Source organism: Aromatoleum petrolei, from assembly GCF_017894385.1.
Classification (GTDB): domain Bacteria; phylum Pseudomonadota; class Gammaproteobacteria; order Burkholderiales; family Rhodocyclaceae; genus Aromatoleum; species Aromatoleum petrolei.
Genome location: NZ_CP059560.1, coordinates 2046578 through 2103462, shown reverse-complemented (window position 1 = coordinate 2103462; position 56885 = coordinate 2046578). Strand labels below are relative to the sequence as shown.

At 62.5% G+C, this 56885-nt stretch carries 58 protein-coding genes (2 of these 58 running past the window's edge); 55 read left to right on the top strand and 3 right to left on the bottom strand.

The window, feature by feature from the left end; genetic code table 11:
• The 39 genes from rplA to galE form a co-directional block, all read left to right on the top strand.
• Window positions 1-137, top strand: the 3' end of a protein-coding gene (gene rplA / locus ToN1_RS09635) for a 50S ribosomal protein L1 (RefSeq protein WP_169206232.1). Its footprint begins 562 nt before the window's first position; the window shows 137 of its 699 coding nt (coding positions 563-699); its start codon lies beyond the left edge, outside the window; the stop codon is at window positions 135-137.
• 233 nt (window positions 138-370) lie between these two features.
• On the top strand, window positions 371-871 hold the full coding sequence (gene rplJ, locus ToN1_RS09630; RefSeq protein ID WP_018987813.1) for a 50S ribosomal protein L10: 501 nt from the start codon (window positions 371-373) through the stop codon (window positions 869-871).
• Window positions 872-910: 39 nt separating this feature from the next.
• The gene (rplL, locus tag ToN1_RS09625) at window positions 911-1285 is read left to right on the top strand and encodes a 50S ribosomal protein L7/L12 (RefSeq protein WP_169127216.1); all 375 of its coding nucleotides are present in this window, start codon (window positions 911-913) and stop codon (window positions 1283-1285) included.
• Between the two features lie 177 nt (window positions 1286-1462).
• The gene (gene rpoB / locus ToN1_RS09620) at window positions 1463-5596 is read left to right on the top strand and encodes a DNA-directed RNA polymerase subunit beta (protein ID WP_169206231.1); all 4134 of its coding nucleotides are present in this window, start codon (window positions 1463-1465) and stop codon (window positions 5594-5596) included.
• 41 nt (window positions 5597-5637) lie between these two features.
• The gene (gene rpoC / locus ToN1_RS09615; RefSeq protein WP_169206230.1) at window positions 5638-9867 is read left to right on the top strand and encodes a DNA-directed RNA polymerase subunit beta'; all 4230 of its coding nucleotides are present in this window, start codon (window positions 5638-5640) and stop codon (window positions 9865-9867) included.
• Window positions 9868-9998: 131 nt separating this feature from the next.
• A complete protein-coding gene (gene rpsL / locus ToN1_RS09610) occupies window positions 9999-10376 on the top strand; it encodes a 30S ribosomal protein S12 (protein ID WP_018987817.1) in 378 nt (125 codons plus the stop codon).
• A 32-nt stretch (window positions 10377-10408) separates the two neighbouring features.
• Window positions 10409-10879, top strand: a complete 471-nt coding sequence (gene rpsG / locus ToN1_RS09605; protein WP_018987818.1) for a 30S ribosomal protein S7 — start codon at window positions 10409-10411, stop codon at window positions 10877-10879.
• A gap of 107 nt (window positions 10880-10986) precedes the next feature.
• Window positions 10987-13086 (top strand): elongation factor G, encoded by a 2100-nt coding sequence (gene fusA, locus ToN1_RS09600; protein ID WP_169206229.1) that lies wholly within the window; start codon window positions 10987-10989, stop codon window positions 13084-13086.
• 25 nt (window positions 13087-13111) lie between these two features.
• Window positions 13112-14302 (top strand): elongation factor Tu, encoded by a 1191-nt coding sequence (gene tuf / locus ToN1_RS09595; RefSeq protein ID WP_169127224.1) that lies wholly within the window; start codon window positions 13112-13114, stop codon window positions 14300-14302.
• Window positions 14303-14364: 62 nt separating this feature from the next.
• On the top strand, window positions 14365-14676 hold the full coding sequence (gene rpsJ / locus ToN1_RS09590; RefSeq protein ID WP_018987821.1) for a 30S ribosomal protein S10: 312 nt from the start codon (window positions 14365-14367) through the stop codon (window positions 14674-14676).
• A 115-nt stretch (window positions 14677-14791) separates the two neighbouring features.
• On the top strand, window positions 14792-15436 hold the full coding sequence (gene rplC, locus ToN1_RS09585; protein ID WP_169206228.1) for a 50S ribosomal protein L3: 645 nt from the start codon (window positions 14792-14794) through the stop codon (window positions 15434-15436).
• Window positions 15437-15447: 11 nt separating this feature from the next.
• On the top strand, window positions 15448-16068 hold the full coding sequence (gene rplD / locus ToN1_RS09580) for a 50S ribosomal protein L4 (RefSeq protein WP_169206227.1): 621 nt from the start codon (window positions 15448-15450) through the stop codon (window positions 16066-16068).
• Window positions 16065-16370, top strand: coding sequence for a 50S ribosomal protein L23 (gene rplW / locus ToN1_RS09575; RefSeq protein WP_169206226.1), 306 nt, complete (start codon window positions 16065-16067; stop codon window positions 16368-16370). The genes rplD and rplW overlap by 4 nt, the downstream gene beginning before the upstream one ends.
• A 5-nt stretch (window positions 16371-16375) precedes the next feature.
• A complete protein-coding gene (gene rplB / locus ToN1_RS09570) occupies window positions 16376-17203 on the top strand; it encodes a 50S ribosomal protein L2 (RefSeq protein ID WP_169206225.1) in 828 nt (275 codons plus the stop codon).
• Window positions 17204-17213: 10 nt separating this feature from the next.
• Complete coding sequence (rpsS, locus tag ToN1_RS09565) at window positions 17214-17489, top strand: 30S ribosomal protein S19 (protein ID WP_053420931.1); 276 nt, start codon at window positions 17214-17216, stop codon at window positions 17487-17489.
• Between the two features lie 9 nt (window positions 17490-17498).
• The gene (gene rplV / locus ToN1_RS09560) at window positions 17499-17828 is read left to right on the top strand and encodes a 50S ribosomal protein L22 (protein ID WP_018987827.1); all 330 of its coding nucleotides are present in this window, start codon (window positions 17499-17501) and stop codon (window positions 17826-17828) included.
• Window positions 17829-17837: 9 nt separating this feature from the next.
• Entirely contained in the window at window positions 17838-18632 is a 795-nt protein-coding gene (gene rpsC, locus ToN1_RS09555) for a 30S ribosomal protein S3 (RefSeq protein WP_169127199.1), read from the top strand.
• Window positions 18632-19045: a 50S ribosomal protein L16 gene (gene rplP, locus ToN1_RS09550; protein WP_050418483.1), complete on the top strand. Its 414-nt coding sequence runs from the start codon at window positions 18632-18634 to the stop codon at window positions 19043-19045. The genes rpsC and rplP overlap by 1 nt, the downstream gene beginning before the upstream one ends.
• Before the next feature lie 2 nt (window positions 19046-19047).
• Entirely contained in the window at window positions 19048-19242 is a 195-nt protein-coding gene (gene rpmC / locus ToN1_RS09545) for a 50S ribosomal protein L29 (RefSeq protein ID WP_169206224.1), read from the top strand.
• Window positions 19239-19508, top strand: coding sequence for a 30S ribosomal protein S17 (gene rpsQ, locus ToN1_RS09540; protein ID WP_169127195.1), 270 nt, complete (start codon window positions 19239-19241; stop codon window positions 19506-19508). The genes rpmC and rpsQ overlap by 4 nt, the downstream gene beginning before the upstream one ends.
• A gap of 148 nt (window positions 19509-19656) precedes the next feature.
• Complete coding sequence (gene rplN, locus ToN1_RS09535; protein WP_076603149.1) at window positions 19657-20025, top strand: 50S ribosomal protein L14; 369 nt, start codon at window positions 19657-19659, stop codon at window positions 20023-20025.
• Window positions 20026-20037: 12 nt separating this feature from the next.
• Entirely contained in the window at window positions 20038-20355 is a 318-nt protein-coding gene (gene rplX / locus ToN1_RS09530; protein WP_169206223.1) for a 50S ribosomal protein L24, read from the top strand.
• Window positions 20356-20364: 9 nt separating this feature from the next.
• Entirely contained in the window at window positions 20365-20904 is a 540-nt protein-coding gene (rplE, locus tag ToN1_RS09525) for a 50S ribosomal protein L5 (RefSeq protein ID WP_169206222.1), read from the top strand.
• Between the two features lie 7 nt (window positions 20905-20911).
• Window positions 20912-21217 carry a 30S ribosomal protein S14 gene (rpsN, locus tag ToN1_RS09520; protein ID WP_121430162.1) on the top strand — a complete coding sequence of 102 codons (306 nt, stop codon included), beginning with the start codon at window positions 20912-20914 and terminating at the stop codon, window positions 21215-21217.
• Between the two features lie 12 nt (window positions 21218-21229).
• A complete protein-coding gene (gene rpsH, locus ToN1_RS09515) occupies window positions 21230-21625 on the top strand; it encodes a 30S ribosomal protein S8 (protein ID WP_018987836.1) in 396 nt (131 codons plus the stop codon).
• Between the two features lie 9 nt (window positions 21626-21634).
• Window positions 21635-22168 carry a 50S ribosomal protein L6 gene (rplF, locus tag ToN1_RS09510; RefSeq protein WP_169206221.1) on the top strand — a complete coding sequence of 178 codons (534 nt, stop codon included), beginning with the start codon at window positions 21635-21637 and terminating at the stop codon, window positions 22166-22168.
• 12 nt (window positions 22169-22180) lie between these two features.
• Window positions 22181-22534: a 50S ribosomal protein L18 gene (gene rplR / locus ToN1_RS09505; protein WP_050417521.1), complete on the top strand. Its 354-nt coding sequence runs from the start codon at window positions 22181-22183 to the stop codon at window positions 22532-22534.
• 12 nt (window positions 22535-22546) lie between these two features.
• A complete protein-coding gene (gene rpsE, locus ToN1_RS09500; RefSeq protein ID WP_169127187.1) occupies window positions 22547-23071 on the top strand; it encodes a 30S ribosomal protein S5 in 525 nt (174 codons plus the stop codon).
• A gap of 3 nt (window positions 23072-23074) precedes the next feature.
• A complete protein-coding gene (gene rpmD / locus ToN1_RS09495) occupies window positions 23075-23257 on the top strand; it encodes a 50S ribosomal protein L30 (protein WP_015437566.1) in 183 nt (60 codons plus the stop codon).
• Between the two features lies 1 nt (window position 23258).
• Window positions 23259-23696: a 50S ribosomal protein L15 gene (gene rplO / locus ToN1_RS09490; protein ID WP_169206220.1), complete on the top strand. Its 438-nt coding sequence runs from the start codon at window positions 23259-23261 to the stop codon at window positions 23694-23696.
• Window positions 23697-23710: 14 nt separating this feature from the next.
• A complete protein-coding gene (gene secY / locus ToN1_RS09485; protein ID WP_169206219.1) occupies window positions 23711-25036 on the top strand; it encodes a preprotein translocase subunit SecY in 1326 nt (441 codons plus the stop codon).
• A gap of 3 nt (window positions 25037-25039) precedes the next feature.
• Window positions 25040-25258: a translation initiation factor IF-1 gene (infA, locus tag ToN1_RS09480; RefSeq protein ID WP_015437563.1), complete on the top strand. Its 219-nt coding sequence runs from the start codon at window positions 25040-25042 to the stop codon at window positions 25256-25258.
• A gap of 21 nt (window positions 25259-25279) precedes the next feature.
• Window positions 25280-25393 carry a 50S ribosomal protein L36 gene (gene rpmJ / locus ToN1_RS09475; protein ID WP_076603157.1) on the top strand — a complete coding sequence of 38 codons (114 nt, stop codon included), beginning with the start codon at window positions 25280-25282 and terminating at the stop codon, window positions 25391-25393.
• A 53-nt stretch (window positions 25394-25446) separates the two neighbouring features.
• The gene (rpsM, locus tag ToN1_RS09470; protein ID WP_169206218.1) at window positions 25447-25809 is read left to right on the top strand and encodes a 30S ribosomal protein S13; all 363 of its coding nucleotides are present in this window, start codon (window positions 25447-25449) and stop codon (window positions 25807-25809) included.
• Window positions 25810-25821: 12 nt separating this feature from the next.
• Window positions 25822-26211: a 30S ribosomal protein S11 gene (gene rpsK / locus ToN1_RS09465; RefSeq protein ID WP_121430154.1), complete on the top strand. Its 390-nt coding sequence runs from the start codon at window positions 25822-25824 to the stop codon at window positions 26209-26211.
• A gap of 14 nt (window positions 26212-26225) precedes the next feature.
• Window positions 26226-26855, top strand: a complete 630-nt coding sequence (gene rpsD, locus ToN1_RS09460; protein ID WP_169127179.1) for a 30S ribosomal protein S4 — start codon at window positions 26226-26228, stop codon at window positions 26853-26855.
• A gap of 39 nt (window positions 26856-26894) precedes the next feature.
• Entirely contained in the window at window positions 26895-27875 is a 981-nt protein-coding gene (locus ToN1_RS09455; RefSeq protein WP_169206217.1) for a DNA-directed RNA polymerase subunit alpha, read from the top strand.
• A 27-nt stretch (window positions 27876-27902) separates the two neighbouring features.
• Window positions 27903-28307: a 50S ribosomal protein L17 gene (rplQ, locus tag ToN1_RS09450; protein WP_169127169.1), complete on the top strand. Its 405-nt coding sequence runs from the start codon at window positions 27903-27905 to the stop codon at window positions 28305-28307.
• A 97-nt stretch (window positions 28308-28404) separates the two neighbouring features.
• Window positions 28405-29424, top strand: coding sequence for a UDP-glucose 4-epimerase GalE (gene galE / locus ToN1_RS09445; protein WP_169206216.1), 1020 nt, complete (start codon window positions 28405-28407; stop codon window positions 29422-29424).
• A 45-nt stretch (window positions 29425-29469) separates the two neighbouring features.
• Here galE and ToN1_RS09440 read toward each other — a convergent pair whose 3' ends face one another.
• Window positions 29470-29769 (bottom strand): hypothetical protein, encoded by a 300-nt coding sequence (locus tag ToN1_RS09440; protein WP_169206215.1) that lies wholly within the window; start codon window positions 29767-29769, stop codon window positions 29470-29472.
• Between the two features lie 111 nt (window positions 29770-29880).
• Entirely contained in the window at window positions 29881-32715 is a 2835-nt protein-coding gene (uvrA, locus tag ToN1_RS09435; RefSeq protein ID WP_169206214.1) for an excinuclease ABC subunit UvrA, read from the bottom strand.
• Between the two features lie 134 nt (window positions 32716-32849).
• Between uvrA and ToN1_RS09430 the strand changes: the two genes are divergently transcribed.
• The 9 genes from ToN1_RS09430 to ToN1_RS09390 all read left to right on the top strand — a co-directional run bounded on the left by ToN1_RS09430 (window position 32850) and on the right by ToN1_RS09390 (window position 43792).
• Window positions 32850-34034 (top strand): MFS transporter, encoded by a 1185-nt coding sequence (locus ToN1_RS09430; RefSeq protein WP_169206213.1) that lies wholly within the window; start codon window positions 32850-32852, stop codon window positions 34032-34034.
• Between the two features lie 24 nt (window positions 34035-34058).
• Window positions 34059-34547, top strand: a complete 489-nt coding sequence (ssb, locus tag ToN1_RS09425) for a single-stranded DNA-binding protein (RefSeq protein WP_169206212.1) — start codon at window positions 34059-34061, stop codon at window positions 34545-34547.
• Between the two features lie 306 nt (window positions 34548-34853).
• Window positions 34854-35948 carry a tyrosine-type recombinase/integrase gene (locus ToN1_RS09420; protein WP_210148078.1) on the top strand — a complete coding sequence of 365 codons (1095 nt, stop codon included), beginning with the start codon at window positions 34854-34856 and terminating at the stop codon, window positions 35946-35948.
• Window positions 35932-37464: a site-specific integrase gene (locus tag ToN1_RS09415; RefSeq protein WP_169206210.1), complete on the top strand. Its 1533-nt coding sequence runs from the start codon at window positions 35932-35934 to the stop codon at window positions 37462-37464. The genes ToN1_RS09420 and ToN1_RS09415 overlap by 17 nt, the downstream gene beginning before the upstream one ends.
• Window positions 37461-39479: an integrase gene (locus tag ToN1_RS09410; RefSeq protein WP_169206209.1), complete on the top strand. Its 2019-nt coding sequence runs from the start codon at window positions 37461-37463 to the stop codon at window positions 39477-39479. The genes ToN1_RS09415 and ToN1_RS09410 overlap by 4 nt, the downstream gene beginning before the upstream one ends.
• Window positions 39476-39910, top strand: coding sequence for a hypothetical protein (locus tag ToN1_RS09405; RefSeq protein ID WP_169206208.1), 435 nt, complete (start codon window positions 39476-39478; stop codon window positions 39908-39910). Before ToN1_RS09410 ends, ToN1_RS09405 begins: the two co-directional genes overlap by 4 nt.
• Window positions 39910-40353, top strand: coding sequence for a VPA1267 family protein (locus ToN1_RS09400; protein WP_169206207.1), 444 nt, complete (start codon window positions 39910-39912; stop codon window positions 40351-40353). Before ToN1_RS09405 ends, ToN1_RS09400 begins: the two co-directional genes overlap by 1 nt.
• Complete coding sequence (locus ToN1_RS09395; RefSeq protein WP_169206206.1) at window positions 40350-42635, top strand: ATP-dependent DNA helicase; 2286 nt, start codon at window positions 40350-40352, stop codon at window positions 42633-42635. Before ToN1_RS09400 ends, ToN1_RS09395 begins: the two co-directional genes overlap by 4 nt.
• 158 nt (window positions 42636-42793) lie before the next feature.
• The gene (locus ToN1_RS09390; protein WP_169206205.1) at window positions 42794-43792 is read left to right on the top strand and encodes a hypothetical protein; all 999 of its coding nucleotides are present in this window, start codon (window positions 42794-42796) and stop codon (window positions 43790-43792) included.
• A gap of 195 nt (window positions 43793-43987) precedes the next feature.
• Here the strand turns inward: ToN1_RS09390 and ToN1_RS09385 are convergent, their stop codons facing one another.
• A complete protein-coding gene (locus tag ToN1_RS09385) occupies window positions 43988-45034 on the bottom strand; it encodes a hypothetical protein (RefSeq protein WP_169206204.1) in 1047 nt (348 codons plus the stop codon).
• 770 nt (window positions 45035-45804) lie between these two features.
• Here ToN1_RS09385 and ToN1_RS09380 point away from each other — a divergent pair.
• From ToN1_RS09380 to ToN1_RS09350, 7 genes are all read left to right on the top strand, one after another.
• On the top strand, window positions 45805-47958 hold the full coding sequence (locus ToN1_RS09380) for a hydantoinase/oxoprolinase family protein (RefSeq protein WP_169206203.1): 2154 nt from the start codon (window positions 45805-45807) through the stop codon (window positions 47956-47958).
• An 11-nt stretch (window positions 47959-47969) separates the two neighbouring features.
• Window positions 47970-50294, top strand: coding sequence for a hydantoinase B/oxoprolinase family protein (locus ToN1_RS09375; RefSeq protein ID WP_169206202.1), 2325 nt, complete (start codon window positions 47970-47972; stop codon window positions 50292-50294).
• Window positions 50295-50317: 23 nt separating this feature from the next.
• Window positions 50318-50824 (top strand): acetone carboxylase subunit gamma, encoded by a 507-nt coding sequence (locus ToN1_RS09370; RefSeq protein ID WP_169206201.1) that lies wholly within the window; start codon window positions 50318-50320, stop codon window positions 50822-50824.
• 201 nt (window positions 50825-51025) lie between these two features.
• Window positions 51026-52045 carry a WD40/YVTN/BNR-like repeat-containing protein gene (locus ToN1_RS09365; RefSeq protein WP_169206200.1) on the top strand — a complete coding sequence of 340 codons (1020 nt, stop codon included), beginning with the start codon at window positions 51026-51028 and terminating at the stop codon, window positions 52043-52045.
• A gap of 10 nt (window positions 52046-52055) precedes the next feature.
• Window positions 52056-54431: an efflux RND transporter permease subunit gene (locus tag ToN1_RS09360; protein ID WP_169206199.1), complete on the top strand. Its 2376-nt coding sequence runs from the start codon at window positions 52056-52058 to the stop codon at window positions 54429-54431.
• Window positions 54432-54517: 86 nt separating this feature from the next.
• Window positions 54518-56134 carry a DUF1302 family protein gene (locus ToN1_RS09355; RefSeq protein ID WP_169206198.1) on the top strand — a complete coding sequence of 539 codons (1617 nt, stop codon included), beginning with the start codon at window positions 54518-54520 and terminating at the stop codon, window positions 56132-56134.
• A gap of 20 nt (window positions 56135-56154) precedes the next feature.
• A protein-coding gene (locus ToN1_RS09350; protein ID WP_169206197.1) for a DUF1329 domain-containing protein crosses the window boundary here: on the top strand, window positions 56155-56885 show its 5' portion. Its footprint extends 598 nt past the window's final position; 731 of the gene's 1329 nt are visible here — the first part of the coding sequence; it begins with the start codon at window positions 56155-56157; its stop codon lies off the right edge, out of view.

Genomic DNA, 56885 nt, shown 5'->3' with positions numbered 1-56885 from the left:
ATCTCGGCGCGCTCGTCGAAGCGCTGCAGAAAGCCAAGCCTGCCGCGTCGAAGGGCGTGTATCTGCGCCGTGTCGCCGTGTCGAGCACCATGGGTGCCGGCGTGCGCGTCGAGCCTTCGACCATCAACGCAGCCTGATCAGGCTGCACAACGAACTTTGGGACGCTCCGCGCGCAAGTGCGGGGCGGATCGTCAAAGACCGCAGGTGTGGTCGCCCCGGCGACCGCTTAAGCATCCCCGGATGGCCTGCGCAGACGGTGTGCCCAGAACAGGATTCTGGCCGATTCGTCGGTCGCGCTCCTGATCCAGGTCGCCGTGGGTGCGAATCGCAGCTTGCGGTTCGTGTGTGGACTTGAAAGGAGGAAAGACCTGTGGGTCTCAATCTCGATGACAAGAAAGCCGTAGTGGCAGAGGTGTCGGCACAGGTGGCCAACGCTCAGACCATCGCGGTGGCCGAGTATCGCGGCATTGAAGTGGGTGATCTCACTGTGCTGCGCGCGAAGGCCCGCGAAGCTGGCGTTTACCTGCGTGTGCTGAAGAACACCCTGGTGCGCCGTGCGATCGCCGAAACCCCGTTCGCCGGGTTGTCGGATCAGCTGACCGGTCCGCTGATCTATGGCATTTCGGAAGATCCGGTTTCCGCAGCCAAGGTGCTGAACGACTTCGCCAAGGGCAACGACAAGCTGGTGCTCAAGGCCGGTTCCTATGCGGGCAAGACGCTCGACAAGGCCGGTGTGCAGGCGCTCGCGTCGATCCCGAGCCGCGAAGAGTTGCTCGCCACGCTGCTGGGCGTCATGCAGGCGCCGGTTTCCGGCTTCGCTTGCGCGATGGCCGCCCTCGCCAAGAAGCGCGAGGAAGAGGCAGCTGCCTGACCGTTTTCCGAAAAAGTTTCGATTTAGGAGTGATTTGACATGGCTATCAGCAAAGAAGACATCCTCGAAGCCGTTGGCTCGATGACCGTTATGGAACTGAACGACCTCGTGAAGGCGTTCGAAGAGAAGTTCGGCGTGTCGGCTGCCGCGATGGCGGTTGCTGCCCCGGCCGGCGGCGCTGCTGCTGCGGTCGTTGAAGAGAAGACCGAATTCGACGTCGTCCTGCTCGCCGCTGGCGACAAGAAGGTCGAAGTGATCAAGGTCGTCCGCGCCGCTACCGGCCTGGGCCTGAAGGAAGCCAAGGACCTCGTCGATGGCGCCCCGAAGACTGTCAAGGAAGGCGCACCGAAGGCCGACGCCGAGGCGATCAAGAAGCAACTCGAAGACGCTGGCGCGAAGGTCGAGATCAAGTAATACCGAGTTGTCTCTCGGGGCTGGCGCTCATCCGGGCGCCGGCCCTTTCGTGCTTTGTAAATCCAAGAAGCCAGAACCCAGCGCGAAATATGGTGTCTACTTATTTATTGCCTGGCCCGACCTCGTCGGGGCGCTGTGTTCTGTCTCTTTGACGTCCGACCTCTACCCGGAGCATCCATGGCGTATTCCTACACCGAAAAGAAACGTATCCGCAAGAGCTTCGCCAAGCGCGCGGCGGTGCTGAACGTACCTTTCCTCCTCGCCACCCAGATCGAGTCGTTCGCCTCGTTCCTGCAGGCTGAAACGCCGCCGATGACCCGCCTGAACCAGGGTCTGCAGGCGGCTTTCACGTCGATCTTCCCGATCGTCAGCCACAGCGGGAATGCGCGGCTGGAATTCGTTCAGTACATGCTTGGCGAGCCGGCGTTTGATGTGAAGGAGTGCCAGCAGCGCGGCCTAACCTTCGCGTCGCCGCTGCGCGCGCGGGTGCGTCTGGTGATCCTCGATCGCGACGCGCCGAAGGAGACGGTGAAGGAAGTCAAGGAACAGGAAGTGTACATGGGCGAAATTCCGCTCATGACTTCCACGGGGTCGTTCGTCATCAACGGTACCGAGCGCGTCATCGTGTCGCAGCTCCACCGTTCCCCGGGCGTGTTTTTCGAGCACGACCGCGGCAAAACGCATTCGTCGGGCAAGCTGCTTTTCTCCGCGCGCATCATTCCCTACCGCGGCTCGTGGCTTGACTTCGAGTTCGATCCGAAGGACTGCCTGTTTTTCCGCGTCGACCGCCGGCGCAAGATGCCCGCCACGATCCTGCTGCGTGCCATCGGCATGACGCCGGAACAGATCCTCGAGACGTTCCACGATTTCGACGCCTTCCACTTCAAGGGTGAAGAGATCGCGTTCGAACTCGTGCCTGATCGCCTGCGGGGCGATGTGGCGAAGTTCGACATTACCGACGCAAGTGGCAAGATCATCGTCGCACGCGACAAGCGCATCACGGCTAAGCACATCCGCGAGCTCGAGCAGGCCGGTATCAAGACCATGGTCGTGCCCGATGACTTCATGCTCGGCCGTATCGTCGCACGCAACGTCGTCGATCCCGAGACGGGCGAGTTGATCGCCCGCGCCAACGACGAGATCACCGAAGACGTGCTCGGCAAGCTGCGCGATGCGGGCGTCCGGGATCTGCAGACCTTGTACGTCAATGACCTGGATCGCGGTCCCTACATCGCGCAGACTCTGCGTATCGACGAGACGGCCGACCAGTGGGCTGCGCGCGTTGCCATTTACCGCATGATGCGTCCCGGCGAGCCGCCCACCGAGGAAGCCGTTGAGGCCCTATTCCAAGGGCTCTTCTATTCGGAAGAACGTTACGATCTGTCGTCCGTCGGGCGGATGAAATTCAATCGCCGCGCCTACCCCGAGAAGATCGAGGACAAGGCGCCGGGCTGGCTCAAGCGCTTCTACGAGACCGTTGGTGCCCGCGGAGAGGAGGGGCCCGCGACCCTGTCGAACGAGGACATCCTCGCGGTCATGAGCGTGCTGGTGGAACTGCGCAACGGTCGCGGTGAAATCGACGACATCGATCACCTCGGCAACCGTCGTGTGCGTTCGGTCGGCGAACTGGCCGAGAACCAGTTCCGTGCCGGATTGGTGCGCGTCGAGCGCGCCGTCAAGGAGCGTTTGTCGCAGGCCGAATCTGACAACCTGATGCCGCACGACCTGATCAATGCCAAGCCGATCTCGGCTGCGATCAAGGAGTTCTTCGGCTCCAGCCAGTTGTCGCAGTTCATGGATCAGACCAATCCGCTGTCGGAAATCACGCACAAGCGTCGCGTCTCGGCGCTCGGCCCGGGTGGTCTGACGCGCGAACGCGCCGGCTTCGAGGTGCGCGACGTGCATCCGACGCACTACGGTCGCGTGTGCCCGATCGAGACGCCGGAAGGCCCGAACATCGGCCTGATCAACTCCCTGGCTGTTTACGCGCAGACCAACCGTCACGGCTTCCTCGAGACGCCGTACCGCAAGGTTGTCGACGGCAAGGTGACCGACCAGATCGATTTCCTGTCGGCGATCGAGGAAGGTCAGTATGTGATCGCTCAGGCGAACGCCGACATCGGCGAGGACGGCACCCTTCAGGGTGACCTGATTTCGTGCCGTCATAAGGGTGAATTCACCCTGGCGACGTCCGACCAGGTCCAGTACATGGACGTCGCGCCGGGGCAGATCGTGTCGGTTGCGGCTTCGCTGATCCCGTTCCTGGAGCACGACGACGCGAACCGCGCGCTGATGGGCGCGAACATGCAGCGCCAGGCCGTTCCCTGCCTGCGTCCGGAGAAGCCGCTGGTCGGCACCGGCATCGAGCGCACCGTGGCGGTCGACTCGGGTACGGCCGTGCAGGCCATGCGTGGCGGTGTGGTCGACTACGTCGACGCCAACCGGATCGTGGTGCGTGTCAATGACGACGAAACCCTTGCGGGCGAAGTCGGCGTCGACATCTACAACATGATCAAGTACACGCGTTCGAACCAGAACACGAACATCAACCAGCGTCCGATCGTGAAGGTCGGCGACCTCATCGGCAAGGGCGACGTCATCGCGGACGGCGCCTCGACCGACCTGGGCGAGCTCGCGCTCGGCCAGAACATGCTGGTCGCCTTCATGCCGTGGAACGGCTACAACTTCGAGGATTCGATCCTCATCTCCGAGCGTGTCGTTGCCGAGGATCGCTTCACCTCGATCCACATTGAGGAGCTGACCGTCGTTGCGCGCGACACGAAGCTCGGACCCGAAGAGATCACGCGCGACATCGCGTCGCTGGGTGAAGCACAATTGTCGCGTCTCGACGAGTCGGGCATCGTCTATATCGGCGCCGAAGTCGACGCCGGAGACGTGCTCGTCGGCAAGGTCACGCCGAAGGGCGAGACTCAGCTGACGCCCGAAGAAAAGCTGCTGCGCGCGATCTTCGGCGAGAAGGCTTCCGACGTTAAAGACACCTCGCTGCGCGTGCCCTCCGGCATGAATGGCACCGTCATCGACGTGCAGGTGTTCACCCGTGAGGGCATCGAGCGGGACAAGCGCGCCCAGTCGATCATCGACGACATGCTGCGCAGCTTCAAGACCGATCTCGCCGACCAGATGCGCATCGTCGAGCGCGACGCGTTCGCGCGTATTCGCCGCCTGATCACCGGCCAGAAGGCCAACGGCGGGCCGAAGAAGCTCGCGAAGGGTGCCGAGATTACCGGCGAGTACCTCGACTCGCTCGAGTTCTACCATTGGTTCGACATCCGCATGGCGGACGAAGAGCTGGCGACCCAGCTCGAAGCGGTCCGCGAGGGCCTGGAAAAGACCCGCAAGGACTTCGAGCAGGCGTTCGAGATCAAGAAGAAGAAGCTCACCCAGGGCGACGAACTGCCCCCGGGCGTGCAGAAGATGGTCAAGGTCTACCTCGCGGTGAAGCGTCGCCTGCAGCCGGGCGACAAGATGGCGGGTCGTCACGGTAACAAGGGTGTCGTCTCGCGCATCGTTCCCGTCGAGGACATGCCGCACATGGCTGACGGTACGCCGGTGGATATCGTGCTGAACCCGCTGGGTGTGCCGTCGCGTATGAACATCGGTCAGATCCTCGAGACCCATCTCGGCTGGGCCGCGAAGGCGCTCGGCAACCGGATTGGGCAGATGGTCCGCGCGAACACCGCGGCCGCGGAGATTCGCGATCTGCTCGAGCAGGTCTACAACACCAAGGGCCATCCCGAGGACCTCGCCAGCCTCGACGACAAGGAAGTTGTCGAACTCGCCTCGAACCTGAGCAAGGGCGTGCCGTTCGCAACCCCTGTGTTCGATGGCGCGAAGGAAGAGGAAATCGAGGCCATGTTCGCCCTGGCGGGCATCGAGTCCGGCGGTCAGGTCACCCTGTTCGACGGCCGCACCGGCGAAGCCTTCGACCGCAAGGTCACGGTGGGCTACAAGCACGTGCTGAAGCTGCACCACCTGGTCGATGACAAGATGCACGCACGTTCGACCGGCCCGTACTCGCTGGTCACGCAGCAGCCGCTGGGCGGCAAGGCGCAGTTCGGTGGCCAGCGCTTCGGTGAAATGGAAGTGTGGGCGCTGGAGGCCTACGGTGCGGCCTATACGCTGCAGGAAATGCTCACCGTGAAGTCCGACGACGTGACCGGTCGTACCAAGGTGTACGAAAGCATCGTCAAGGGCGAGCACAAGATCGACGCGGGCATGCCCGAGTCCTTCAACGTGCTGGTGAAGGAAATCCGTTCGCTCGCGATCGACATCGATCTGGACACGTACTGAACCGGGTGAATGCCCACGAAGCCACCCGGACGGAGTGATTTATGAAAAGCCTGCTCGCTGACCTGTTCAAGCAAACCCTGCCGAACGAAGACCAGTTCGACGCGATCACCATCGGCCTCGCATCGCCGGACAAGATCCGTTCGTGGTCGTACGGCGAGGTCAAGAAGCCTGAGACCATCAACTACCGCACCTTCAAGCCCGAGCGCGACGGCCTGTTCTGCGCCAAGATCTTCGGGCCGGTGAAGGACTACGAATGCCTATGCGGGAAGTACAAGCGCCTCAAGCACCGCGGCGTCATCTGCGAGAAGTGCGGCGTCGAAGTGACCTTGTCGAAAGTTCGCCGCGAGCGTATGGCGCACATCGAACTGGCGAGCCCGACGGCGCACATCTGGTTCCTGAAGAGCCTCCCCAGCCGACTCGGCATGGTGCTCGACATGACCCTGCGCGACATCGAGCGCGTGCTGTACTTTGAAGCCTTCGTCGTCGTCGAGCCGGGCATGACCCCGCTCAACCGCGCGCAGCTGCTCACCGAGGATGACTACCTTGCCAAGGTCGAGGAGTACGGTGACGAGTTCGACGCGCTGATGGGCGCCGAGGGTATCCGCGGCCTGCTGCGCACGCTCGATGTCCAGCTCGAGATCGAGAAGTTGCGCGGCGACCTCGAGACGACCAATTCGGAAGCGAAGATCAAGAAATTCTCCAAGCGCCTGAAGGTGCTCGAGGCCTTCCAGCAGTCGGGCATCAAGCCCGAGTGGATGATCCTCGAGGTTCTGCCGGTGCTGCCGCCGGACCTGCGCCCGCTGGTGCCGCTGGACGGTGGCCGCTTCGCGACCTCGGATCTCAACGATCTGTATCGTCGCGTCATCAACCGTAACAACCGCCTCAAGCGTCTGCTGGAGCTCAAGGCGCCCGAGATCATCGTGCGTAACGAAAAGCGCATGTTGCAGGAAGCCGTCGACTCGTTGCTCGACAACGGCCGCCGCGGCAAGGCGATGACCGGTGCGAACAAGCGTCCGCTGAAGTCCCTTGCCGACATGATCAAGGGCAAGGGTGGTCGCTTCCGTCAGAACCTGCTCGGCAAGCGTGTCGACTACTCCGGCCGTTCGGTCATCGTGGTCGGTCCGCAGCTCAAGCTGCACCAGTGCGGCCTGCCCAAGCTGATGGCGCTCGAGCTGTTCAAGCCGTTCATCTTCAACAAGCTCGAACTGATGGGGCTGGCCACGACCATCAAGCAGGCGAAGAAGATGGTCGAGAGTCAGGAACCGGTGGTGTGGGACATCCTCGAAGAGGTGATCCGCGAGCATCCGGTCATGCTGAACCGCGCCCCGACGCTTCACCGTCTCGGTATTCAGGCCTTCGAGCCCGTCCTTATCGAAGGCAAGGCGATCCAGCTGCATCCGCTCGTCTGCGTCGCGTTCAACGCCGACTTCGACGGTGACCAGATGGCCGTCCACGTGCCGCTGTCGCTCGAGGCCCAGATGGAAGCCCGCACGCTGATGCTGGCGTCGAACAACGTGCTGTCGCCTGCCAACGGCGAGCCGATCATCGTGCCGTCGCAGGACATCGTTCTCGGTCTCTACTACGCAACCCGCGAAGGCGTGAATGCGCTGGGCGAGGGCATGGCGCTGTCGGACGTCGGCGAACTCAAGCGCGCCTACGAGTCGAAGCAGCTGTCGCTGCATGCCCGCGTGTCCGTGCGCCTGAAGGAAATCGAAGTCGGTGCCGACGGCGAACGTCGCGAAAAGATCACCCGCTACAACACCACGGCCGGTCGCGCGATGCTGTCGGAGATCCTGCCGCCGGGGCTGCCTTTCAGCGTGATCGACAAGCCGCTGAAGAAGAAGGAAATCTCCAAGCTCATCAACGCCTCGTTCCGTCGCTGCGGCCTGAAGGAGACGGTTGTGTTCGCGGACAAGCTGATGCAGTTCGGCTTCCGTCTCGCCACGCGCGCCGGTATTTCGATCGCGGTCAAGGACATGCTGGTCCCGACCCTGAAGGACTCGCTGATCCACGCCGCCGAACAGGAAGTCAAGGAGATCGCTCGGCAGTACACGTCCGGTCTCGTGACGGATGGTGAGCGTTACAACAAGGTCGTCGATATCTGGGGGCGCGCGGGTGACCAGGTCGCCAAGGCGATGATGGATCAGCTCGGCCAGGAAGACGTCGTCAACCGCAAGGGCGAGACGGTCAAGCAGGAGTCCTTCAACTCCATCTACATGATGGCCGACTCGGGTGCGCGCGGTTCGGCTGCGCAGATCCGTCAGCTCGCCGGCATGCGCGGCCTGATGGCGAAGCCGGACGGCTCCATCATTGAGACGCCGATCACGACGAACTTCCGTGAAGGCCTGAACGTTCTGCAGTACTTCATCTCGACGCACGGTGCCCGTAAGGGTCTGGCCGATACCGCGCTGAAGACCGCGAACTCGGGCTATCTGACCCGCCGTCTGGTCGACGTCACGCAGGATCTGGTCGTCACCGAAGACGATTGCGGCACGCGCGGCGGCTTCGTGATGAAGGCGCTCATCGAGGGCGGTGAAGTCATCGAGCCGCTGCGCGAGCGTATCCTTGGCCGCGTTTGCGCCGAAGATGTCGTCAATCCCGACTCGCAGGAGACCGTGATCGAAGCCGGTACGCTGCTCGACGAGAGTGCCGTCGATCTCATCGAGAGCCTCGGCATCGACGAGGTGAAGGTGCGCACCGCGCTCACCTGCGAAACGCGTTATGGCCTGTGCGGCAAGTGTTATGGTCGCGACCTGGGTCGTGGCAACCTCGTGAACGTCGGCGAGGCCGTCGGTGTGATCGCTGCCCAGTCGATCGGCGAGCCGGGTACCCAGCTCACGATGCGTACCTTCCACGTCGGTGGTGCGGCGTCGCGAGCCGCAGCAGCCAGCGGGGTCGAGTCGAAGTCGGCCGGAACCATCCGCTTTGCCGGCAACATGCGTTACGTCTCGAACGTGAAGGGCGAGAAGGTCATCATCGCCCGTTCCGCGGAGATCGTTGTCGCCGACGACATGGGCCGCGAGCGCGAGCGTCACAAGCTGCCGTACGGTGCGACGTTGTTGGTCGACGACGGTGCCGCGATCAAGGCCGGCGTCATGCTCGCCACCTGGGATCCGCATACCCGACCGATCGTCACGGAATATTCGGGCACGGTGAAATTCGAAAATGTCGAGGAAGGCGTCACGGTCGCGAAGCAGATCGACGAAGTGACGGGCCTGTCGACCCTGGTGGTCATCGACGGCAAGCGGCGCTCCTCCGGCGCGTCGTCGAAGGGCGTGCGTCCGCAGGTCAAGCTGCTCGACGAGAACGGGGAGGAGGTGAAGATTGCCGGTACCGATCACTCGGTGGCGATTACCTTCCAGGTCGGCTCGCTGATCACCGTCAAGGACGGCCAGGTCATCGGCGTCGGCGACGTGCTGGCGCGTATTCCCCAGGAATCGGCGAAGACGCGCGACATTACCGGCGGTCTGCCGCGTGTGGCGGAACTCTTCGAAGCCCGCCCGCCGAAGGATGCCGGCGTGCTCGCCGAATATACCGGCACCGTGTCGTTCGGCAAGGACACGAAGGGCAAGCAGCGCCTGGTGATCACCGAAGCCGATGGTACCGCGCACGAGTTCCTGATCCCGAAGGACAAGCACGTGATGGTGCACGACGGCCAGGTCGTCAATAAGGGCGAACTGATCGTCGATGGTCCGGCGGACCCGCACGACATCCTGCGTCTGCAGGGGATCGAGGCGCTGGCGCGTTACATCATCGATGAAGTCCAGGACGTGTATCGTCTGCAGGGCGTTAAGATCAACGACAAGCACATCGAGGTCATCGTCCGTCAGATGCTGCGTCGCGTGGTCATTACCGATGCCGGCGACACCAAGTTCATCCGCGAGGAACAGGTCGAGCGTTCGGAAGTGCTCGACGAAAACGACCGTGCGGAAGCCGACAGCAAACTCCCGGCGCAGTACCAGAACGTCCTGCTGGGTATCACGAAGGCTTCGCTGTCGACCGATTCGTTCATCTCCGCCGCGTCCTTCCAGGAAACGACGCGCGTGCTGACCGAAGCGGCCATCATGGGCAAGCGTGACGAACTGCGCGGGCTCAAGGAAAACGTCATCGTCGGCCGGCTCATTCCCGCCGGTACCGGTATGGCGTACCACCGCAACCGCCGGGCGCAGTCGGCGGGCGAGGATCTCGCAGCCGAGCATGCATGGGCGGCTATGCAGGAACAGCCGTCGGAAGTGCCCGACGGTGTCTCGCAAGATGTGCAGGCCGGTTGACTTTTGCCGGCTTGTCGGGATAACATCCGGCCTCTTTTTGTGGACTGACCAATCGTAGTCAGCCTCAGCCGGAATCAACCGCCCGGGGCGGCCTTTGGGGCCGTCCCGGTATAATGGAAAATTCTCAAGCTATGCCAACAATTAATCAGCTCGTCCGCAAGCCCCGGCAACTTGCAGTCGTCAAGAGCAAAGTGCCGGCGCTCGATGCATGTCCGCAGAAGCGCGGCGTCTGCACTCGCGTCTACACCACCACGCCGAAGAAGCCGAACTCCGCGCTGCGTAAGGTTGCTAAGGTTCGCCTGACGAACGGCTTCGAGGTTATCTCGTACATTGGTGGTGAAGGTCACAACCTCCAGGAGCACTCGGTGGTCCTGATTCGTGGTGGTCGTGTGAAGGACTTGCCGGGTGTGCGCTATCACATCGTGCGCGGTTCGCTGGACCTGCAGGGCGTCAAGGATCGCAAGCAGTCGCGCTCGAAGTATGGCGCCAAGCGTCCGAAGAAATCCTAATTGTCGGCATTCAGAAATAGCTAGAGGTTGTCATGCCCCGTCGTCGCGAAGTACCCAAGCGTGAAATTCTGCCCGATCCGAAATTCGGCTCGCAGGATGTTTCCAAGTTCATCAATGTGATCATGCAGTCCGGCAAGAAGTCGGTCGCCGAGCGCATCGTTTACGGCGCTTTCGAGCACATCTCCGGCAAGGCGGGCAAGGACCCGTTGGAGGTCTTCTCGTCGGCGGTTGCAAACGTCAAGCCGGTGGTTGAGGTCAAGAGCCGTCGCGTTGGTGGTGCGAACTACCAGGTTCCGGTTGAAGTGCGTCCGTCGCGCCGCATGGCGCTGTCGATGCGCTGGCTGCGCGAGGCTGCGCGCAAGCGTGCCGAGAAATCGATGGCTCAGCGTCTTGCTGGCGAACTGCTCGAAGCCGCCGAAGGTCGTGGCGCCGCGATGAAGAAGCGCGAGGAAGTGCATCGCATGGCCGAGGCGAACAAGGCCTTCTCGCACTACCGCTTCTAAGCAGATTCGGATGGCGGTTAATCGGGCCCTGGCAAGGGCTCGATTGTTTTGTAACAAGACACTTGGACTTTCGCGCCTGGCGCGAATTCTGGAAGGCAGGATAAACCGTGGCTCGCAAGACTCCCATTGAGCGCTACCGCAACATCGGTATCTCCGCTCACATCGACGCCGGCAAGACAACGACGACCGAGCGCATTCTTTTTTACACCGGTGTGAACCACAAGATCGGTGAAGTTCATGACGGCGCTGCGACCATGGACTGGATGGAGCAGGAGCAGGAGCGGGGCATCACCATTACCTCGGCCGCGACGACCTGCTTCTGGAAGGGTATGGACCTGTCATTCCCTGAGCATCGCTTCAACATTATTGATACCCCGGGACACGTTGACTTCACGATCGAGGTCGAGCGCTCGATGCGCGTGCTCGATGGCGCGTGCATGGTTTACTGCGCGGTCGGTGGTGTTCAGCCGCAGTCCGAAACCGTGTGGCGGCAGGCGACCAAGTACAAGGTTCCGCGTCTCGCGTTCGTGAACAAGATGGATCGCCAGGGTGCGAACTTCTTCAAGGTTTACGAGCAGATGCGCACCCGCCTTAAGGCGAACCCGGTTCCCATCGTGATTCCGATCGGGGCCGAGGAGTCTTTCGCGGGTGTCGTCGATCTCGCTCGGAGGAAGGCGATCTATTGGGATGAAGCCAGTCAGGGTATGAAGTTCGAGTATCGTGACATTCCGGCCGAGTTGCAGGCTGATGCGGAAGAGTGGCGTGAAAAAATGGTCGAGGCTGCGGCCGAGGCCAGCGAGGAGCTCATGAACGAGTACCTCGAGAATGGTGATCTGCCGGTCGAGAAGATCAACGCCGGCCTGCGTCTGCGCACCATCGCGTGCGAGATCCAGCCGATGTTGTGCGGTACCGCGTTCAAGAACAAGGGCGTGCAGCGTATGCTCGACGCGGTGATCGAGCTGCTGCCGTCTCCGGTCGATATCCCGCCGGTCGGAGGCACCGATGACGACGAGAAGCCGGTCGTCCGCAAGGCGGACGATGCCGAGAAGTTCTCGGCACTGGCGTTCAAGCTGATGACCGACCCGTTCGTCGGCCAGCTGACCTTCGTGCGCGTGTACTCCGGCGTGCTGCAGTCGGGCGAGACCGTGCTGAACTCGGTCAAGGGCAAGAAAGAGCGCATTGGTCGCATCCTGCAGATGCACGCCAACGAGCGTCACGAGATCAAGGAAGTCCTCGCCGGCGACATCGCAGCGTGCGTCGGCTTGAAGGAAGTGACGACGGGTGAAACCCTGTGCGACCCGAGCGCGCCGATCATCCTCGAGCGCATGGTCTTCCCGGACCCCGTGATTCACGTCGCGGTCGAGCCGAAGACCAAGGGTGACCAGGAGAAGATGGGTATCGCGCTGGGCCGTTTGGCTGCCGAAGATCCCTCCTTCCGCGTTCGTACCGACGAGGAGTCGGGTCAGACCATCATCTCCGGCATGGGCGAGCTGCACCTCGAGATCATCGTTGATCGCATGAAGCGCGAATTCAACGTCGAGGCGAACGTCGGCGCGCCGCAGGTGGCGTATCGCGAGGCAATCCGCAAGGCGGTCGAGCAGGAAGGGAAATTCGTCAAGCAGTCCGGTGGTCGCGGCCAGTTCGGTCACGTTTGGATCAAGCTCGAGCCGAACGAAGCCGGCAAGGGCTACGAGTTTGTCGATGCGATCAAGGGTGGCGTGGTTCCGCGCGAATACATCCCGGCGGTTGACAAGGGGCTGCAGGAAACCCTGCCGAACGGCGTGCTCGCCGGCTTCCCGGTGGTTGACGTGAAGGTCACGCTGTTTGACGGCTCCTACCACGACGTCGACTCGAACGAAAATGCCTTCAAGATGGCAGCGTCAATGGCGTTCAAGGACGCGATGCGCAAGGCCAGTCCGGTTCTGCTGGAGCCGATGATGGCGGTTGTCGTCGAGACCCCCGAGGATTATATGGGTAACGTCATGGGCGACCTGTCCGGGCGCCGTGGCATCGTGCAGGGCATGGACGACCTGCCCGGCGGCATGAAGGAAGTGAAGGCAGAGGTTCCGCTGGCCGAAATGTTCGGTTACGCCACGCAGCTGCGTTCGCTGTCGCAGGGGCGCGCGACCTACTCGATGGAATTCAAGCACTACTCCGAGGCGCCCAAGAGCGTCGCGGAGGCAGTGATCAGCAATCGTAGCAAGTAACAGAACTCAAACGAGGATTCTCACAATGGCTAAAGGCAAGTTTGAGCGGACGAAACCGCACGTAAACGTTGGGACGATCGGTCACGTTGACCATGGCAAGACGACCCTGACCGCAGCGATCACGACGATCCTGTCGTCGAAGTTCGGTGGCGAGGCGAAGGCCTACGACCAGATCGACGCGGCGCCGGAAGAGAAGGCGCGCGGCATCACGATCAACACCGCGCACGTCGAGTACGAAACCGCCACGCGTCACTACGCGCACGTTGACTGCCCGGGTCACGCCGACTACGTGAAGAACATGATTACCGGTGCTGCGCAGATGGACGGCGCGATTCTGGTCGTGTCGGCCGCTGACGGCCCGATGCCGCAGACGCGCGAGCACATCCTGCTTGCCCGTCAGGTCGGCGTTCCGTACATCATCGTGTTCATGAACAAGTGCGACATGGTCGACGACGAGGAGCTGCTTGAGCTCGTCGAGATGGAAGTTCGCGAACTGCTGTCGAAGTACGACTTCCCGGGTGACGACATCCCCATCGTCAAGGGCTCCGCGCTCAAGGCGATCGAAGGCGACAAGGGCGACCTGGGCGAAGGTGCCATCATGAAGCTGGCCGAAGCGCTGGACAGCTACATCCCGACCCCGGAGCGCGCGATCGACAAGCCCTTCCTGCTGCCGATCGAAGACGTGTTCTCGATCTCGGGTCGCGGCACCGTCGTGACCGGTCGTGTCGAGCGCGGCATCGTCAAGGTTGGTGAGGAAGTCGAAATCGTCGGTATCAAGCCCACGGTCAAGACCATCTGCACCGGCGTCGAAATGTTCCGCAAGCTGCTCGACCAGGGTCAGGCGGGCGACAACGTCGGCGTGCTGCTGCGTGGGACCAAGCGTGAAGACGTGGAGCGTGGTCAGGTCCTGTGCAAGCCGGGCTCGATCAAGCCGCACACCCACTTCACGGGCGAAGTGTATGTGCTGTCGAAGGAAGAGGGTGGTCGTCACACCCCGTTCTTTAACAACTACCGTCCGCAGTTCTACTTCCGTACGACCGACGTGACCGGTTCGATCGCGCTGCCGGAAGGCACCGAGATGGTCATGCCTGGCGACAACGTGTCCATCACGGTCAAGCTGCTGGCCCCGATCGCCATGGAAGAAGGTTTGCGCTTCGCGATCCGCGAAGGCGGCCGTACCGTTGGCGCCGGTGTCGTCGCCAAGATTATCGAGTAATCATCTCGCTCAACATCCTCGGGGCGAATGCCCCGGGGTTTTGCTCTTTTAAGGACTGCAACATGCAAAACCAGAAGATTCGTATCCGCCTCAAGGCTTTCGACTACCGTCTGATCGATCAGTCGGCGCTCGAGATCGTCGACACCGCGAAGCGTACCGGTGCCGTCGTTCGCGGTCCTGTGCCGCTGCCGACCCGGATCGAGCGCTTCGACCTTCTGCGTTCGCCGCACGTCAATAAGACTTCGCGCGACCAGTTCGAAATCCGCACGCACCAGCGCCTGATGGATATCATCGATCCGACCGACAAGACCGTCGATGCGCTGATGAAGCTGGACCTGCCGGCCGGTGTCGACGTCGAGATCAAGCTGCAGTAAGTCTTCCGCGCTTGCGGAGTGTCAAAAAAGGCCGGTATAATCCGGCCTTTGCGCCTTTTGGTGCAATTCATGTGATAGGGCCCGGTCAATCGTAACCGGGGATCAGGAGAAAAAAATGAGTCTAGGCCTTGTAGGACGCAAGGTTGGCATGACTCGCATTTTTGCCGAGGACGGCCGTAGCGTCCCGGTGACGGTGCTTGACGTTGCCAATAATCGCGTTACCCAAGTCAAGACGCCTGAAAGCGACGGCTATGCCGCGGTTCAGGTGGCTTTCGGCAAGCGCCGTGCGAGTCGCGTCAATAAGGCGCTCGCCGGGCATCTCGCCAAGGCTGGCGTCGAAGCCGGTCACACCTTCCGCGAATTCACCGTCGAGCCGGCGCAGCTGGCTGGCCTGAAGGCTGGCGACGTGATCAGCGTGGAGCTCTTTGCGGTCGGTCAGAAGGTCGATGTGACCGGTACCTCGATCGGCAAGGGTTTCTCGGGTGTTATCAAGCGTCACAACTTCTCGTCTAACCGTGCGTCGCACGGTAACTCGGTGTCGCACAACGCGCCGGGTTCGATTGGTATGGCGCAGGATCCGGGTCGCGTTTTCCCGGGCAAGCGCATGGCCGGCCAGTACGGCAATGTGACCCGCACGACGCAGAGTCTCGAGGTGGTTCGCGTTGATGTCGAGCGTCAGTTGCTCCTGGTCAAGGGAGCTGTGCCTGGTTCGAAGGGCGGCGACGTGATCGTCCGTCCGGCCGTCAAGGCCCGTGGCTGAGCGAGGACGTGATGGAACTTAAAGTATTGAACGATCAGGGTGTGCAGGCGGCGACGCTGCAGGCTTCTGATGCGCTCTTCGGGCGCGACTATAACGAGGCGCTGATTCACCAGGTTGTCGTTGCCTACATGGCTAACGCACGCTCGGGCAATCGTGCGCAGAAGGGGCGCTCCGAGATCCAGAAGTCGACCCGCAAGCCGTGGCGTCAGAAGGGTACGGGCCGTGCTCGTGCCGGTATGGCGTCGAGCCCGTTGTGGCGTGGTGGCGGTCGTATCTTCCCGAATTCCCCGGAAGAGAACTTCTCGCAGAAGCTGAATCGCAAGATGTATCGCGCTGGCGTTGCATCGATCCTGTCGCAGCTGGCGCGTGAAGACCGTCTGGCTGTGGTCGAGAATTTCAGCGTCGAGGCGCCGAAGACCAAGCTTCTGTCGCAGAAGCTGAAGGGCATGGGGCTGGATTCCGTGCTCGTGATCACGGATCAGTTCGACGAGAACCTGTTCCTGTCGTCGCGCAACCTGCACAAGGTGCTGGTGCTCGAGGTCAGCGAGACGGATCCGGTGGCCCTGGTTCACTACGATCGCGTGATCGTGACCAAGGGTGCGCTGGCCAAGATGGAGGAGGCCTGGCAATGAGCGGATTTAGCCAAGAGCGTCTGATGCAGGTGCTGCTCGCGCCCCAGATCTCCGAGAAGGCGACCTATGTCGCTGACAAGAATGAGCAGGTGGTTTTCAAGGTTGCGTCGTGCGCGACCAAGCCTGAAGTCAAGGCTGCTGTCGAGCTGCTCTTCAAGGTCGAGGTCAAGTCGGTCCAGATCGCGAACGTCAAGGGCAAGGTCAAGCGCTTCGGCAAGGCCATGGGTCGCCGCAAGGGCTGGAAGAAGGCATTCGTTTGCCTCAAGCCTGGCCAGGAAATCAACTTCGCGGCCGGGGAGTAATAGTCATGGCACTGGTAAAACTCAAGCCTACGTCTGCCGGCCGTCGCGCGATGGTCAAGGTGGTGAATGCCGACCTTTTCAAGGGTCGTCCGCTCGCCTCGCTGGTCGAGAAGCAGTCGAAGAACGCCGGCCGTAACAACAACGGCCACATCACCGTTCGGCACAAGGGTGGCGGTCATAAGCAGCACTACCGCCTGGTCGATTTTCGGCGCAACAAGGATGGTATCGCGGCGCGCGTCGAGCGCATCGAATACGATCCGAACCGTTCGGCGAACATCGCTCTGATCTGTTATGCCGACGGCGAGCGTGCGTACATCATCGCTCCGAAGGGGCTGGATGTCGGTGCTCAGGTGATGAGCGGCGCGGAAGCTCCGATCAAGCCGGGCAATGTCCTGCCGATCCGCAATATTCCCGTCGGTTCGACGATTCACTGCGTCGAGATGATGCCTGGCAAGGGTGCGCAGATCGCGCGCGCTGCCGGTACTTCGGTGCAGCTCCTGGCGCGTGAAGGCGCCTATGCCCAGATTCGTCTGCGCTCCGGCGAAGTGCGCCGCGTGCATGTCGAGTGCCGTGCCGCGATTGGTGTCGTGGGCAACGAAGAGCATGGTCTGCGCAAGATCGGCAAGGCCGGTGCAAACCGCTGGCGTGGTATTCGCCCGACCGTTCGCGGTGTGGCGATGAACCCGGTTGATCACCCGCATGGTGGCGGCGAAGGCCGCACCGGCGAGGGCGGCGTTCCGCGCAGCCCGTGGGGTCAGCCTGCGAAGGGTTATCGCACGCGCAGCAACAAGCGCACCGATACCATGATCGTGCAGCGTCGTCACAAGCGTTAAGGGGTAACAGATGGCACGTTCAATCAAAAAAGGCCCGTTTGTCGACGCGCACCTCCTCAAGAAGGTCGACGCCGTTCGGGCGAGCAACGATAAGCGTCCGATCAAGACGTGGTCGCGCCGTTCGACGGTGCTGCCGGATTTCGTCGGTCTCACGATCGCGGTGCATAACGGCCGCCAGCACGTTCCGGTGTTTGTCTCCGAGAACATGGTTGGCCACAAGCTGGGCGAGTTCGCGCTGACCCGTACGTTCAAGGGTCATGCCGCGAGCAAGAAGGCGAAGAGGTAAGGAGTCACCATGGAAACCAAAGCAATCCTCCGCGGTGTGCGCCTGTCGGCTCAGAAGGGCCGGCTGGTTGCGGACCAAGTGCGGGGCAAGCCGGTTGATCAGGCCCTGAACATTCTCGCCTTCTCGCCGAAGAAGGGCGCGCAGATCATCCGCAAGGTCGTCGAGTCGGCGATCGCGAACGCCGAACACAACGATGGCGCAGACATCGACACCCTCAAGGTGAAGACGATCTACGTCGAGGAAGGTACGTCGCTGAAGCGGTTTACGGCGCGGGCAAAGGGGCGTGGCAATCGCATCCTGAAACCGACGTGCCATGTCTACGTGACCGTCGGGGAGTAAGGGGTAAATATGGGTCAGAAAATTCATCCGACCGGATTCCGTCTGGCGGTCACCCGCGACTGGAGCTCGCGCTGGTTCGCTTCGAGCCGCGACTACTCCAAGATGCTGCATGAGGACATCAAGGTCCGCGACTTTCTGAAGAAGAAGCTCGCGCACGCATCGGTTGGACGCATCGTGATCGAGCGTCCGGCCAAGAACGCCCGCATCACGTTGTTCAGCGCGCGTCCCGGCGTTGTCATCGGCAAGAAGGGCGAAGACATCGAGCTGCTCAAGCGCGAACTGCAGAAGATCATGGGTGTGCCTGTGCACGTCAATATCGAGGAAGTTCGCAAGCCCGAAGTCGATGCGAAGCTGATTGCCGATTCGATCGCCCAGCAGCTCGAGAAGCGTATCATGTTCCGTCGTGCGATGAAGCGTGCGATGCAGAACGCCATGCGCCTCGGTGCCCAGGGCATCAAGATCATGAGCGCGGGCCGTCTGAACGGGGCCGAAATCGCCCGTACGGAATGGTATCGTGAGGGTCGTGTGCCGCTGCACACGCTGCGCGCCGACATCGACTACGGCGTCTCCGAAGCGAGTACCACGTACGGCATAATCGGCATCAAGGTCTGGGTCTACAAGGGCGAGATGCTGGGTCGCAACGAGCGTCCGGCGGTCGTCGAGAATGAAAACGAGGCTCGCCGTGGCCGTCGCGGTGCGCCGCGCGGCGCCGAAGGTGGCGAGGGCCGTCCCGGTCGCCGTCCCGCCCGTCGCGGTGGCGCTGAGGGTCAGGCCAAGCAGCCGCAAGAAAGCAGGGGTGAATGATGCTTCAGCCGACGAGAAGGAAATACCGTAAGGAGCAGAAGGGCCGCAACACTGGCGTGGCGACGCGCGGTGCGAAGGTCAGCTTCGGCGAATTCGGTCTCAAGGCAATCGGCCGCGGTCGGCTGACTGCCCGACAGATCGAATCGGCACGACGTGCGATGACGCGCCACATCAAGCGGGGCGGTCGCATCTGGATCCGGATCTTCCCGGACAAGCCGATCTCGAAGAAACCTGCCGAAGTCCGCATGGGTAACGGCAAGGGCAACCCGGAATACTGGGTCGCCGAGATTCAGCCCGGCAAGGTGCTGTACGAGATGGATGGTGTCGATGAGGCGTTGGCGCGCGAAGCGTTCCGCCTTGCAGCTGCGAAGCTGCCGCTCGAGACCGTGTTTGTTCACCGTCAACTGGGGTGATCATGAAAGCGAGCGAACTCCGCGCAAAGAGCGTCGGTGAACTGAATCAGGAAGTGCTTGAGCTGCTGAAGGCGCAGTTCTCGCTGCGCATGCAGCTTGCAACTCAGCAACTCGGCAACACGAGCCAACTCGGGAAGGTGCGCCGCGACATCGCGCGTGTGCGCACCGTTCTGCGTGAAAAGGCAGGGCAGAAATGAGCGAACAAATCGAAAAGGTGCGTCGCGCCCTCGTCGGCCGTGTCGTCAGCGACAAGATGCAGAACACGGTCACCGTGTTGGTCGAGCGTCGCGTCAAGCACGAGCTGTATGGGAAGGTGATTACGCGTTCGGCCAAGTACCATGCGCACGTTGAGGGCGGCCTTGCCGCCGCCGGCGACCTGGTTGAAATCGAGGAATGCCGTCCGATTTCGAAGACCAAGTCCTGGCGTGTTGCGAAAGTGCTCGAAAAAGCGCGCGTAATCTAAGCAGAGTACGGGCTACTGCTGTGGACAGCTTGGCAGGCAACTGCCAAGCTGTTATAATTTTCTTTCTTTGCTTTTCGCTCTTCGGGGCTCCCTACCCGTACGGGTTCCAAGACTGACCGCTGTAGCGGGGCAAGTTGGAGATAAATTCATGATTCAAATGCAGTCCATTCTGGACGTCGCCGACAATACCGGCGCGCGTTCGGTGATGTGCATCAAGGTTCTTGGTGGTTCCAAGCGTCGCTATGCCGGCATCGGCGACATCATCAAGGTAACCGTCAAGGATGCTGCGCCGAGGGGTCGCGTCAAGAAGGGTGACATCTACAGTGCCGTTGTGGTGCGTACCGCGAAGGGTGTGCGTCGTCCTGACGGCTCCCTGGTGAAGTTCGATGGCAATGCGGCCGTCCTGCTGAATAACAAGCTCGAGCCGATCGGCACGCGTATCTTCGGGCCGGTGACGCGCGAGCTGCGTACCGAGCGGTTCATGAAGATCGTCTCGCTGGCGCCTGAAGTGCTCTAAGGAGTTGTCGAGATGAACAAGATCCGCAAAGGTGATGAGGTTGTTGTCCTGACGGGCAAGGATCGCGGTCGTCGCGGTGTCGTGCTGCGTCGGGTCGGCGACGAACATCTGGTGGTTGAAGGTGTGAATCGCGCGAAGAAGCACGTGCGTCCGAATCCGCTCAAGGGTGAAGTGGGTGGCATCGTCGAAAAGGAGATGCCGCTGCACGTTTCGAACGTTGCGCTGTTCAATCCTGCGACCCAGAAGGGTGATCGCGTGGGTATTCGTGTGCTTGAGGATGGTCGCAAGGTGCGCTTCTTCAAGTCGAATGGCGAACTGGTGAACGCGTAAGGAGTGGTGATGGCGCGCTTGCAGCAGTACTACAAGGAAACGATTGCTCCCGACCTGCTGAAGCAGTTCGGGTACAAGTCCGCGATGGAAGTGCCTCGCATTACGAAGATCACCCTGAATATGGGTGTCGGCGAGGCGGTGGGCGACAAAAAAATTCTCGAGCATGCCGTTGGTGACATGCAGAAGATCGCCGGTCAGAAGCCGGTGGTGACCAAGGCTCGCAAGTCGATCGCGGGTTTCAAGATCCGTGACGGTTATCCGATCGGCTGCATGGTGACCTTGCGCGGCGAGAAGATGTTCGAATTCCTGGATCGTCTCGTGACGATCGCCATGCCGCGTATCCGCGATTTCCGCGGGATCGCCGGCAAGGGTTTCGACGGTCGCGGCAACTACAACCTGGGCGTCAAAGAGCAGATCATTTTCCCCGAAATCGAGTACGACAAGATCGATGCTCTGCGGGGGATGAACATCAGCATCACGACGACGGCCAAGACCGATCAGGAAGCTCGGGCTCTGCTCGCTGCGTTCAAGTTCCCGTTCAAGAATTGAGGGTGTTATGGCAAAACTGGCTCTGATCAATAGAGAAGAGAAGCGCCGCAAGACGGTCGAGAAATTCGCCGCCAAGCGTGCCGCGCTGATCGCTCAGATCAACGATTTCAAGTTGCCTGAAGAAGAGCGCATGGCTGCTCGTCTGAAGCTGCAGCAGCTTCCGCGCAACGCAAGCCCCGTTCGCGAGCGCAACCGTTGTGCGCTGACGGGTCGTCCGCGCGGCGTGTTCCGCAAGTTTGGGCTGTGCCGCAACAAGCTGCGTGACCTGGCGTTCCGTGGCGAAGTTCCCGGCATGACCAAGGCGAGCTGGTAAGGAGATTATCGAATGAGTATGTCCGATCCGATCGCCGATATGCTGACCCGCATCCGCAATGGTCAGCAGGCTCAGAAGCAGAGCGTGTCGATGCCCAGCTCCAAGCTGAAGGTGGCGATCGCCAAGGTTCTGCAGGATGAAGGTTACATCGACGGCTATGCGGTTCGCGATGCCGAAGGCAAGGCTCAGCTGGATGTCGTGCTGAAGTACTACGCCGGGCGTCCCGTCATCGAGCGCATCGAGCGTGTCAGCCGCCCCGGTCTGCGTGTTTACAAGGGTAGCGACGATCTGCCGCGCGTTTTGAACGGTCTCGGTGTTGCAATCGTGTCGACGCCGCGTGGCGTCATGACCGACCGTGCGGCACGTGCCGGGCGCGTGGGCGGCGAAGTCATCTGTTACGTCGCTTAAGGGGGTCTCATGTCTCGTGTAGCTAAGAATCCGGTGACGATCCCCCAGGGCGTGGACGTGACCGTTGCGGCCGGTGAGGTTTCCGTCAAGGGGCCGCTCGGTACCGTCAAGCAGTACATCGGCAATTCCGTGTCGGTCCAGCGTGAAGGTGATGCGCTGGTGTTTGCCGCCGTTGGTGGCGCCGCGAACGGTCGCGCGATGTCGGGTACCGTGCGCGCGCTCGTCAATAACATGGTCACCGGTGTGACGAAGGGTTTCGAGCGCAAGCTTAACCTCGTCGGCGTCGGTTACCGTGCGCAGGCGCAAGGCGACAAGCTCAATCTGACGCTCGGTTTCTCCCATCCGGTCGTGCATCAGATGCCGGCGGGTGTGAAGGTCGAGACGCCGACACAGACGGAAATCGTCATCAAGGGCATCGACAAGCAGCAGGTCGGTCAGGTCGCTGCCGAAGTGCGTGCATACCGCGCTCCCGAGCCTTACAAGGGCAAGGGCGTCCGCTACGCGGACGAGGTGGTCGTGCTCAAGGAAACCAAGAAGAAGTAAGGGCGGTTCGATATGAACAAGAAAGTGGTTCGTCTGCGTCGCGCTCGTAAAACCCGAGCCAAAATCGCGGAACTGAAGGCGGTTCGTCTGACTGTGTTCCGTTCCAATTCCCACATCTACGCCCAGATCATCGACGGTTCCGGCGCGCGCGTGCTCGCTGCTGCCTCCACGGTCGAGGCGGACGTGCGTTCGCAACTGTCGCATGGCGGTAACAAGGCTGCTGCCGTGATCGTCGGCAAGCTGATCGCCGAGCGTGCGAAGGCCGCGGGTATCGAGTCCGTCGCGTTCGATCGCGCCGGCTTCCAGTATCACGGTCGCGTCCAGGCGCTGGCCGAGGCCGCCCGCGAAGGCGGTCTCAAGTTCTAAGCGAGGAATCGTATGGCTAAGCAACAAAGCAAGCGTCCGCAGGCTTCCGAGGAGCGTGACGACGGCCTGCGCGAGAAGATGGTCGCCATCAACCGCGTGACCAAGGTCGTGAAGGGCGGTCGTATCCTCGGTTTCGCGGCGCTGACGGTGGTTGGCGACGGCGATGGCGGTATCGGCATGGGCAAGGGCAAGTCGCGTGAAGTGCCCGTGGCCGTGCAGAAGGCCATGGACGAGGCTCGCCGCAAGATGGTCAAGGTCTCGCTCAAGAACGGCACGCTGCAGCATTCGGTGATCGGCAAGCACGGCGCTTCGTCGGTCCTCATGCAGCCTGCGCCGAGCGGTACCGGCATTATCGCCGGTGGACCGATGCGCGCGGTGTTCGAAGTCATGGGTGTGACGGACGTGACCTGCAAGTGCATCGGTTCGTCGAATCCGTACAACGTCGTCCGTGCAACGCTGAACGGTCTCCTGGCGATCAATACGCCGGCTGAGATCGCCGCCAAGCGTGGCAAGAGCGTCGAAGAAATTCTGGGGTAAGCCATGGCCGAGAAAACGATCAAGGTTACGCTGGTCAAGAGCGTGATCGGTACCAAGCAGTCGCACCGTGCGACGGTGCGCGGACTCGGTTTGCGTCGCCTGAACCATACCGTCGAACTTCAGGACACGCCTGAAGTGCGCGGCATGGTGAACAAGGTGTCGTACCTGGTGAAGTGTGAGGGTTGAGATGCGTCTGAATACGATTAAACCCGCGACTGGTTCGAAGTTCGCAGGCAAGCGCGTCGGACGCGGCATCGGCAGCGGCCTCGGCAAGACCTGCGGTCGCGGTCACAAGGGCCAGAAATCCCGTGCCGGCGGCTTCCACAAGGTCGGTTTCGAGGGTGGTCAGATGCCGCTTCAGCGCCGTCTGCCGAAGCGTGGCTTCGTCTCGCTGACGGGGTCGCGCAACGCCGAGGTGCGCCTGTCCGAGTTGGACAAGCTGCCCGTCGAAGATATCGACCTGCTCGTGCTGAAACAGGCTGGCGTCGTGGCTGCCGATGCGCTGTCCGCAAAGGTTGTCCTGTCGGGCAGCATTGGTCGCAAGGTGACGCTGCGCGGCGTCGGTGCCACGAAGGGCGCCCTCGCGGCAATCCAAGCGGCCGGCGGTTCGGTCGTTACCGAGTAAGAAGGTAACCAGCTGTGGCCAATCCCGCTGCCACCTTGGGAACGCCCGGTCGTTTCGGCGATCTGAAGCGCCGACTGTTGTTCCTGGTCGGTGCGCTGATCGTCTATCGGATCGGCGCACACATCCCGGTGCCCGGAATCGACCCGAGTCGGCTGGCTGAGTTGTTCCAGTCGCAGTCGGGGGGGATTCTCGGCGTCTTCAACCTTTTCTCGGGCGGTGCGCTGTCGCGTTTCACCATCTTCGCGCTGGGGATCATGCCGTACATCTCGGCATCGATCATCATGCAGTTGATGACCGTCGCGGTGCCCTCGCTTGAAGCCCTGAAGAAGGAAGGCGAGGCGGGTCGGCGCAAGATCACGCAGTACACGCGAGCCGGCACCCTGGTTCTTGCTCTGGCGCAGTCGCTCGGGATCGCAATCGCTCTCGAAGGGCAGGCCGGGCTGGTGCTGGATCCGGGCTTCACCTTCCGGTTCGTGACGGTGGCGACGCTCGTGACGGGTACGATGTTCCTGATGTGGCTCGGTGAGCAGATCACGGAGCGCGGGCTTGGCAACGGTATCTCGCTTATCATCTTCGCGGGTATCGCCGCTGGGCTGCCGAGTTCGATCGCCGGTTTGTTCGAGCTGGTGCGTACAGGTGCCATGCATCCCTTCACTGCGCTGCTGATCTGCGTCCTGGTGGTGCTGGTGACTGCGTTCGTGGTGTTCGTCGAGCGGGGTCAGCGGAAGATTCTGGTCAATTACGCCAAGCGCCAGGTCGGCAACAAGATCTACGGCGGGCAGAGCTCGCATCTGCCGCTGAAGCTCAACATGGCAGGCGTGATCCCGCCGATCTTTGCGTCGAGCATCATCCTCTTCCCGGCTACGCTGGGCCAGTGGTTCGGCTCGTCGGAGAGCATGGTGTGGCTGCGCGACCTGTCGGCCAAGCTGGCGCCGGGGCAGCCGGTCTACGTGATGTTGTACGCGGTGGCGATCGTCTTCTTCTGCTTCTTCTATACCGCGCTCGTGTTCAATGCACGCGAAACCGCGGACAACCTGAAGAAGAGCGGAGCGTTCGTGCCGGGTATCCGGCCGGGTGATCAGACCGCGCGTTACATCGACAAGATCCTGACGCGCCTGACGCTGGTGGGGGCGGTGTACATCACCCTCGTCTGTCTGCTGCCGGAGTTCCTGATCCTCAAGTGGAATGTGCCGTTCTACTTCGGTGGTACTTCGCTGCTGATCATCGTCGTCGTGACGATGGACTTCATGGCGCAGGTTCAGGCGTACGTGATGTCGCACCAGTACGAGAGTCTGCTGAAAAAGGCGAACTTCAAGGGGGCGGGCCTTCCGATCCGGTAAGTTATGGCGAAGGAAGACGTCATCGAGATGCAGGGCGAGGTTACCGAGAACCTCCCCAATGCAACGTTCCGCGTCCGGCTCGAAAACGGACACATGGTCCTCGGGTACATCTCCGGGAAGATGCGCATGCATTACATCCGCATTCTTCCTGGTGACAAGGTCACCGTGCAGCTGACGCCCTATGACCTGACCAAGGCCCGGATCGTGTTCCGGACCAAGTAATCAAGAAACAGGAGCAAGGAAATGAGAGTTCAGGCTTCGGTTAAGCGGCTCTGCCGCAACTGCAAGATCGTCCGCCGCAAGGGTGTGGTTCGCGTCATTTGCGCAGATCCGCGTCACAAGCAGCGCCAGGGTTGATCTTCAGACAACCTGGGATTAACATTTAATGTTTAGCTTTTTGGGGTAATCGAATGGCCCGTATTGCTGGGGTAAACATTCCCAATCACAAGCATGCCGAGATTGCGCTGACCGCCATCTATGGAATTGGCCGTTCGCGTGCTCAGAAAATCTGTGATGCCGCCAACGTTGCGCGTTCCGTCAAGGTGAAGGATCTTACCGAGTCGGATATGGAGCGTCTGCGTGACGAAGTCGGCAAGTTCGTCGTCGAGGGCGATCTTCGCCGTGAAGTGACGATGAATATCAAGCGCCTGATGGACTTGGGTTGCTATCGTGGTGTCCGTCATCGTCGCGGCCTTCCGCTGCGCGGTCAGAGGACCCGGACTAACGCCCGCACCCGCAAGGGACCGCGCAAGGCGATCGCCGGCAAGAAGTGATAAGGACTGATAATGGCTAAAACTGCTACAAAAGTTCGCAAGAAAGTCAAAAAGAACGTTGCCGAGGGCATCGCGCACGTTCACGCGAGCTTCAACAACACCATCATTACGATTACCGACCGTCAGGGCAACGCCCTGTCGTGGGCAACGTCGGGCGGCGCGGGCTTCAAGGGCTCGCGCAAGAGCACGCCGTTTGCCGCCCAGGTCGCCGCCGAAGCCGCCGGCAAGGCCGCGCAGGAATGCGGCGTCAAGAACCTGGAAGTGCGCATCAAGGGGCCCGGTCCGGGCCGCGAATCCGCTGTTCGCGCCCTGAACGCGCTGGGTATGAAGATCTCCAGCATTACCGACATCACGCCGATTCCGCATAACGGCTGCCGTCCGCCGAAAAAGCGTCGTATCTGACAAGGAGTTGAAACGTGGCTCGTAATCTGGATCCCAAGTGCCGTCAGTGTCGTCGCGAAGGCGAGAAGCTGTTCCTGAAGGCCGAGAAGTGCTTCACCGACAAGTGTGCGATCGAGCGCCGCTCGTACGCTCCTGGCCAGCATGGCCAGCGTTCCGGACAGCGTCTGTCCGGCTATGGCGTTCAGCTGCGTGAAAAGCAGAAGATCCGTCGCCTGTACGGCGTTCTGGAAGCGCAGTTCCGCAAGGTCTACGCCGAGGCGGACCGCCGTCGCGGCCAGACCGGCGAGAACCTGCTGCAGCTGCTCGAAGGTCGTCTTGACTCCGTCGTCTATCGCATGGGTTTCGGTGGCTCGCGCGCCGAAGCTCGTCAGCTGGTCCGTCACAACAGCATTCTCGTGAATGGCAAGCGCGTCAATATCCCGTCGTACGTCGTGCGTCCGGGCGAGACGGTCGAGCTGACCGAGAGCGCGCGCGGCCAACTCCGCGTCAAGGCAGCCCTCGAGGCCGCCGCAGCGCGTGGTTTCCCCGAGTGGCTGGAAGTCGATGCGAAGGCCGGCAAGGGCGTGTTCAAGGCGTACCCGCAGCGTTCGGAGCTGCCGCCGACGATCAACGAAGGTCTCGTCGTCGAACTGTACTCCCGCTAACGGGCTCGCCTGAAGACTCAAAGATCCGAGGAACTGCTGATGCAAAGCAATTCACTGCTGAAACCCCGCATCATCGACGTCCAGTCCGTGTCGCCCGTTCAGGCGCGCGTGACGATGGAGCCGTTCGAGCGCGGTTTCGGTCACACCTTGGGGAATGCGCTGCGGCGCATCCTCCTTTCCTCGCTGCCGGGCTATGCGCCGACGGAAGTCTCGATTGAGGGCGTGCTGCACGAGTACTCGACCCTGGACGGGGTGCGCGAGGACATCGTCGACCTGCTGTTGAACCTGAAGGGTGTGGTGCTGAAGCTCCACAACCGTGGCGAGGCGACCCTGCGTCTTTCGAAGTCGGGCGACGGTGTGGTGACCGCGCGCGACATCGAAGCGAGTCACGACGTCGAGATCATCAACCCCGATCACGTGATCGCGCATCTTGCACCGGGTGGCAAGCTCGAGATGCACATTAAGGTCGAGGAAGGGCGCGGTTACGTGCCGGGTAACGTTCGTCCGGTTGCCGGCGAGAGCAAGAGCATCGGGCACATCGTGCTGGACGCGTCGTTCAGCCCGGTTCGCCGCGTCAGCTATCTGGTCGAAAGCGCTCGCGTCGAGCAGCGTACCGACCTCGATCGCCTGGTTATCGACATCGAGACCAACGGCGCTGTCGACCCCGAAGAGGCGATCCGTTACGCCGCGCGCGTGCTGATGGATCAGCTGTCGGTATTCGCTGATCTCGAGGGTACGGCACCGGTGGCGGAAGTGACTGCCGCTCAGGTGATCGACCCGGTGCTGCTGCGTCCGGTCGATGACCTCGAGCTGACCGTGCGGTCGGCGAACTGCCTCAAGGCCGAGAACATCTACTACATCGGCGATCTGATCCAGCGTACGGAAACCGAGCTGCTGAAGACCCCGAACCTGGGCCGCAAATCGCTGAACGAAATCAAGGAAGTGTTGGCCTCGCGTGGGCTTACGCTCGGCATGAAACTGGAAAACTGGCCGCCGGCCGGGCTCGAGAAGCTCGGTTGAGTGGACTCAGTTGAGTGAGGAATAGAAATGCGTCACCGCAACGGTCTTCGCAAGCTTAACCGTACCAGCGCGCATCGTCAGGCGATGTTCCGCAACATGGCCAATTCGCTGCTGCGTCACGAAGTCATCAAGACGACTCTGCCCAAGGCCAAGGAACTGCGCCGCGTGGTCGAGCCGCTGATCACCCTGGGCAAGAAGCCCAGCCTGTCGAACCGTCGTCTGGCGTTCAGCCGCCTGCGCGACCGCGACATGGTCGTGAAGCTGTTCGACGAACTGGGCCCGCGTTTTGCCGCCCGCAACGGCGGCTATCTGCGCATCCTGAAGTTCGGCTTCCGCGACGGCGACAACGCGCCGATGGCGCTGGTCGAGCTGCTGGATCGTCCAGCCGAGGGCGACGTGGCTGCCGACGTGCAGGAAGCCGCAGCTGCGTAAATATTCGCATCGCGACCATCGCGTGATCGAAAATGGGCCGTCTAACGGCCCATTTTTTTTGCGGCTATGTCTGTGATGTGCGTTCGGGAGGATTGTCTTGAGTACGGTGCTGGTGACTGGCGGGGCCGGGTATATCGGATCGCATACGTGTGTGGCCTTGCTGGAGGCGGGGCACGATGTCGTGGTCGTCGACAATCTGTGCAACAGCAAGCGCGCCGCGCTGGATCGGGTGGAACAGATTGCGGGCAGGACCTTGGGCGGGTTCTATCGCGCTGACGTTCGCGATGCGGCCGCATTGGCACGGGTGTTCGCCGAACGGCCCGTCGATGCCGTTGTCCATTTCGCCGCACTGAAGGCCGTGGGCGAGTCGGTGGCGAAACCGCTTGCGTACTACGAGAACAACATTGGCGGACTGTTCGCGCTCCTCGCGGCGATGGATGCCGCGGGGGTGCGCCGACTGGTCTTCAGCTCCTCGGCGACCGTCTACGGGGATCCGGCGTCGGTGCCGATCCGCGAGGACTTTCCGGTCGGGGCGACGAACCCGTATGGGCGTACGAAACTCATGTGCGAGGATATGCTGCGCGATCTCGTCGCCGCTGATCCGCGCTGGCATGTGGCGCTCCTGCGGTATTTCAATCCGGTGGGGGCCCATCAAACCGGGCTGATCGGCGAGGATCCCAACGGGATTCCGAACAACCTCATGCCCTATGTGAGCCAGGTTGCAGTCGGGAAGTTGAAGGAGTTGCAGGTGTTCGGGGGGGATTACCCGACGTCTGACGGGACCGGGGTCCGCGACTATATCCATGTCGTCGATCTCGCCGCAGGGCATGTTGCGGCGGTCGAGCGCATGGAAGGCCTGCCGGGGGTGAGTTGTGTGAACCTCGGAACCGGGCGGGGGTACAGCGTGCTGGAGGTGGCGCAGGCCTTCGAGCGCGCGTCGGGTCGGAAGGTCCCCTACCGTATCGTGGCGCGTCGGCCGGGTGACGTTGCGGCGTGCTGGGCCGATGCCAGCCTGGCGGAGAAGATGTTCGGGTGGCGGCCGCGATACGATCTCGATGCGATGTGCCGCGATGCGTGGCGGTGGCAGTCGCAGAATCCCGAGGGCTATCCGGACTGAAGGGCAGGCGGGGCGCGGCGTCCGGTCCCGACGGCGGGTGCCCGCTCACCAGGACTTGCGCAGGCGATTGCGGTACTGGACGTCGTGCGGAAGGACTTTCTGCATCGGTTCGAGATGGGCGGCGACGATCGCGCAGGCCTTCGCCAACGTCTCGGGGGTCAGTTGCGGGAGTTCGCTCGTGCGTGCGGTGAGGCGCACGACTTGTTCGATTGCGCGCTTGCGCTGCGGCTCCTCCGCCGCTTGATAGACGCCCAGGCCGGCGTCCAGAAGGGTCTTCAGGATCTTGACGCGACGTTCGATGCGGTCGAGGAAGACGGCCTGTACGTCATTCGGGACTGCGGGCATGAGCTTCTCCTTGATTTTGCGGGCGGCGCCTCGCGGCGGTCGCCGTATTGTCCGGAATACTCGCGGTGGTTTCGCTTCAAATTGTAAGCGCGAATACCCACGTTGCTGTATTCAGGCGCATGACGGTGGGGCAAGCATCCGTTTGAGGTAGCGGCCGGTGTGGCTGTCGGGGTGGGCAGCGAGCGCTTCGGGCGGGCCGCTGCACAGGATGCGGCCACCGCGGTCGCCCCCTTCGGGGCCGAGGTCTACCAGCCAGTCGGCGGTCTTGATGACGTCGAGGTTGTGCTCGATGACGACGATGGTGTTCCCGTGGTCGCGCAGGCGGTGGAGTACGCCGAGCAGGAGTTCGATGTCGCGGAAGTGCAGGCCGGTGGTGGGTTCGTCGAGGATATAGAGGGTGCGGCCGGTGTCGCGCTTGGAGAGCTCCAGCGCGAGCTTGACGCGCTGGGCTTCGCCGCCGGACAGCGTGGTGGCGCTCTGGCCCAGGCGGATGTAGCCGAGGCCGACGTCCATCAGCGTTTCGAGCTTGCGCGCGACGGTCGGGACAGCGCGGAAGAATTCGAGGGCGTTCTCGACCGTCATGTCGAGCACCTCGTAGATGGTCTTGCCCTTGTAGCGGATCTCCAGCGTCTCGCGGTTGTAGCGTTTGCCGTGACACACGTCGCAGGGGACGTACATGTCGGGCAGGAAGTGCATTTCCACCTTGATCATGCCGTCGCCCTGGCAGGCTTCGCAGCGGCCTCCCTTGACGTTGAAGGAGAAGCGGCCGGGGCCGTAGCCGCGCGCGCGTGCGTCCGGGACGCCGGCGAAGAGTTCGCGCACGGGCGTCAGCAGGCCGGTGTAGGTCGCGGGGTTGGAGCGCGGGGTGCGGCCGATGGGGCTCTGGTCGACGTTGATGACCTTGTCGAAGTGGTCGAGGCCGTGCACGGCGCTGAACGGGGCAGGTTCCGTGGTCGAGCCGTAGAGGTGCCGGGCGGCGAGCGCGTACAGGGTGTCGTTGATGAGAGTCGATTTGCCTGAGCCGGAGACGCCGGTGATGCAGGTGAACAGGCCGACAGGGATGGTCAGTTCGACATTCTTGAGATTGTTGCCGGTGCAGCCCTCGAGTCGCAGGTGGCGTTCGGGATCGGGGGCGGAGCGGCGTCTCGGGACGGGAATGGTGTAGCGGCCGGCGAGGTAGGCGCCGGTGAGCGACGCGTCGCTCGCGACGATCTCGGCCGGGGTGCCGCGCGCGACGATCTCGCCGCCGTGCACGCCGGCGCCGGGACCCATGTCCACCACGTAGTCGGCGCAGCGGATGGCGTCTTCGTCGTGCTCGACGACGATGACGGTGTTGCCGAGGTCGCGCAGCTGACGCAGCGTGCCGAGCAGGCGGTCGTTGTCGCGCTGGTGCAGGCCGATGGAGGGCTCGTCGAGGACGTACATGACGCCGGTGAGGCCGGAGCCGATCTGGCTGGCGAGGCGGATGCGCTGCGCTTCGCCGCCGGAAAGGGTGTCGGCGGAGCGGTCGAGCGAGAGGTAGTCGAGGCCGACGTTGATCAGGAAGCTGATCCGGTCGGAGATCTCCTTGACGATCTTGGCCGCGACGAGGCCGCGGTGGCCGGCAAGAGCGAGGCCGTCGAAGAAGGCCTTGCATTCGCCCAGCGGCATGCGGCTGACTTCGTGCAGCGAGCGGTCGCCGATGAGCACATGGCGCGCCTCGGTGCGCAGGCGTGTGCCGTGGCAGCTCGGACAGGCCTGCGTGGCGCGGAGCTTGGCGAGCTCCTCGCGCACGGCGGTGGAGTCGGTCTCGCGGTAGCGGCGGTCGAGGTTGGGGACGATGCCTTCGAAGGGGTGTTCCTTGGCGACCATGCGTCCGGCGTCGGAGAGGTAGCGGAAGGCGATCTTGTGGCGGCCGGAGCCGTGCAGCACGACCTGCCGGACCTCGTCGGGCAATTCGCCGAACGGGGTGTCGATGTCGAAGCCGTAGTGGTCGGCGAGGCTTGCGAGCATCTGGAAGTAGAACTGGTTGCGGCGGTCCCAGCCGCGGATCGCGCCGGCGGCGAGCGAGAGCTCGGGGTGGGCGACGACGCGGGCGGGATCGAAGAATTCGACCTGGCCGAGGCCGTCGCACTTGGGGCAGGCGCCTGCGGGGTTGTTGAACGAGAAGAGGCGCGGCTCGAGTTCGGCGAGCGCGTAGCTGCACACCGGGCAGGCGAAGCGGGCGGAGAAGAGGTGTTCGGTGCCGGTGTCCATCTCGACCGCGATGGCGCGGCCGTCGGCGTGGGTCAGCGCGGTCTCGAAGGATTCGGCGATGCGGCCGCGCTGGTCGGCGCGGACCTTGAGGCGGTCGATGACGACTTCGACGGTGTGGCGGCGGCCCTTTTCGAGCGCGGGCATGGCGTCGAGTTCGGCGATGCGGCCATCGACGCGCACGCGCACGAAGCCCTGCGCGCGAAGGTCGGCGAAGAGGTCGCTCTGCTCGCCCTTGCGGTGGGCGACGACGGGCGCGAGGATCATCAGGCGCGTGTCTTCGGGCAGGGCGAGGACGTGGTCGACCATCTGCGAAACGGTCTGCGCCTCCAGCGGGTGCTCGGGATGGTCGGGGCAGTGGGGGGTGCCGGCGCGCGCGTAGAGCAGGCGCAGGTAGTCGTGGATCTCGGTGATCGTGCCGACCGTGGAGCGCGGGTTGTGGCTGGTGGCTTTCTGCTCGATCGAGATCGCGGGCGACAGACCCTCGATCAGGTCGACGTCCGGTTTCTCCATCAGCTGCAGGAACTGGCGTGCGTAGGCCGACAGGGATTCGACGTAGCGGCGCTGGCCTTCGGCGTAGAGCGTGTCGAAGGCGAGCGAGGACTTGCCGGAGCCGGACAGCCCGGTGATCACGGTCAGCCGGTTGCGCGGCAGCTCGAGGCTGATGTTCTTGAGATTGTGGGTGCGGGCGCCGCGAATGCGGATTTCGTCCATGGGGCGGGCTGACGAAGGGTAACGCGCCACTATACGAGAGAACGTCGACGCAAGCCAAACCGGCGGGCGACGGGTGCTAGAATCGCCGTTTTGTTTCAGCCCTGAGAACGATGGCCCGACCCGAGCACGATCCGATGACCCCCGCAGAACGCCGGGCGGGCGCGAGCCTTGCGGCGATCTTCGCGCTGCGCATGCTCGGGCTGTTCCTGATCCTGCCGGTGTTCTCGGTGCACGCGCATCAGCTTCCCGGGGGTGACAACCTGACCCTGGTCGGGTTGGCGATCGGTGCCTACGGGCTGACGCAGGCCTTTCTGCAGATGGCCTACGGCGTGGCCTCGGACCGCTTCGGGCGCAAGCCGGTGATCGTGTTCGGACTCGTGCTGTTCGTGATCGGCAGCGCCGTCGCGGCGGTCGCCAGCGACATCGGGACGGTGATCGCGGGGCGGGTGCTGCAGGGCGCCGGCGCGATCTCGGCGGCGGTCACCGCGCTCGCGGCGGATCTGACGCGCGACCAGCACCGCACCAAGGTGATGGCGATGATCGGCTCCAGCATCGGGCTGGTGTTCGCGCTGTCGATGGTGGCGGCGCCGCTTCTGTATAATGCGATTGGCATGAGCGGGATCTTCTGGCTGACGGCCATCCTCGCGGCCGCGGCGATCGGTGTGGTGCTTTACGTGGTGCCGGCTGCGCCGCCAGTGCCGCGCGCGCCGACCGGGTTGTTCGGCGAGGTGTTCCGCGACGGCCAGCTGATGCGGTTGAACGTCGGGGTATTCGTGCTGCACCTGATCCAGACGGCGATGTGGGTGATGGTGCCGGCCGCGCTGGTGAGCGGTGCGAACCTGCCGCTGCCGGAGCACTGGAAGGTCTATCTGCCGGCGGTCGTGCTGTCGTTCGCGGCGATGGTGCCGGCGGTGATCGTCGCGGAGCGGCGCAACCGCATGAAGCAGGTGTTCGGCGCTGCGGTCGCCCTGCTGGTGATCGTGCAGGCGGGACTCTTCGCCTTCGGCGAGAGCGCCGTGACGCTGGGACTGTGGCTGACGTTGTTCTTCGTCGCCTTCAACGTACTCGAGGCGATCCTGCCGTCGTGGATCTCCAAGGTGGCGCCGGCGCACGCGAAAGGAACGGCGCTGGGCCTGTACAACACCCTGCAGTCGGCCGGGCTGTTCATCGGCGGCATGCTGGGGGGCTGGCTGGCCGAGCACTTTGGCAGCGGCGCCGTGAACCTCGTGTGCGGCGTGCTCGCCGTGATCTGGCTGCTGCTGGCAGCCTCAATGAATCCGCCCGCCCGCCGTGTGACGCCGGCGTCGGCGGCACACTAACCTGAAACATCGGAGGAGAACCTCATGGCTTCCCTGAACAAAGTCATCCTGATCGGCAACCTGGGCCGCGATCCGGAAACCCGCTATGCGCCGAGTGGCGACGCGATCTGCAACATCACCGTGGCGACGACCGAGACGTGGAAGGACAAGCAGAGCGGCGAGCGCAAGGAGGCGACCGAGTGGCACCGCGTGGTGTTCTTCGGGCGGTTGGCCGAGATCGCCGCGCAGTACTTGCGCAAGGGTAGCCAGATCTACGTCGAGGGGCGCCTGCAGACGCGCAAGTGGCAGGACAAGGACGGCCAGGACCGCTACACGACCGAGATCCGCGGCGACGAGATGAAGATGCTGGGTTCGCGTCAGGGTGGCGGCGGTGGCGATGCGCCAATGGGCGGTGGCTACGAGGCCCCGTCCGCACCGGCGCGCCAGGCCCCGCAGCAGGCGCCCGCGCAGAAGGCGCCGAGCCAGTCGGGCGGCGGCGGGTTCGGCGACTTCGACGACGATATCCCGTTCTAGAACCCACCTTGCAGCATTTTTGTTGATTGAAAGCCTGCACTCCGCAAGGGTGCAGGCTTTTTTAGTTTACGCTTTACCAACGTTCTATTTTGTGGTGTACTGGTGCTCAGGGGATAACTACTACTTTGTAAAAACGGTGGGTAGATGACGAGATTCGTCGCAAAGCGTGTCCGGTTCCGAAACGGGGAGCGCCACTCCGTTCTAAGTCGGCCAGGTGGTCTGCCTGTCCACGAAGTAACGCTGTACTTGGCAACGTTCCGCAGACGTGGGCGCGCTGCTAACACCATTCATGGCGTCTGCACCATCTTGGCGCTGCTCTACCGGGAACTGGCCAAGGCTCGTGTTGACCTGCTTGAACGGTTGAGGCGGGGGCAATTCTTGACGGTGCCCGAACTCAACCGATTGGCGGATGCGGCTCAGTATCACGTCGCCGACCTTTCCCTTGAGGATGTCGGCGAGCCCGGTCCGTCCAACGTCGTTGATATGAAGCGAATCCGGATGCGCCGTAAAGTCGCAATCGAGGAGGTCAAGGCCGTGGATGTGGCGACTCAGGCGTCACGCATCCGGTACATGGCGAGCTACTTGGAGTTTCTCGCCACCTATTACGCCGCGACTCTGCCAGCGCTTCAAGGAAACTCGCTTAAGAGCGAGAGTGCTGACGCACTTAAAGTATTTCGCGCCCAGGTGCCTCAAGTATCCAAAAGGGCCAAGGTCGGCGCGCGAGAGGGGCTCTCAAAGGAGGACCAAGACCGGCTCGTTAAACTGGTTCACCCTGATTCGCCTGACAACCCTTGGGAGCGAGGATTCGTCCGTCGGCGGAACTGGCTGATTATTGTGCTCTTGCTCGCCACAGGTATGCGTCGTGGCGAACTGCTTGGTCTGCAGATTCGCGATTTGGAGCAACGCCTGCCGCAACTGCGCGTTCTCCGTCGGGCCGATGCAATAGAGGACCCCCGTCGCATCGAAGCAAGCACGAAGACCAACGACCGAATCTTGGAGTTGCGGCCAGCCATCATCAAAGCCGTCTGGCGCTATATCAGGGATGACCGAAACAAAATTAAAGTGGCTCGCAAGTATCCCCAGCTCATCGTCGCAGACGACGGACAGCCTTTGTCCTTGAAGAGCATCGACAAGATATTTGCGCAACTTCGCGAAGCCTGCCCAGGTCTGCCGGTCCGGCTGACGAGCCATGTCATGCGGCACACTTGGAACGAGCGCTTCTCCGAGCAGGCTGAATTGATGGGCCTGCAGGACGCTCTCGCAGAGATGGCCCGGAATGAACAACAGGGCTGGGTCTATAAGTCGCAGTCTGCTGCATTCTACACTCGTAAATTCACGAGCCGAAAAGGTCGAGAGCTCGCTCTGAAATTACAGGAACAGCTAGATGTCCCAGAAAACTGAGCTTCGGTCTTTCTCTGCGCTAGTTACCACGCTGCCGCAGCGCGTCTTCACCCGCAGCGGCGCTAGCTTCGACCCACGGGGCGACGTGTGGGAGTGGGCTGATGGGCCTTATGACGCGCGATTGGACTTTCGCCGTTACAGCAACGGATTTGAAGTCTTCGTCCCTTCGCTAAAGCAGGCGTTGATTCCTTACGTCAAGGGCCACTCATCTTCGCACGTCTCGAATCTCCAAAAGTCATTCTCGCACTTTGTGGACATTATCCAGAAATGCCCAGATGGGCCAATAAACGCGCAGCATATCTCGAACTATGCGGCCAGGTTGTCGCCTCACGAGGTGGGTCGGCTTGGGACTCTCAATGGACTGCTGCAGAAATGGGTGGCCTTGGGGTTGCCTGGCGTCGAGCCGGAGTGCGCCACATACCTGGAAGAGCGGCGGAAGCCTGGGAACAAAAAGGGAGAGGCCGTACGAACAAGAAATCCGGTCGCAGGCCCGTTCAGCGAGGGGGAATACACCGCTTTGTACTCGGCGGTGAACGCGGCCTACGGGCGAGGTGAGCTTCCGCTGTGGACGGTCCTGTTAACGCGACTCTTGCTTGCGTGCGGGGGCCGCATTTCCCAGTACGCATCTCTCAAAATTCTTGACTTTGATTGCGCCACCGCAGTCCTCAGCTTGCCGCAGGCGAAGACGAGAGAGGAACACATGCGGTCTAGCTTCCTGCAGTTTGACATCAGCCCCCAAACCGCACGGCTCATGTCTGACTACATAAGTGGATTGCGGGCGGAGGGCTATGAGCAAGAATCGGCATTCTTTCCCTCGGAACTAGTCATGCCGCGAAGGCCTAGAAAGCAACTTCGTGCAAAAGACGACCTGTTCTATGGGCATTGCATCCCCAGTGCTCTGTCGCAATGCTTCAAAACGCAAATGGCAGACATTGCGCCCCCAACGCCGAGACTTGACTTCGCGCCGACGCCATTGACGCCCAAGCGGTTCCGCTACACGTTCGGTACCCGACTGGCGGAGGAAGGTGCAAGCAAGGTGCTCATCGCGAACCGCCTAGGCCATGCTGACCTTCAAAACGTTGAGGTGTACGTTGCGAACTCACCGAAGATAGTCGAGAACCTGGACAGGACGATGGGCACATTGCTCGCCCCGCTCGCTCGGGCTTTCAAGGGGCAATTAGTCGAAGGTGAAGAGAGCAGCACCCAAAAAGGCGCTCCCGGCAGTCGCATTATTGACTTCCGCGTATCTCCAGCGCCTATCGGCAGTTGCGCGGGCAAGGGTGGCGGCTGCGCATTCAACAAGCCAGTGGCATGTTATTCGTGCTTCCGATTCGAGCCCTGGCTCGACGCTCCTCATGAAAAGGTGCTTCAGCGTCTCTATGCTGAGCGTGAGAAGTGGTCGGCCGACGACCGAATGGCTTCGGTGAACGACGAGCCAATCCGTGCGGTCCAGGAAGTCATCGCTCTGTGCGCCGAAATTTGGCAGCAGCGTGGCACGACGGGGGGTGGTGCATGAACGGCCCCAATGCCCCCATCCTCAACTTCACCCCCCGGGCTGAACTGGAGCCTTTGGCCAATCTCGAGGCCTTCATAGAGCTTTGTAAGCACTCTGAGGTGCTTGGCGCCAGCACACAATTCGACAACAACGTTTGGGATTTGGGTTACTTCAGAGGGCAGAACAAGGTCAACAGGGCAGTGTTCAGCACGCATGAGGCTGCAAAGAAAGACAAACCGGAGCCGAGCCTGCCCCAACCGTTCCTTGACTTTGCAAAGGCGGCACTTGTTTATCTCCACGACAAGAATCCCGTGGAGTCGCAAAGTCAACGAATCGCCGCGCTGCGATGCTTGGAAGCGGCCTTGCGTCAGTCGAGCAAGGGCTCGCGGCCCACGGCAGTCGATGAAACGGTGCTGGACTGTGCGGTCGAACTCGCCAAGCAGGTGTCGGCGGGCGTGGCCTACCGTATTGCAGGCCAACTCGCATCTATCGCGGACTTCATGCGCTCGAAGGGCTTCATTTCGCTTCGACAGCGTTGGATGCACGGAGTCAAAAAGCCAGGGGAAACGGGGTCTCGCATCTCGAAGGAAGCCCTCAAGGCGCGCCAGGACAAGTTGCCGTCCGCAGCGGCGCTCCGTGCTCTTGGGGGCATCTTCTTTGATGCCTTCAAGCCAGCAGATGTCTTGGTTGCTAGCGAGACAGCTTTGATGCTCTGCGCGCCGGAGCGCATCAATGAAGTACTCCGGCTACGGCGCAACTGCGTGGTCGAGGGTGACGGCGAATATCACGGAAAGCTCGGGTTGCGCTGGGCGGGGTCGAAGGGCTTTGAAGACACCGTCAAGTGGCTACCGTCTGAGATGGCGCCCATCGCCCGCCAAGCCGTTGCGAATATTCTTCGGGTGACGACCCCCGCCCAGCAGTTGGCCGCTTGGTATACCGCGAACCCGAGGAAGCTGTACCTCCATGACGAAGCCGCGCACCTTAGGAGTAAGGAGGTCCTGACGTTGAATGACATCGGTCTCATCCTGTGGGGTGGGAGGGCGGAGAAGAGTTCCGCGGTCAACTGGGCTCGCCTTGTCAAAAAGTTGCCCCAGCAGCCTCTCGGTGGGCGTCGTATCGGTTACCTGTTCGAAGACGTTGAACGGGCAGTCATCGCGATGCTTCCAGAAACGTTTCCGTACGTGCCTGGTGCTCCTGAACTGCTTTGCCAAGACGCTATGGCCGTGATGCGGACCAACGAGATGCACTCGGAAAAGGCCACTTATCTGTGCATGTTCAGCTGCGTCGATGAAGGTGTTATCACCAATCACTTCGGGGCTCGTGAGGATAGAAGCTCTATGTTTGAGCGCTTCACCTACACCGAGGACGATGGGTCACCAATTCAGCTTCGGAGCCACAGTCTGCGCCACTACCTGAACATGCTTGCGCAAACCGGGGGGTTGAGCAGCACCGAGATTGCGATTTTCTCTGGTCGGAAGGATGTGGCGCAGAACCGCGCCTACGACCACAGGACCTCCGAGGAGGTGCAGGCGCCCATCAGTCGAGCCTTGAAGGAAGGCTTTACGTCTGAGTTGGAGCCCCTCGTCAGCGGGAGCAGGGGCCTCGTGACGCGGAGCGAGTTCAAAGGCCTGGGGCTCACTGCTGCGCACACGACGGAGTTCGGTTGGTGCCCCCATGACTTCGCGAGTGAGCCGTGTCAGATGTACCGCGACTGCATCAACTGCGAAGAGCACGAATGCATCAAGGGAGAGGAGCATAAGGAGGCGAACCTGCGGCTGCTCAAGAGCGAGACCGAGTACCTTTTGAGGCAAGCCCAAGAAGCGCTGAGCGAAGAGGACTACGGCGCGGATACATGGGTCAAACATCAGATTGAAACTGTCGAGCGAGTCAATGCTCTCCTTTCGATTCTGGACGACCCCGCGGTGTCAGTTGGTGCGCGGATTAGGCTGGATGTGGCCAACGCTCCGCTCATTACGGCTAACAACGCCCATCCTGTCAAGATAGCCAAGAACACACGCAGAAAGGCGCTGGCATGAAGAAGAACAGGGCACCGGACCTGACCGCTGAACGCATCGCCTTCGTACTCGACACCCTCGATACTTGGAAGGGCAAGCTGACGTGGGAGCTCTTGTTAGCCTCGGTCGAGGCCAAGACGGGGATACGCTACTCGAGGTTTACGTTCGCCGACTATCCCCAGATTGCGAACGCGTTCTCGATAAAGAAAGACGCGCTGAGGGGGACCTTGCCGCGCTCGCGTGGCGAGCCTCGGGACGAACGGGTGCGTGCGGCACTTGCGCAAGCTGAACGCTACAAGGCCAAGGTAGACCGGCTGGAGGCGGAAAACCAGCTTCTGACGGAACAGTTCGTGACGTGGGCGATTAACGCCGAGCGCAAGGGCGTCACGATGGACATGCTGAATACCCCGCTTCCCAAGCCCGAGCGAGACCGCTCCAAAGGGGTCAAGTAATGGCAAGCGGACAGCAGTTGGCCGAGGAAAACGTCCGCAGGTTCACGACCTGGGCGGCTTCGAAGACCGATGATGACTTCCGCAACATGGTAGTGCGCGCGGTCTTGTCACGCGCAGAGATTGCGGCGGAGTGCGGCTTTGCCAAGTCGGCCTTGGCACAAAACCCACGCATCAAGGAGGCCCTCAAACAGCTAGAGGATGGGTTACGGCAACGTGGCGTTCTGCCGCCCCCGATTGCCGTGACCCAGGCATCAGGCGAAGCCACAGAGCCACCCATGCGCGAGGTGGGCGGCCAGCGAGCCATGCTCGACACCGAGCGCCTGCGGCGTCTCGAACAGGAAAACGCCAGCCTCCGGGCGGAGAACGGCGAACTCAAACGACAGCTCGAGCGTTACGCCGTCTTGCAAGAGGCTCTGTCGCTCACGGGCAGGGTGCCGCGGTGAACGACGTACGCACCCTGCGGGTGTCGTCCATCCGCAGCCAGAATCCGCGTGGGTTCGGCGGGTGCATCTTCACCGGCATCCCCATTGATGACAGTGGCACGGTGCAGGATGCAAGCGCCTACTATGTCGTCCGCGCAAGCAGCGACCTTCTCGGAACGACCCGTGTTCAGCCTGGCCAGTGGTGGCGCGTAGCCGGCGAACCGGTCGAGAATGTGCTCGCGGTCAACGGCTATCGCATCACCGAATGGCAAATCGAGCCGAGCGACATGAATCTCGCGCTGCCGTCGGGCGAACACATCATTACCCTGATGGCCGAAAGTGCCGATTTTCAGGGTATCGGGCGGGTAAAGGCCCGCCGGCTGTGGGAAACGTTCAACGAGGACCTCTACGGCATCCTCGACCAGGGCGATTTCTCGGCGCTCACTGCCGTGCTGACGGAAGAGAGTGCTCGCCAAGTCATCGCCGCTTGGCAGCTCTATGGCGATACCCGGACCCTGCAATGGCTGGAGAGGCATGGCTTCGATGCGGCGGTCGGGCGTAAGGTCGTCGCCTTCTTCGGGACCGAGACGCCCGACCGCATCGAGGCGGACCCATATCGGCTGCTGAGCTTCTGTGCGACGTGGCAGCAGGTCGATGCATTGGCTCGGGATGAATTTGGTATCGCGGAGACAGACCCGCGCCGACTCCAAGGAGCGGTCGAGGAGGCTCTGTATCGGCTTTTCGGTGCCGGACATACCTGCGCCCGGCTTTCGATGCTCTTGGACCGCCTTGCGCCCATCTTGCACGTCTCAGAGGGCAATTCGCAGTGGCGACAGTTGGTTCCAGACGTTCTGGCGGAGGGGTTGTCGAACGGTAGCTACATTATCGGCACTGAGCACGATGTCCACCCCGTCGGGCCCTACGTCATGGAGGCCACGGTGGCACGCGCCGTCGTGGACCGACTGGTCAAGGTGACGGAGGCGCAACTGCTCACCGCGGGCGAGGTCGAGACAGGCATCGCCGAGTACGAGGCGAGCGAAGGAATCGCGCTCAACGACGAGCAGCGCCTTGCCGTACAGACCGCAGCCGCCAATGCCTTTGCCATCATCACGGGAGGCGCGGGGGTCGGGAAGACTACTGTCCTGAAGGGGCTCTACCAGATTTACGACCGAGCCGGCGTGCGTGTCGTTCAGATGGCGCTGGCCGGACGGGCTGCGAAACGAATGCAGGAGGCTACTGGCCGCCCTGCGTCCACCATCGCCAGTTTCCTGCGCAACACGAAGGATGAGGACCTCGCTGGCCCGGTTGTGGCGGTGGTCGATGAAGCGAGCATGGTCGATATCATCACCATGCATCGTCTTTGTGAGCTTCTTCCACCGCACGTTCGTCTGGTCCTCGTCGGTGACCCGAGCCAGTTGATGCCCGTCGGCCCCGGTTTGGTGCTCCACGCGTTATCTCGACAACCTGGAGTTCCGTCCGTAGAGCTCACCGTGGTTAAGCGCTATGGAGGGGAGATTGCTGAGGCTGCGGCGGCAATCCGCGCGGGCATCTGGCCCGAGTTGCCGGCGGTCGAGTCGGCGCCGATTGCTTTTATTCCTTGCGCGACATCGGCCAGGAGAGGGGGCGCTGAACCAGCCGACACGCTGGCAGAGACTGTTTTCCGGCTGTACCGACAATCCCCTGATGACGCACAAATTCTTTCGCCTCGACGCAGCGGAGCAGGGGGTGTCGCCGGATTGAATGCTTTGTGCCAGGAGCGCATGGCAGGAGAGGCGCAGCCGCTGCTGGTCTGGAGCGACCAGCATGAATCGATGGCAGGCACCGGCTTTCGCCTTGGAGACCCGTTGCTCTGTACCCGGAACTTGTGGGATTGGGGGCTACAAAACGGTTCGCTCGGTAGGCTGGTCCAAATCGAGGCCTCCCCAAGGCTCATTACCGGCGAAAACGGGGAGGAACTCGGGCTCGCCCTCGCATGGGCTGAATGGGATGACGGTGAGCGCCGACCTATCTTTGAGTCCATGCTGGACGACTTGGAGTTGGGGTATGCCATCACGGTCCACAAGGCGCAGGGGTCGCAGTGGCCTCGCGTGATTGTGCCCGTCACCGGCAATCGGCTTCTTGACCGGACACTTCTGTACACCGCGGTCACGAGGGCACAACGGCAGGTCATTCTTGTCGGAGACCAGGCGGCCGCACGGCGGGCGGTAGAAAGCCTTCCGCGCTCCCATGAGCGGCATGTGGCGCTGGGCTCGCTGCTTCGGCGGAACCTTGCGGAGCGGACGACCCCTGTTGAGAAGCGATAACTCGCGGCCCATGCTGATTGAGACGTGAGTTATGCAGTTATGTCCTGCTACGATGATATGTGGTAATTCGTGAGTTCGGGGCTCAGATGACTGACGCCGGGGCTGCAAGAACGTCGTAAATTTCGTGGCACGAACTGTCGCAATCGCAGGAGGCTGAAATGTCAATTGCGTCGTGGGTGGGTCGGGTGCGTACTATGTTCGCAGGGAGTGAGCGGGATACGGAGGTCATCGCGGATAGTGCCCGGCGACTTGTTGAAATCATCAATGAGTCATTGCAGTTGTCGAACCGTTCAACAAATCCCGAGACGAAGGTTTCTCGGCTAAACCTTGCTAAAGCGAAGCTCGCCGAGCTCATCGAGCTGGTCAGCCATCATAGTTTTTTGGAACTCACGAGCTTGCCTGGCGTCCAGAAATCGATTCAGGATTTGGAGCGTGAATACGCTGACGCGGGCTACTATGCCCAAGTAAATCCGGAGGACATCGGGTCGGAGCTCACCTACAGCCGCACGGTGGGCGAGAGGCAGGACACGCCAGTTTCGGTGTGGGGCAATAACGACCTTGTGGACGGGGTCGTTTTTTTCGCGACACTACAGCTTCGTACCCCGTTGAGAGTGCTCAGTCGCCACAAGGAAGTGTATTCCGGCTCGGGCGTGCCCCCCACCATTGCGACGGAGGCTTGGCACGGTGTCTGGCTTCCTAGGTTGCGCGCAGAGCCAAACGCCTCACATGACGAGGATTCTACTGTGGCATCAGATGTCGGGCCGGTGCCGGATGGGGGGAGAGAATATCTGAGATTTCTGGTGGCTGTCCGGGGTATTGTTGAGCAGAATGTTCCGGTCAAGGATAGGATGGCTCAACTAAAAACTGAGCTTGCTAACGAAAGTTGGAGTAAGTTCGTGCGCAAACTCGGTGGAAAACAGGCTGTTGTCGAAAGATTCTTCCCCCGCTTCGTGAATACACTGCCGGGACTTTCGGAGGTGACCAAAGCAGAGCTTTGGAAGTTAAGGCTCCGAACGCCGAGCGTCATCGAGACCTCACCTGATGCAACATTGCTGGCCGTAAGAGGACTTGGGCCGGCGAAGCTACGACGGATTCGCGAGCTCAGCGTCCCTGTACCAAACACTGAATGCGAATATGCCGACCTCGTCGAACGGTAACCCGAGCGGGTAGGCGCCGTGGTCGATAGCTCTGGGCGGGGTGGCGGTTCTCCAAGTTGCGCCCGTGGAGTCTGACTGCGGCGATGTTGCCCTTCGCTGCGAATGTTGACTCGCGTATGCTATACACTGAAGAAACCTAGACGCGTCTCCGCTAGCTAGGTTACAAAATCATGGAGGTAGCAATGGATAGAAAACCTACACCCCCGCGTGGCTGAAGCGCTCCGCAAGCCTGTCGAGGTCAGGGTCCTCCCAATAGGCCCGCAAGTCGTGTTCACCTTGCACGTTGTGCTCTGCGTTTGGGCGCAGAGTGACGGAAATAGACGGTTCGAGTTCCAACGCTCGTTGTAGGTAGGAGAGTAGCTTCGGCTTATCTGCGCAGAGGGCAGCATAGCAGGCGGTGTTGTATAGGGCCGTTGCAGACGGCTTTCCGAGCCCGCAGGCCGCTTCTGCGCTAGCTAGTGCAGCCGTTGGTTGTTCGCTTCGCTTTTGCGAATAAGCCAGGTTTAACCAAAGCCAAGACTGCATGGACTCATCTTCCAAAGCGGAGGCATTCTTGACTGCCTCCGAGAGCCAGTCTGCCGAGTCTCGCCACATTGCCTTCGCCTCATCGGTGTGAGCGTCAAGGAGGCTGGCGCGAATTCCTAGATAGTCGCCAAAGGCTCCTTGGCCCAAAGCGCGGATGCTCTTCGCTGCGCTGTCCTTAAATTTTTCAATTTCGCGCTGTCCTTCGGCGCGAACTGCCTCAAACTCCCGCTGCAGGGTTTCGAGCTTAATCCGCTGTGCTGCCAAGGTGGCATCGTGTTTGGTGTCGACATTGCCGAGCTGTCGTAAGCGTTCGTCGAGCTCCTTGAGTTTTGGATTAAGTTCCTTCTCAATATGCGCCTTGGCGAAATCGGGCAATGTCTTGAAGCCCAGATAGGCGCCCAGTGCCGTGAGAATCCCCACGAAGGCGCCTAGGAAGGAAAGCAGGGACGTCTGCGAACTCCGCACCTCATTCATGGTGGTTTCAGCCGCTTTGATTGCCGTCTGCGCGACTGCTAGCGTCTGGTTCGCTGTCTTCTCGGTGACGCTGATAGCTTGGTTTGCCGAGTCGAATACGTGCCGGGTTAGCGGGCTCACCTCCTGGTTCGGCGTTGGCTGCGCAGAAGGCTGCACAGCAGGCTGGCCAACGGAAGCGGCCGGTTGCGAAGCTGCTGGGGGGACGGTCATACAAAGGCCGACCACGGCTACCAATGCGGCCATTGTGTGTGGAGTCGTTTTCACCGCGGTGTTCCCCGGAAAATGTGCCGTAGGCATGATACCCGGACTGCGGTTCGTGACCCCATTCTTCGGCCGAAGTGGGGGCCAATCGCAAGGTCGCGTTGGACCTCCCGTTGGAGTGTTTCCTGGCAGAGGTATCTATCGTTGAGTCGGTCTAACGCTACCCACAAATGCTGTCCAGCAGGGCTCATATGCAGTGAAAACCACATCCTTCGCAACGAGTACCAACAATAATATCGTGTCGCTGCAATCAAAAATGGCTTACTCACTCACATCGAGCTGACTAACAACAAGTTTTTGTAGGCATAACCGTTTTGAAGACGAATTTCTTCCGGTTGTAAACAACGAATGCGAAGCCCGGCGGCTTCGCATTTTTCGTTTGTGCCGTTCCGAACGGCACGCGGGGCTGCGTGCTCTGCCCGGCTCCGCGCCCAGGCGAAGCCGTCATGCCGCCCGTGCTGACACGGACGGTTTCCGCCGCTTCCCTTTTCTCCTGTTTCGTATCGTCCGGACGCCCTGACCGGTGACCGGTGCGTCCGTTCGACTTCCGGACGGACATCCAGTTTCTGGTCGTACGTCCCGCGTGCCGTTTCGTGTTGCGGCGCACGAGGTGCGCGCCGTTTCTCCCTCATTTCCGAGCGCATCGCCCTGTTGCATCGCAGCGGCCGGAATCTGGCACGTCCGCTGCAACAGGACTCGCGGGGGCCGGCAGCATCGGCGACTCGACAATCCAGGAGATGATGGAGACAAACATGGAAGTCCAACAGGCAGCATCACAAGTACAGGTGATGGGCATCGATGCCGGCGGCACGATGACCGATACCTTCTTCGTGCGCGCCGACGGTCGTTTCGTCGTCGGCAAGGCTCAGAGCAACCCCGGGGACGAATCGCTGGCGATCTTCAACTCGTCGCAGGACGCGCTGGCCCACTGGGGCCGCGAGGTCGACGACGTGTATCCCGAGCTCGTCACCTGCGTGTATTCCGGCACCGCGATGCTGAACCGCATCCTGATGCGCAAGGGCCTCGACGTGGGCCTGATCTGCAACCGCGGCTTCGAGCAGATTCACTCGATGGGGCGCGCGCTGCAGAGCTACCTCGGCTATGCGCTCGAGGACCGCATCCACCTCAACACCCACCGTTACGACGAGCCGCTGGTGCCGGTGTCGCGGACCCGCGGCGTGACCGAGCGGACCGACGTGCAGGGCAAGATCGTGATCCCGCTGCGCGAGGACGAGGTGCGCCAGGCCACCCGCGAACTGGTCGAAGCCGGGTCGCAGGCGGTCGTGATCTGCCTGCTGCAGTCGCACAAGAACGAGGCGAGCGAGCAGCAGGCGCGCGACGTCGTCAAGGACGAGCTGAAGAGGCTCAAGGTGGACATCCCGGTGTTCGCGTCGGTGGACTACTACCCTTCGCGCAAGGAAAGCCACCGCATGAACACGACCATCTTGGAAGCCTATGGCGCCGAGCCCTCGCGCCAGACGCTGAAGAAGGTCAGCGACCGCTTCAAGAAGCACGGCGCGAAGTTCGACCTGCGCGTGATGGCGACGCACGGCGGCACGATCTCATGGAAGGCGAAGGAGCTCGCGCGCACCATTGTCTCCGGTCCGATCGGCGGCGTGATCGGCTCGAAGCTGCTGGGCGAGTACCTCGGTGACGAGAACATCGCGTGCTCGGACATCGGCGGCACTTCGTTCGACGTGGCGCTGATCACCAAGGGCAGCTTCGCGATCAAGTCGGATCCGGACATGGCGCGCCTGGTGCTGTCGCTGCCGCTGGTGGCGATGGACTCGGTGGGTGCGGGCGCGGGCAGCTTCGTGCGCCTCGACCCGTACAGCAAGTCGATCAAGCTGGGCCCCGACAGCGCCGGCTACCGTGTTGGCACCTGCTGGCCGGAAAGCGGACTGGACACGGTGTCGGTGTCCGACTGCCACGTCGTGCTGGGCTACCTGAACCCGGACAACTTCCTCGGCGGCGCGATCAAGCTGGACGTGCAGCGCGCCCGCGACCACATCAAGGCGCAGATCGCCGATCCGCTGGGGCTGTCGGTGGAGGACGCGGCGGCCGGCGTGATCGAGCTGCTGGACCTGACGCTGTCCGAGTATCTGCGTGCCAACATCAGTGCCAAGGGCTACAACCCGGCGGAGTTTACGTGCTTCTCGTACGGCGGCGCCGGGCCGGTGCATACCTACGGCTACACGGAGGGCGTGGGCTTCAAGGACGTGGTCGTGCCTGCGTGGGCGGCGGGTTTCTCGGCCTTCGGTTGCGCGTGCGCGGACTTCGAGTATCGCTATGACAAGTCGGTCGATCTCGGCGTCGCGCAGTTTGCCAGCGATGCGGAGAAGGCCGCGGCCTGCGCCAGCCTTCAGGAAGCCTGGGAAGAGCTGGCGGTGAAGGTCATCGACGAGTTCGTGATCAACGGCTACAAGCCGGAAGACGTGCTGCTGATCCCCGGCTACAAGATGCAGTACATGGGCCAGCTGAACGATCTCGAGATCGTCTCCCCGGTGTCCACCGCGGCGACGGCGGGTGACTGGAACCAGATCATCGAGGCCTTCGAGAACACCTACGGCCGCGTCTATGCCAACTCGGCGCGTTCGCCGGAGCTGGGCTTCTCGATCACCGGCGCGATCCTGCGCGGCATGGTGGTGACGCAGAAACCGGTGCTGCCGGAAGACCCGGACGCCGGCCCGACGCCGCCGAAGGAAGCCTATCTCGGCACCCGTCCGTTCTACCGGCACAAGCGGTGGGTCGAGGCTGCGCTGTGGAAGATGGAATCGCTCAAGGCCGGCAACCACATCGTTGGACCCGCGATCATCGAATCGGACGCCACGACCTTCGTCGTGCCCGACGGCTTCGAGACGACGGTCGACAAGCACCGCCTGTTCCATCTCAAAGAAGTGAAGTGAGGAGACCTGCCATGAACATGATGACAAACAAGGAACTCGGCTTCGCCGACCTGCTGAAGAACGGCCAGACGCTAAAGCAGTTCCGCGACGGCATCATCGAGCGCACCAAGACCAGCGGTTACTACAACGGCATCGAGAAGCTCGAATTCCGGGACAGCGATCCGATCGGCTACGAGAAGCTGTTCTCCAAGCTGCGCGGCGGCCTCGTGCATGCCCGCGAGACCGCGAAGAAGATCGCCGCCAGCCCGATCGTCGAGCAGGAAGGCGAGCTGTGTTTCACGCTCTATAACGCCGCCGGCGACTGCATCCTGACCTCGACCGGGATCATCATCCACGTCGGGACGATGGGCGCGGCGATCAAGTACATGATCGAGAACAACTGGGAAGGCAACCCCGGCATCAATCCCGGCGACATGTTCACGACCAACGACTGCGCGATCGGCAACGTCCACCCGTGCGACATCGCGACCATCGTGCCGATCTTCTGGGAAGGCAAGCTGATCGGCTGGGTCGGCGGCGTCACCCACGTCATCGACACCGGCTCGGTGACCCCGGGCTCGATGTCCACCGGCCAGACGCAGCGCTTCGGCGACGGCTACATGATCACCTGCCGCAAGACCGGCATCAACGACGAGCCGCTGCGCGACTGGCTGCACGAGTCGCAGCGCTCGGTGCGCACGCCCAAGTACTGGATCCTCGACGAGAAGACCCGGATCGCCGGCTGCCACATGATCCGCGAGCTGGTCGAGGAGGTGATCCGCGCCGACGGCCTCGAGGCCTATGAGAAGTTCGGCTTCGAAGTCATCGAGGAAGGCCGCCGCGGGCTGATGAGCCGCGTCAAGGCGATGACGCTGCCGGGCAAGTACCGCAAGGTGTCCTTCGTCGATGTGCCGTACAAGCACGAGGACGTGCAGGTGTCGAACGCCTTCGCCAAGCTCGACTCGATCATGCACTCGCCGGTCGAGATGACGATCCGCCCGGACGGCAAGTGGCGGCTCGACTTCGAGGGGGCGAGCCGTTGGGGCTGGCATACCTTCAACGCGCACCAGGTGGCCTTCACGTCGGGCATCTGGGTGATGATGTCGCAGACCCTGGTGCCCACCCAGCGCATCAACGACGGTGCCTACTTCGCAACCGAGTTCAAGCTGCCGAAGGGCACGTGGTGCAACCCGGACGACCGCCGTACCGGCCACGCCTACGCCTGGCACTTCCTGGTCTCCGGCTGGGCGGCGCTGTGGCGCGGTTTGAGCCAGTCCTACTTCAGCCGCGGCTACCTGGAGGAGGTCAACGCCGGCAACGCCAACACCTCCAACTGGCTGCAGGGCGGCGGTATCAACCAGGACGGCGAGATCCACGCGGTGAATAGCTTCGAAGCATCGAGCTGCGGCACCGGCGCCTGCGCGGTCAAGGACGGCCTCAACCACGCCGCCGCGATCTGGAACCCGGAAGGCGACATGGGCGACATCGAGATCTGGGAGATGGCCGAGCCGCTCCTGTATCTGGGCCGCAACGTCAAGGCCAACTCCGGCGGCTACGGCAAGTACCGCGGTGGTTGCGGTTTCGAGACGCTGCGCATGGTGTGGAATGCCCAGGACTGGACGATGTTCTTCATGGGCAACGGCTACATGAACAGCGACTGGGGAATGATGGGGGGCTACCCGTCGGCGACCGGCTATCGCTTCGAGGCGCACAAGACCGGCCTGGAGCAACGCATCGCGATCGGCGACTCGCTGCCGCTGGGCGGCGACCTCGACCCGACGCGTCCGGACTACGAGCGCCACATCGACGCGACGGCCGTGGTCAAGCGCGACAAGCAGTGCATGACGACCGAGGACTGCTACGACAACCACGACCTGTACCTGAACTACCTGCGCGGCGGCCCCGGCTTCGGGGATCCGATCGATCGCGAGCCGAAGGCGATCGAGAACGACCTGAACCAGAAGTTCCTGCTGCCGGAGTACGCGCAGAAGGTCTATGGGGCGGTCTTCACGCAGGACGCGAAGGGCGTGTTCACGGTGGATCCCGCGAAGACCGCTGCCCGTCGTGCGGAGATGCGCAAGGAGCGGCTCGCCCGTGCGCTGCCGACCCGCGAGTGGATGAAGGAAGAGCGCGAACGCATCGTGAGTAAGCATGCCGCGGTGCAGGTGCAGCACATGTTCGCGACCAGCTTCGCGCTGTCCGAGAAATTCACGAACGAGTTCAAGGCCTTCTGGAACCTGCCGGCCGACTGGCAGCTGCTGGAGTCCGAGCTGGGCGTGCCGTCCTACGGCGCCAAGCACCGCATGGACCTGTCGCTGCTGCCCGACGTCACGACCGTCGTCCAGGTCGAAGAGTAATCACCGAATCGAGGAGTTGGAAAATGTCTACCTACACCAATGAGCAGGTCGCCCACCTCGTCGAAGGCTCGCTCGACTGGGAAACCACCTTCCGCATGCTGTCGATGCCCAAGGACAACAGCCGCTTCGAGCAGTACCTGAAGGCGCTGCAGGACAAGGTCACGTTCCCCCACAAGATCGTCCTGCCGCTGGGGCCCCACCTCTACATCGTGCAGGACGCGAAGACCAAGCAGTGGGTCACGATGTGCGATTGCGGCCACGACTTCGGCGATTACCGCGAGAACTGGAAGCTGAAGGCGGCGATCTACGTGCGCGACACCGAGGAGGCGATGACCGAGGTGTATCCCAAGCTGATGGCGCCGGATACCCAGTGGCAGGTGTACCGCGAGTACTACTGCCCGACCTGCGGGACGATGCACGACGTCGAGGCGCCGACCCCATGGTACCCGGTGATTCACGACTTCGAGCCGGACATCGAGGCGTTCTACAAGGAGTGGGTGGGTCTGCCGGTCCCTGAAAAAGCGGCCTGAGCCGTCCTGGCCGGGCGGTAGGCCCGGCGCCTGCGGGCCGGTGCCTCCCTTGCGGAGGTGCCGGCCGGGGCACCCGGGGCCGGGCAGGCCCCGAAATCTTCCGAATTCACTGACACCCATGCGGGGCGCGAGCCCTGCAGGGCCCCGGCTACGCAAAAAAACGAAAGTCACGCGCCGATCAGCGGCGTGGAGGAGAGAGTGATGCTGCGTCGATTGAGAAAATATGGAGGCGGCGCCCGCGGCGTCGTCACGTTGATGACGTCGTCCGCACCGCTGGTGATCGTCGGCGGGCTGCTGTACGCCGGGCTGTTCGTGAAGGCGGAGGCGGTGGTGCAGAAGGTCGAGCCGCCGGCGATCGAGCGGCGCGACAGCTTCTATGCCGTCGCGGCGCCCGACGAGCGGGTCGTGTGGGCCGTCGGCTCCGGCGGCAAGATCGTGCGCAGCGAGGACGGCGGTCAGTCGTGGGTGCGCCAGCCTTCCGGCACCGAGGTCAATCTGCAGGGCATCGCGGCCTGGGACGAGCAGGCGGCGATCGCGGTCGGCAACGACGGCGTGGTCGTCGTGACCGCCGATGGCGGACACATCTGGAGTCGCGCCGAGATTCCCGCGAGCAGCAATCCGAACAAGCTCTTCCGCGTGCGCATAGCCAACGGTGCGGCCTGGGCCGTCGGCGAATTCGGCGCGCTGCTGCGCTCGGCCGACCGCGGCGCGAGCTGGACGCGCGTGCTGCCGGAGGAGGACCGCGCCTGGAACGACATCGCCTTCGTCGGCGACGCCGGCTGGCTGGTGGGCGAGTTCGGCGCGCTGATGAAAAGCACCGACGGCGGCGCGACGTGGGAATCGGTCGCGACGCCGAACAAGGTCAGCCTGATGAGCGTCGCCTTCCGCGATGCCGAGCACGGGGTCGCCGTGGGCCTGACGGGTGCGCTGCTCGTGACGGCCGACGGCGGTGCCTCGTGGCAGCAGGTGCCGGCCTTCACGCGCGAGCACCTCTATAGCGTGATGTGGGACGAGGGGCGCTGGCTGGCGGTCGGCGACAAGGGCGTGATGGCCACCGCCCAGGCCGATGCCGGGCAGTGGCAGCTCGGCCGCGTCGCGGAAGGCGACGTGTCGTGGCGTACCGCCGTGGCCCGCTCCGGCGCGCGCTACTTCCTCGCCGGCAGCAATCTCGCCGTGCTCGACGACGGCGCGCTGAGCGTCGCCGGCCACAAGCGCATGTGAGGGGACGAGGATGAAGAACACGACTTTCGGCAAGGTCGACGCGGCCTTCGCCTTTCTCATCCGCTTCCGCACGCTGGTCGTCGCCGCGGTTGCGCTCGTGACGTTGGCGATGGGCTGGCAGGCGAGCCGGATCGAGGTGAAGACCGTCTTCAGCGATCTGCTGCCGCGCAACCATCCCTACGTGGAGGTGAACCAGCGCTTCAAGCAGACCTTCGGCGGCTCGAACATGGTCAGCATCATGCTGGAGACGGAGCAGGGCGACATCTTCAACCCCGTGGTGCTGGGCAAGGTGCAGAAGCTCACCGTCGATCTGCAGCAGGTCGAGGGCGTCGACACCTACCAGATCATTTCGCTCGCGTCGAAGAAGATCAAGGAGGTGCGCGCCTCGACCGAGGGGGTCGAATCGCGCCCGCTGATGTGGCCCGACCTGCCGCAGGGTGAGGCGGAACTGGCGGCACTGAAGGCCTCGGTGCTCAACAACCCGCTGGTTTATGGGCCTTATGTGTCGACCGACCTGAAGGCGACGCTCGTCACGGTCGACTTCAGCGACGGCAACATGGACTACACGCGCGCGTTCAACCAGTTGATGAAGCTGGTGGAGGAAGCGCGCGGGGACGGCGTCGAAGCGCGCATCGTCGGCGAGCCGGTGCTCTACGGCTGGGTGAACCATTACCTGCACGAGACGCTGACGATCTTCTTCATCGCGGTTGCGGCGCTGGTCGTGCTGTTGTGCCTGATCACGCGCACCTGGCACGGCACGGTGCTGCCGCTGCTCGCGGGCCTGGTGAGCGCGGTGTGGGCCCTGGGCGCGGCGCGTCTGATGGGATTTCACCTCGATCCGCTGGTGGTCGTCGTGGCCTTCCTGATCACCGCACAGGCGATCTCCAACTCGGTGCAGCTCATTGCGCGCTTCGACGACGAGACGCGCCAGGGCACGCCGAGCGCCGCGGCTGCGGCGAGGGCGAGCGCGCGCAACCTGTTCAAGCCGAGCATGCTCGCGATCGTCGCGGACGCGGGCTGCGTGCTGGTCGTCGCGCTGACGCCGATCCCGCTCCTGCAGAAGATCTCCTTCATCGGCACGGTGTGGGTGCTGACGATCGCGGTCAGCGCGCTGGTCCTCACGCCGGTGATGCTGTCGTGGTTCGGCTCGCATCAGCGCTTCATCCACCCGGTGAACATCAATCCGCTGCTGATGCGCATCCTTGGGATCTGCTCGGCCATCGTTACGACGCGCTGGCGCTATGCGGTGCTCGGCATGGCGGGCGCGGTGTTCGTGCTCTCCGGCCTGTACGCGTTCAATCTCAAGGTCGGCGACGCCAATCCCGGCTCGCCGATCCTGTGGCCGGACTCCAGCTACAACCGCGACGCGGCGCAGATCAACCGCCAGTTCCAGGGTTCGGACCGCATGTTCGTGGTGGTGGCGGGCAAGGAGCCGGGGGCGCTGCGCGAGCCCGAGGTGCTCTCCAGCATGACGCGCTTCCAGAAGTACATGGAGGCCCAGCCCGAGGTCGGCGGCAGCATCTCGCTCGCCGACATCCTGCCGCAGGTGAACCGGGTGCTGCGCGAGGGCAACCCGATGTACCAGGAGCTGGGCAAGAGCGCCGACGAGAACAGCGAGCTGATGTATATGTTCGTGTCCGGCTCCGATCCGGGCGACATGGACCGCTACGCCGATGCCGACGCGAAGAACGGTGCCGTGACGCTGTTCTTCCGTGACCACCAGGGCGAGACGATCCGCACCGCGGTGGCGCGCGTGCGCGACTACGTCGCCCAGCACCCGATCAAGGACGCCGAGTACCTGCTGGCGGGCGGTCTGGTCGGCGTGCTGGCGGCGGTGAACGAGGTGATCCTCGCCGGGCAGATCGAAGCCATCGCGCTGGCGCTGCTGGTGCTGGTGGTGTGCTGCACGGTCACCTATCGCTCCACGGTCGCCGGCGTGTTCTTCATGATCCCGGTGCTGCTGTCGAACACCATCACCTTCAGCTACATGGCGTGGCAGGGCATCGGCATGAACATCAACACCCTGCCGGTGGTGGCGCTGGGCATCGGCCTGGGCGTCGATTACACCTTCTACATCGTCGATGGCATCCGCGAGAACCTGCACCGATCGCACAACGTCGAGCGCGCGATCGTCAATGCGCTGACGGGACCGGGCAAGGGCGTGCTGATCACGGCGATGACGCTGATCACCAGCGTCGTGCTGTGGCACTTCTCGTCGCTGCGCCTGCAGGCCGACATGGGCGTGCTGATCGCGTTGTGGCTGTTCATCTCGGCCTTCAGCGCGCTCTTCATCATGCCGGCCCTCGTCTATGTCTTCCGTCCGGAATTCATCGTCGGGAGCAAGCGCCATCCCATCGAGCAGGCCGCCCCCGTGCTGGTCGGCTGAACCACCCCCGCGGACGCGGTGGCGATGCACGCCGCGTCCGTCCATGACCCCTTCAGAGCAGTGACAAAACGAAAAGGAGTGAGGAGATGAGGAGCAAGGGAGTAAGAAAGACCAGGGCGTCGGCGCTGGCGGTGACAGCGACTTTGGCCGCGCTGGCGAGCGGCCCCGCGCGGGCGGACGGTGGTGAAAGCCACCTCCTCGCCGCGCTGCCCGGGGACGGCGGGACAACCCCGTCCTGGGCCGCGGACGACTTCAGCTTCAACCTGTCGGGCTATGCGCGCGGCTGGGTGTCGGTGAACCTGGAGGATCAGCCGGAACTCAAGGCGATCGGCGAGAAGAGCAAGGGCAAACTGTCGATGGTGCGCGGCTCGCTGCTGCTCGACGCGGATGCGAGGACCGGGGCGGTGAAGTGGAAGGCGATCGGCCGCGTCGATCGTGAGTACAAGACCGACTACTTGAAGGACCTCGAGCGCCTGCGTGAGACCAACGGCACGGACCAGGGCGGCCACGCGAACAGCATCCTCGACAACTACAACCGCGGCGAGATCCGCGAGTTCTGGGCCGAGATTCCGCTCGGCGAGCGCGTCACCGTCAAGGCCGGCAAGCAGCAGTTGGTGTGGGGCGAGTCGGACTTCTTCCACGCGATGGACCTCGTGCATGGCTACGACCTGTCGTGGCGCCTGTTCTTCGAGGGCGAGAACGAGGAATGGCGCAAGCCGCTGACGCTGATCTCGACCAAGATCCGCGTCCCCGAGGCCGACGGCATGCTGGCGGCCTACATCCGCCCCGGCGTCGACCGCTGCCAGGACATCGGCAACACCTACGATATCCAGGGCGGGCGCTGGTTCTTCCAGCCCTATCGCGGCTTCGACCTCACGGCGGTCACCGACAAGGACTGTGACCACCCGTCGGGCGACTACCGCGACGTTACCGGCGGGGTGCGCTGGTCGGGCGAAGCCTTCGGCCTGAACTACTCCTTCGCGTGGCTCACGACCTTCTCGGCAGACCCGGTCGCGAACTCGGCCTTCAAGCCGTACAAGAAGGCGCCCGAGGGCGCGGTGTTCGACCGCATCCACCCGCAGATCGACGTCTACGGCATGACCGTGAGCGGCTACAGCGCGACACTCGATGCCGTGCTCAGCGCCGAGATGGCCTACACCAAGGACCAGCCCTACAACATCGGCACCGGCGCCTTCCTCGACCCGGTCGTGCCCGGAAATGTCGGCATCGGCCTGGGCGGCGTGAAGTTGAAGGACACGCTGACGACGATGCTGCGCATCGACAAGGACCTCGACCTGCAGGGCATCTTCGGCACGTCGCGGCCCTCGTTCTCGTCGATCCAGCTCTTCGATACGCAGGTGCTGAACTTCAAGGAGTCGGACGACCTCGTGCGCCTGTTCGCGTACGGCACGCCGCTCACCGAGCACAACACCATCCTGACCGCCTTCACGACGCTGAACTACCGCAACGACACCATCAACCCGGGCTTCGCGATCGGCTTCGACCTCAGCCACGGCGGCGGTTTCGCCATCCCCAGCCTGTCGCTGACGCTCAACGACGAATGGCTCGCGCGCGTCGAGGCGGACATCTTCTGGAGCGGTAACCGCTCGAACAAGGTGGCCTTCAGCGGCCAGCGCTCGCAGCTCTTCGGCTACTTCGACAACGCCAGCCAGCTCGTTTTCCGCTTGACCCGGCAGTTCTGAAAAAAGAGAGGAGACACACCATGTACAAGCAACTCCGACCCGCCGCCCGTTCCTCGGTGCGGCAACTCGCGACCGGCGGCACCCTCGGCCTGATGCTCCTGTTCGCCGCCCATGGCGCGAACGCCAAGGTGCTCGAACCCGGCTTCATCATCACCAAGGAAAACCTCGCGAGCGTCAAGAACGACACCTTCGAGGGCAAGACCATCGCCAGCATGATCCCCGAGAAGCTCGAGTGGATGATCACGAACTACGGCCTCACGATCAAGATCGCGAACTCGAAGAAGATCGAGATGGACCCGAAGTACGTCGAGGCGACGAAGAAGTGGTCGAAGGAGGTCAAGTTCAACCCGGCCGACCGCACGATCAGCGGCTGGAAGGCCGGCATGCCGTTCCCGCCTGAGACGATCAAGATGGACGACCCGCACGCGGGCGACAAGGTGATCTGGAACCTGCGCGCCGCGACCTACGGCGCGACGATGGACCTGCGCGACATCGCGTGGGTGTTCCTCGATGCCAAGAAGGGCTACGAGCGCGTGCAGGCCTTCCAGTCGCGGCGCTACTACATGGAAGGGCGGCTCGATGGCGGGCCGATCTCGGTCGGCGACGGCGACATCTCGCAGAAGACCTACTTCGTCGCGCACTACCCGCAGGACATCCGCGGCCTGGGGACCTTCTCGGTGCGCTACAACCAGCCCGACTCGGCCAAGCCGGACGATTCCTACGCCTACCTGAAGTCCGTGCGCCGCACGCG

Coding starts and splice junctions, on each gene's coding strand:
- rplW (WP_169206226.1), top strand. CDS start 16,065: ATGAGCGGATTTAGCCAAGAGCGTCTGATGCAGGTGCTGCTCGCGCCC.
- rpsH (WP_018987836.1), top strand. CDS start 21,230: ATGAGTATGTCCGATCCGATCGCCGATATGCTGACCCGCATCCGCAAT.
- ToN1_RS09365 (WP_169206200.1), top strand. CDS start 51,026: ATGCTGCGTCGATTGAGAAAATATGGAGGCGGCGCCCGCGGCGTCGTC.
- rplX (WP_169206223.1), top strand. CDS start 20,038: ATGAACAAGATCCGCAAAGGTGATGAGGTTGTTGTCCTGACGGGCAAG.
- ToN1_RS09380 (WP_169206203.1), top strand. CDS start 45,805: ATGGAAGTCCAACAGGCAGCATCACAAGTACAGGTGATGGGCATCGAT.
- rpsG (WP_018987818.1), top strand. CDS start 10,409: ATGCCCCGTCGTCGCGAAGTACCCAAGCGTGAAATTCTGCCCGATCCG.
- rpsJ (WP_018987821.1), top strand. CDS start 14,365: ATGCAAAACCAGAAGATTCGTATCCGCCTCAAGGCTTTCGACTACCGT.
- ssb (WP_169206212.1), top strand. CDS start 34,059: ATGGCTTCCCTGAACAAAGTCATCCTGATCGGCAACCTGGGCCGCGAT.
- ToN1_RS09355 (WP_169206198.1), top strand. CDS start 54,518: ATGAGGAGCAAGGGAGTAAGAAAGACCAGGGCGTCGGCGCTGGCGGTG.
- rpmJ (WP_076603157.1), top strand. CDS start 25,280: ATGAGAGTTCAGGCTTCGGTTAAGCGGCTCTGCCGCAACTGCAAGATC.
- ToN1_RS09370 (WP_169206201.1), top strand. CDS start 50,318: ATGTCTACCTACACCAATGAGCAGGTCGCCCACCTCGTCGAAGGCTCG.
- rplC (WP_169206228.1), top strand. CDS start 14,792: ATGAGTCTAGGCCTTGTAGGACGCAAGGTTGGCATGACTCGCATTTTT.
- rplN (WP_076603149.1), top strand. CDS start 19,657: ATGATTCAAATGCAGTCCATTCTGGACGTCGCCGACAATACCGGCGCG.
- ToN1_RS09375 (WP_169206202.1), top strand. CDS start 47,970: ATGAACATGATGACAAACAAGGAACTCGGCTTCGCCGACCTGCTGAAG.
- rplR (WP_050417521.1), top strand. CDS start 22,181: ATGAACAAGAAAGTGGTTCGTCTGCGTCGCGCTCGTAAAACCCGAGCC.
- tuf (WP_169127224.1), top strand. CDS start 13,112: ATGGCTAAAGGCAAGTTTGAGCGGACGAAACCGCACGTAAACGTTGGG.
- rpsC (WP_169127199.1), top strand. CDS start 17,838: ATGGGTCAGAAAATTCATCCGACCGGATTCCGTCTGGCGGTCACCCGC.
- ToN1_RS09455 (WP_169206217.1), top strand. CDS start 26,895: ATGCAAAGCAATTCACTGCTGAAACCCCGCATCATCGACGTCCAGTCC.
- ToN1_RS09405 (WP_169206208.1), top strand. CDS start 39,476: ATGAAGAAGAACAGGGCACCGGACCTGACCGCTGAACGCATCGCCTTC.
- rplQ (WP_169127169.1), top strand. CDS start 27,903: ATGCGTCACCGCAACGGTCTTCGCAAGCTTAACCGTACCAGCGCGCAT.
- rplV (WP_018987827.1), top strand. CDS start 17,499: ATGGAAACCAAAGCAATCCTCCGCGGTGTGCGCCTGTCGGCTCAGAAG.
- rpmD (WP_015437566.1), top strand. CDS start 23,075: ATGGCCGAGAAAACGATCAAGGTTACGCTGGTCAAGAGCGTGATCGGT.
- ToN1_RS09440 (WP_169206215.1), bottom strand. CDS start 29,769: ATGCCCGCAGTCCCGAATGACGTACAGGCCGTCTTCCTCGACCGCATC.
- rplB (WP_169206225.1), top strand. CDS start 16,376: ATGGCACTGGTAAAACTCAAGCCTACGTCTGCCGGCCGTCGCGCGATG.
- ToN1_RS09430 (WP_169206213.1), top strand. CDS start 32,850: ATGACCCCCGCAGAACGCCGGGCGGGCGCGAGCCTTGCGGCGATCTTC.
- rpsM (WP_169206218.1), top strand. CDS start 25,447: ATGGCCCGTATTGCTGGGGTAAACATTCCCAATCACAAGCATGCCGAG.
- ToN1_RS09390 (WP_169206205.1), top strand. CDS start 42,794: ATGTCAATTGCGTCGTGGGTGGGTCGGGTGCGTACTATGTTCGCAGGG.
- ToN1_RS09360 (WP_169206199.1), top strand. CDS start 52,056: ATGAAGAACACGACTTTCGGCAAGGTCGACGCGGCCTTCGCCTTTCTC.
- rpsS (WP_053420931.1), top strand. CDS start 17,214: ATGGCACGTTCAATCAAAAAAGGCCCGTTTGTCGACGCGCACCTCCTC.
- ToN1_RS09400 (WP_169206207.1), top strand. CDS start 39,910: ATGGCAAGCGGACAGCAGTTGGCCGAGGAAAACGTCCGCAGGTTCACG.
- rpoC (WP_169206230.1), top strand. CDS start 5,638: ATGAAAAGCCTGCTCGCTGACCTGTTCAAGCAAACCCTGCCGAACGAA.
- rpsN (WP_121430162.1), top strand. CDS start 20,912: ATGGCAAAACTGGCTCTGATCAATAGAGAAGAGAAGCGCCGCAAGACG.
- infA (WP_015437563.1), top strand. CDS start 25,040: ATGGCGAAGGAAGACGTCATCGAGATGCAGGGCGAGGTTACCGAGAAC.
- rpsK (WP_121430154.1), top strand. CDS start 25,822: ATGGCTAAAACTGCTACAAAAGTTCGCAAGAAAGTCAAAAAGAACGTT.
- rpoB (WP_169206231.1), top strand. CDS start 1,463: ATGGCGTATTCCTACACCGAAAAGAAACGTATCCGCAAGAGCTTCGCC.
- ToN1_RS09415 (WP_169206210.1), top strand. CDS start 35,932: ATGTCCCAGAAAACTGAGCTTCGGTCTTTCTCTGCGCTAGTTACCACG.
- rpsL (WP_018987817.1), top strand. CDS start 9,999: ATGCCAACAATTAATCAGCTCGTCCGCAAGCCCCGGCAACTTGCAGTC.
- rplO (WP_169206220.1), top strand. CDS start 23,259: ATGCGTCTGAATACGATTAAACCCGCGACTGGTTCGAAGTTCGCAGGC.
- rplD (WP_169206227.1), top strand. CDS start 15,448: ATGGAACTTAAAGTATTGAACGATCAGGGTGTGCAGGCGGCGACGCTG.
- uvrA (WP_169206214.1), bottom strand. CDS start 32,715: ATGGACGAAATCCGCATTCGCGGCGCCCGCACCCACAATCTCAAGAAC.
- rpsQ (WP_169127195.1), top strand. CDS start 19,239: ATGAGCGAACAAATCGAAAAGGTGCGTCGCGCCCTCGTCGGCCGTGTC.
- rpsE (WP_169127187.1), top strand. CDS start 22,547: ATGGCTAAGCAACAAAGCAAGCGTCCGCAGGCTTCCGAGGAGCGTGAC.
- rplL (WP_169127216.1), top strand. CDS start 911: ATGGCTATCAGCAAAGAAGACATCCTCGAAGCCGTTGGCTCGATGACC.
- ToN1_RS09385 (WP_169206204.1), bottom strand. CDS start 45,034: ATGGCCGCATTGGTAGCCGTGGTCGGCCTTTGTATGACCGTCCCCCCA.
- rplP (WP_050418483.1), top strand. CDS start 18,632: ATGCTTCAGCCGACGAGAAGGAAATACCGTAAGGAGCAGAAGGGCCGC.
- rplF (WP_169206221.1), top strand. CDS start 21,635: ATGTCTCGTGTAGCTAAGAATCCGGTGACGATCCCCCAGGGCGTGGAC.
- rplE (WP_169206222.1), top strand. CDS start 20,365: ATGGCGCGCTTGCAGCAGTACTACAAGGAAACGATTGCTCCCGACCTG.
- rpmC (WP_169206224.1), top strand. CDS start 19,048: ATGAAAGCGAGCGAACTCCGCGCAAAGAGCGTCGGTGAACTGAATCAG.
- ToN1_RS09410 (WP_169206209.1), top strand. CDS start 37,461: ATGAACGGCCCCAATGCCCCCATCCTCAACTTCACCCCCCGGGCTGAA.